This is a genomic window from uncultured Maribacter sp., assembly GCF_963977385.1.
In the GTDB taxonomy this organism is placed as follows: domain Bacteria; phylum Bacteroidota; class Bacteroidia; order Flavobacteriales; family Flavobacteriaceae; genus Maribacter.
Window position 1 is genome coordinate 115,344 of sequence record NZ_CAXBOU010000007.1, and the last position, 57,671, is coordinate 173,014.

A 57,671-nucleotide genomic window follows, 5' to 3' on the forward strand; every position below is an offset into this window, starting at 1 on the left:
TTGCTTTATAACTATCATTTAAGCCTATTAACTCCTCTCTATATGATTTCAATAACGTAAGCTCCTTATCTGCTTCAATTAAGTTATTTATATGAATAGAACCTAAGGCTTTTGCAAAATGGAGCAATGATTGTTGCCAAGGAAATTTTTCCCATTCCATTTCTGGGATTTGCGGCAAATCTAATAAAGAGGCCGATTCCCAATTTTTATTCTCTACAGCTATTCGAGCAGGAATAGCAGCCGCTGTGTAGGCAATTTTAAAATTTGGAGGAAATATTCTTTCAAATGATTTCAGATAATCATATTGTTCAATGGCTTTTTTATTTTCCCCAGTTTGCAAGTATGCATATACCAAATACCCCATTGCATGTACTTCTTCATCCCAATGTGCGCCGGGTGCAATGCTTTCGACATAGCAAATAGCCGAAGCTGCTGAATTTATATTCGTATTAATAGACTCATTCCACAGTCCTAATCTAGTGAATATATGTGATGGCATATGTTGTGCATGCGCAGAATTCGGAGCTATATCTGCATACCTTCTTGCAGTACTAAGTCCGAGTTCAGCCAATTCTGGATAATCATAAGAATGTATAATGTAATGTGCTATACCAGGATGATTAGGTTCTTCTTTAAATAAATCTTGTAAAATCTTACCCGAGGCACGTTGTTTTGAATAGCTTTTATCTGTCGGTATCGCAGAAGCACGAAGAGCCAACGCATAAAAAATTACTACTTCAGTATCGTCAGAATAATCTTTAAACATATTCTCCATCTTCTGGGAATAAAGTTCTTTTCTTGTTTGGTTATCTACCGTCAGCCAATCCTTATAAAAAGCTCCAATAGCGCTTATATATTGTTCCGCTTTTTTAGACTTTGGAAGTTTTTCTGCAATTGCAAGTAGCTTAATACCCTTCTTTAAAACAGATGGTTCAGGTGGTGCCCACAATCCGTGATAGATACTCATTGCAACTCCCCAATAGGCCATTGCACAATCGGGATCTTCATCAATAACTTGCACGAAAGCTTTTTCAGCTTCGATGTATTCAAAAGAATGAAGTAAAGAAATTGCAAGATTAAAAGTTTTTCTAGTTTCATAACTACACGATTCAGAAAAACTAACATCACCAAATTGACCATTTCCACATAATTGAAGTTCGCCTCTTAATAGATTCAATGAAGCTAGTTCAGCTTTTTGCTTATTATTTTTACATCCTAAGAAAAAAAACAATACTAATAATCCGACAACAAAGTTTAGTTTTTTAAATTCTCTCATTTCATATGCCTTGGTGGTCTCAAAAAATACCATACTCGAGACATTATCAATTTACAAATATTACATTGTATATCAGATACTTAACGTATAGGCAGCATAAAAATAAGTATAAATTGCAACAGCTTCCAATTTCATGGAAATGAATTATTTATAGGAGTAAAATTTAAATTAGTTTAAAAAAACTTCCTTAATTGGTGTATATGTGGTTGTTCGCAAACAACGGTCGTGTTTTAAAAGCTAAAAAAAGTAGAATGGATAATAAACCACATACGCCTAAACCTGCAAAAAGAGCCCACACAGAGTCTTCAATAAAACCACCAACAAATATAGAAATCGGAATTGCTAATATGGTTGACACAAAACCAGTAATGGCAGCGCCAATACCTGCAATATGACCAATAGGCTCCATTGCAATTGACCTCATATTACCCCAAATAAAGCCTAAACACAAAAACAATAGTGAAAGAAACGTTAACAGAACAACCAAACCAGGATCTTCTGAATTCCAAAATATAAAGCTATAACATAAGGCTAGTGATGTAAACATAACCAATGCCAAAAATGATAAATTCCGCATTCCGAATCGCAAAACCAAGGTACCGTTCAAAAGCGTAGAAATTCCAACAGAAAAGGCAAGACCCGCGAAAACATATGGAAACGTTTCTGTTAAGCCATATAGCTCTTCGAATACATGCTGCGCCGAACTTAAATAAACCAAGAACGAGCCTGTTATCAGTCCTGATATCATGGTGCAAGAAACAGTCTCTTTATACTTGAAAATTTCTTTTGTTCCCTTTAAAAAAATACCGAACGAAAATTTAACCTTATAATCTGGATTAAGGGTTTCGTCCTGTCGTTTCCAAAACCAAATCCCCACTACTAACGCAAAAAACAACTGCATATAAAAAATACCTTGCCATCCCATTATGTGCATAATAGTCTTACCTATGGCAGGAGCAACGATTGGTACCAAAATAAAAAAAGCAGTTACGAACGACATTATTTTCGCCATATAATCTCCTTTATAAGTATCGCGAATTATAGATATGCTAATAGTTCTTGGAGCAGAAAGCCCAACACCTTGTAAAACGCGCCCCACCAACATAATCTCAAGATTTGGTGCAAACAAACAAATAACACTTGCAATTAGAAAAATTGTAAACCCGAAATATACTATTGGTTTTCTACCTAGGCTATCGGACAGTGGACCAAAGAATAATTGACCTACACCTAATCCTAAAAAAATCATAGTAACTAACAACTGATTTCTCGTAGGGTCTAGACTATTTATAGCAATTCCAATATCAGCTATTGCCGGTAAAATAGCATCAATAGTTAAGGCCACGATAGACATCAAAGAAGCCATTAAGGCCACAAACTCAAAATTGGGTTTTACCTGTTCATTTTGCATCGTGCAAAAATAAGGCTTAGTATTTCAAGCGATGTTAATTAAACTTGATTTTTAAGTTTTGGGGATTTTTGAAATTCAAATATGTATTTTTGACGCAAAATTGAATGTATGCTAATTATAGGTATAGCTGGTGGAACCGGTTGTGGCAAAACTACCGTTGTAAATCAAATTATTAATGAACTACCTAATGAAGAAGTCGGTGTAATTTCACAAGACTCTTACTACAACGATTTATCACACTTAACTTTAGAGGAAAGAAGAAAAACTAATTTCGACCACCCTAGTTCTATTGATTTCGCTCTTTTAGAAAAACATTTAATAGCACTTAAAAACGGAGAGTCTATAGAACAACCAGTGTATTCTTTTCTTGAGTGTAATAGAACCGCAAAAACAATTTTAACACACCCTACTAAAGTTATTATTGTTGAGGGAATTTTAATAATGACCAATTCGGCCATTCGTAAAATGTTCGATATAAAAATATTCGTACATGCAGATACAGATGAAAGACTTATAAGAAGGTTAAAAAGAGATGTTAACGAAAGAGGTTGGAATTTAGATGAAACCTTAGAAAAGTATCAGTCTATCATTAAACCTATGCACGAGCAATTTATTGAACCAACAAAAGAGTACGCTGATATAATAATACCTAATAACAAATACAACACCGTTGCTGTTGAAATTGTCAGAAGTATCATCAACGAAAAACTAATGCAGTCCTAATGGCTTTTAAAGATTTAAAACAGAAAAAATGGTTTAAAATCATGACAAATATGTATGTATTGGTACTTTCCGTTTTTGTAGTTTGGATGTTATTTTTTGACACCAATTCTTTATTGATTCATTTAGAATTAAGAAAGGAAATCAAAAAATTAGAAAAAACCCAAGACTTTTTAAAGGAAGAGATTGCAAAGGATAAGAAAATTATTGAAAAATTATCTGATGAAGGTGAGCTTGAGCGGTTTGCACGTGAGGAGTATTATTTAAAGAAAAAAAACGAGGAAATTTATCTTATTGAATATGAGGATAGCTTAAAACAAAAGGATAAAGAATAGTTTTAATATCATTTTAATAAGTTATTGCCAATAGAAATACTACAACTAAACAGGCAACCTAATCATTTCATAATTAAAAGTTTAACGCTTTTTTAATGAAAAGCTGTCGGTTATTCACCTAGTGTTAACAAAATCCTTTCATTAGCCCCATAAATAATTGTATTTTTACGACCTAACTTACTTTGAATATGGGCAAGATTATTGCTATAGCCAATCAAAAAGGAGGAGTAGGTAAAACTACTACTACAGTCAACTTAGCTGCCTCGCTAGGTGTCTTGGAAAAAAAGGTATTATTAATCGATGCAGACCCACAGGCAAATGCCACATCTGGTCTTGGTATCGATGTAGACGGCGTAGAATTAGGTTCCTATCAACTTATGGAACATACTAAAACGGCAAAGGAAACTATAATAAGCACCACATCGCCTAATGTAGACCTTATTCCTGCACATATCGACCTTGTCGCCATTGAAATCGAATTGGTTGATAAAGATGAGCGCGAATACATGATGAAAAAGGCTATTATAGACCTTAAAAAAGATTACGATTATATATTGATTGACTGCGCCCCTTCTTTAGGGTTATTAACGTTGAATGCGTTAACTGCTGCAGATTCGGTCATTATACCAATACAATGTGAATATTTTGCACTTGAAGGCTTAGGTAAACTTTTAAACACTATTAAAAGTGTTCAACGCTTACATAATCCTGATTTAGATATAGAAGGCATGTTATTAACCATGTACGATTCTAGATTGCGTTTATCGAACCAAGTAGTTGATGAAGTGCGCAAGCATTTTGGAGATATGGTATTCGATACCGTTATTCAACGTAATGTTCGTTTGAGCGAAGCGCCGAGTTATGGAGAAAGTATCATCAAATATGACGCTGCTAGTAAAGGAGCGACCAATTATTTGAATATGGCCGATGAAATAGTCAAAAAAAATAAGCAGACGGTTTAAGTATGGCAAAAGCGACAAAGAAACAAGCTTTAGGTAGAGGTCTTTCGGCACTTTTAAAAGATCCCGAAAATGATATAAATACTGCAACAGACAAAAATGCAGATAAAGTAGTTGGTAATATCATTGAGCTCGATTTAGAACATATTGAGGTAAATCCATTTCAACCTCGTTCTAATTTCAATGATGAATCAATAAAAGAATTAGCCACATCCATTAGAGAACTTGGTGTAATTCAACCTATTACAGTCAGAAAGTTAGGCTTTAATGAATTTCAATTAGTTTCTGGGGAAAGAAGGTTTCGAGCATCTAAATTATTAGGACTAGAAACTATACCTGCGTACATACGTATTGCAAATGACCAAGAATCTTTAGAAATGGCCTTGGTTGAGAATATTCAACGACAAGATTTAGACCCTATAGAAATTGCATTATCCTACCAACGTTTAATTGATGAAATCAATCTTACTCAAGAAAAATTAAGCGAACGAGTTGGTAAAAAAAGGTCTACTATCGCTAATTACCTTCGTTTATTGAAATTAGATCCAATCATTCAAACAGGTATGAGAGATGGTTTTCTAAGCATGGGCCACGGTAGAGCTTTAGTCAATATTGACAAAAAGCAAGATCAGATTACTCTTTACGAAAAAATTATAAGCAATAGCCTTTCAGTAAGAGATACAGAAAGTGCCGTTAAAGCTTATCATTCTGAAGATACTATACCTAAAGAAATAAAAAAGACAGTTCATAGTGGTCCTGCAGTTTTTGTTCGCAAAGGAATTAAAGAGCTTACTGATGCATTATCAGTAAAAGTGGATATAAAATCTACAGATAATTCAAAAGGGAAAATCACTATTCCTTTTAAATCTCAAGAGGAATTCGACCGTATCAAAAAATTGATTACAGGTGCGTAGCTACATCACTTCATTTATTATAATTCTTTTTTCAATACATTTTTGCTTTTCTCAAGAAGAACAGGAGGTTGCTCCTGTTTCTGAAACTGATAGTATCACAGCTACGCTTGCCGAAGAAGGTATTATTATTCAAGATTCTGTTTCATTTAAGAAGGTCAAAAAAGAGTTCAATCCTCTTGCACCAAGCAAGGCTGCTTTTTATTCTGCTATTTTACCAGGCATGGGCCAGGTTTACAATAGAAGATATTGGAAAGTACCTATTGTTTGGGGAGCTATTGGAGGTAGTATTTACATGTACAATTTTAATAACAATAATTATAAACGTTTTAGAACCGCTTTTATAAGAAGACAAGCCGGCTATATTGACGATGAATTTTATGATTTAAATACGGGAACTCTTCCTTCATTAGATACCGATGATTTAGAATACCAACAAAATCGATTTCAAAGTGATCGAGATTTATGGCTAGTAGCCGCAATTGCTTTATATGCTTTTAATATTGTTGATGCTAATGTAGATGCCCACTTACAACAGTTCAATATTGATGATGATCTAAGCATAGATTTCGAACCTTTTATTGATTTCAATCAAGTGACCAATACTCCGAATTACGGAATGGCCCTAACTATAAAATTTTAAGAATGAGAATTGGACTTTTCGGATACGGAAAAATGGGTCAGATGATAGAGCAAGTTGCCTTAAATCGAGGTCATGAGATTGCAGCCAAAATTGATGAGCATACGCAGAATATTGATTTCAGTAGTATGGATGTTGCTATAGATTTCAGTATGCCTGAGGCGGCTTTCGGTAATATTACCAAATGTATCAATAACAACGTTCCTATTATTTCTGGTACAACAGGATGGTTAGATAAATATGAAGATGCAATTTCATTATGTAAGAAAAAAAATGGAGCATTTATTTATGCCTCAAACTTTAGTCTCGGAGTGAACATTTTTTTTGAGTTAAATGATTATTTAGCCAAAATGATGAAGAACCTACCTGATTATAAAGTTTCATTAGAGGAAATTCACCATACTCAAAAATTAGACGCCCCAAGTGGTACAGCAATTACATTGGCGGAAGGCGTTATAGCTAACTCAGAATATAGTCAATGGAAATTAGACGACACTACTAACGGCTCATTACCAATTACATCTAAAAGAATTGGAAAAACTCCAGGTACCCATACCGTAACCTATGAGAATGCTGTTGACAGTATAGAAATAAAACATACCGCTCATAATAGAGAGGGATTTGCTTTAGGTGCTGTGACTGCTGCCGAATGGATTATCGGAAAAACCGGTATTTTCTCTATGCGAGATGTGTTAAACCTTGGTTAAAAAGTGTAACAATAAACAAACAAAAAGACTGATGGATTATTGATGCTTGAAAGCAGTATTGAAAATTCATATTATATCTATAAAAAACAAAACTCATGAATGCCACCCAATGGATTATTTTTATTCTCCTTGTACAGGTTATACACTTTTTAGGAACTTGGAAATTATATGTAAAAGCTGGTAGAAAAGCTTGGGAAGCAGCTATACCTGTCTACAATGCTATTGTATTGATGCAAATTATAAATAGACCAAAATGGTGGGTAGTTCTTTTATTTATTCCTATTATTAACTTATTAATGTTTCCTGTCATTTGGGTTGAAACCATAAGAAGTTTTGGCCGAAATAGTACGTTAGAGACATGGCTAGTTGTATTTACACTAGGTTTTTATATCTATTATGTAAACTACACTCTTGATGTTACTTATATTCAAGACAGAAGTCTTCAGCCAAAGACAGCTATGGGCGAATGGGTAAGTTCAATTTTATTTGCTATTGTTGCGGCTACACTGGTGCATACTTATTTCATACAACCATATGTAATACCTACCGGGTCTTTAGAACGCACACTAAGAGTGGGTGATTTTTTATTCGTAAGTAAGTTCCATTATGGTGCAAGAACACCAATGACTACAGTAGCCGCACCAATGGTTCACGATACGCTACCTGTTTTAGGAGTACCATCGTATTTAAAAAAGCCACAATTACCATATTTCAGATTTCCAGGTTTCACGAAAGTGGAAAGAAATGACATTGTAGTTTTCAGCTGGCCAGCCGATACAGTGCGTGTATTCTTTAAAAAAGAAAAAGGTGTTGACAAGCCTATAGATAAAAAATCGAACTATGTTAAACGTTGTGTTGGAGTTCCAGGCGACTCATTAGAAGTTCGAAATGGTTATGTATTCATTAATGGGAAACAATTAGAATTACCAGGAAGTGCCAAACCACAATTTGATTATAATATATATAGTTCAAAAGGTGTCTCTTCAAGAACACTTGACGCACTAGATATTACCGACTTCACAAGAAAGTATTTATCAAATCCTCTAAATCAAGAGCAAGTAAACGGAATAAGAAATTATTTATCAGGTTACAATCAAGCTGAAAACGGACAAATAGAACTCTTAACAAAGGGCTCAGGCATACCTGCCAATGTGATTAAAAAATATAGGTTATCATTAAAGGAGATTACAGACCGCGAGCGCACAGTACCTTTAACTGCTGACATGGTTAAAACACTTAAAGCTGATGCAAACATTGATTCTGTTATTCAAAATGTGGCAGAAAAAGGCAGAAGAGGTATCAACTTGTTTCCTCAAAGTCCCGATTATCCATGGAATTACAGTCAGATGGGGCCTATTTATATCCCACAAAAAGGTGCAACTGTAGACCTAAACTTAAAGGTTCTCCCGCTTTACAAAAAGATAATAAGGGAGTATGAGAAAAATGAAATTTCGGTTTCTGGAAATCAAATAATCATAAATGGAAACCCTGCTTCAAAATATACTTTTCAACAAGATTATTATTGGATGATGGGTGATAACAGAGACCACTCAGAAGACAGCAGAGCTTGGGGATATGTACCAGAAAACCACATAGTTGGAACACCAATTTTCATTTGGATGAGTTTCGATAACTTCACGGAAGGCATTAGTAATTGGAGACCTAGATGGGACCGTATCTTCACAACTGTAAATGAAGATGGTGAACCACAATCTTATTTCAAATATTTCTTGATTTTATTAGTAACCTATTTCGTTGGAAACTGGTTTTGGAAACGAAACAAGGCTAAAAAATAATTTTCATTGTTAAAAACAAAAGAACACAACAGATGAAATTAATTCATCCGGCTTATTTTCCGAACATAGTAACGTTCAGTTACATTATGCACCATGACATCTGTTGGGAGGTTGAAGATAATTATCAAAAACAGACACTAAGAAATCGAACATATATTTGCAACGACCGCGGCAAACATATTCTAAGTATTCCTATTGTTCATGCCAACAAAACTAATGGTAGACAAAAATATAAAGATGTTAGGATAGACAATTCGTACCCATGGCAAAGACAACATTGGAGAACATTAGAAACAGCATATAGAACATCACCTTTCTTTGAGTTCTACGAAGACGAAATAAAACCTTTATATACACAACCTTTTGAGAGTTTGTTGGACTTTAATCTTAAAACCATAGAAACTGTTTTCGAGTGTCTTCAATTAGAAATGCCTCAGCTTAAAACGAAAAAGTTCGATGTTATTTCTGTTGACCAAGAGGATTATAGATTTATGATTAGTGCCAAATTAAAACACCAATTAAATATAGAACCTTATGTTCAAGTATTTGGTGACCGCCATGGCTTTACACCTAACTTAAGCATCTTAGACTTACTTTTTAATGTTGGCCCAAACACGGTAGATTATTTAAACCACGAATTTATTATACCAACTAATGGTTAGGTTTATAGCTCATTATGGCATCCATTTTATTGTGCCAATTTTTATAGCTTTCTATTTTTATAAGGAAAATCGCTTTTGGGTTTCCATAATTCTATTACTAGGTATCATTATAGATTTAGATCATATATTGGCCAACCCAATGTTCGACCCAAATCGCTGTAGTATTAATTTCCACCCATTACACACCTATTGGGCTATAGTTATTTACATGATACTTTTTGCCATTAAAAAAACTAGAATAATCGGCTTAGCGTTATTATTACACATACTTGCGGATACTGTAGATTGTCTATTTATTCGCTCGGAATTTTAATAGTCGCCATAATCGGTTCGTGATCAGAAAGATTAATATCATAATTCTTATGAGATAGTATTTCAAAAACTGGATCAACTAAGATAAAATCTATTCTAAATGGAAATTTCCAGAAGTTGATTGTTTTCCCATAACCTTTACCCCTTTCTAAGAAACTATCTTTTAAATCACCCCTAACAGTGAAATACGAGTTTGAAAACTGAGTGTTATTAAAGTCACCACAAACAATATTTCGATAAGGACTATTATTCATATGCTCTCTAACAATAGTAGACTGCTCTTGTTGTTTTGCAAAAGAATTTCGTAATCTACCAAACAATTTATCTGATCGTTCTTTTTTAATACTACTAGGTCTAATATTTAAAGATTCTAAATGTAAGTTATAGATGCGTAATATATCTGTCTCATATTTAACATCAACAAAAATTGCACTATTAGAGGACTCAGGAAATTCTAAAATACCATTATCTAAAATCTTATATTTTGAATAAATAGCCTGAATGACACGACCATTATAGGGTCCAAATTCAAAATCAACATACTTAAAAGGATATTCTTCAAAATATTTAGATCTAATTTTCTTGTTATCAAACTCTTGAAAACAAACAATATCAGGACTCTCTTCTTGAATAAACTTTACTATGGTATCACCAGCAGTACTTTCCCATTCATGTTTTTTACCTTGAAATCCCAAACTATTAAAACTCATAATGGACAATGAGTTTTTGTTACTGTAAGATTTGTTAACTGAATTGAAACCAAAGAATGTCCCTAATGAAAAATAACCGTAAATCAGTATAGAAAGAGAGAGTAGCAAATAATACTTCTTACGTACTAGCCAATATAAAAAGAACAAGATATTTAGTATCACCAATAATGGAACTGCTAAACTAACAAATGCCAGACTAGCCGAAGAGGTATAAGGAATTATACACGCAACTAATAAAGAAAAAGAAAAAATCATGTTTAACAGCAACATGATTTTCGAAAAAAAAGAAACTTTTTTCATCTTGATCAGTTTTCTTTACCTGCCTTGAATAAGAAATCTTTTTCTACTTTAGAAAGGCTTTCGTAACCAGACTTACTTATCTTATCAAGTATAGCATCAATCTTTTTCTGATGCGTCTTTTTATCATAATCTGCCTTAGAAGAAGTACCGGTAGTTTTGCTTTTATTTTTATAAACAGTTTTTAAAGGAGCCTTTTTTTCAGAACCCTTAAAGATATTTGCAACACTGTCCATAAATTTAGAGAAGCCAGAGCCTATATCATTTCCTTTAAGTAATTGGCTCGCGTATAAATAGCCTAAGAAAGCACCTCCTAAATGTGCTAAATGCCCTCCAGAATTACTTATTGGCAATTGAACTAGATCTGATAAAACAATTGCCGCTCCTACCATCCAAAGTTTTACATTAAAAAAAATAATTCTTACTTCTTGATTCGGCAGGTAAGTACATATAAAAATCAGAACTGCACTTGCTCCTGCTGAAGCTCCTATTAAATATGCATTAGTATTAAAAAATGCCGGAAAGATGTTGTAGCCTAAAACGAAAAACAGTCCACCTAATATGACACCGAGTATATAAACGTTCAAAAATCGCTTTGTATCAAATAGATTAAGAAAGATTTTCCCAACAAAATATATCATCAGCATATTCCAAAATAGATGCCCAATTCCACCATGAAAAAAGGAGTACGTAACGATTGACCACGGCTGAAATGCTATATCAACGATATCATTTGGCAATTCGAACCACTGTACAATACTATTTTTAGGTATACCCAATAAAAAAGGCACCAAAGCATTTACAATAAAAACTATTACGTTTATCGCAATTAGCTTCTCTGCAATGTTTAACCTACTAAACTGATATTTTAAATCGGGTTGAGCCATATCTTAGTTCCACCTTTTATTATTAAACTGATTTTTTTTCCAATACCACATCATTAAGAATCCGAACAATGCTCCACCAACATGCGCAAAATGTGCAATTCCTTGTCCGAATAAACTATACCCTGTTACACCAGAGAACAAATCTAATCCAATAAGCACAGGTATAAAGAACTTTGCCTTAATGGGTACAGGTAGAAAAATAAGAAAAAGTTCACTATTTGGATATGACATTCCGAATGCCACTAAAATACCATAAATAGCACCTGAAGCACCTACTACCGGAGTATTAAAAGCACCTAAAAAATTATCAATAGTTGCCTTACCCGCAATAGAATACCATTCTGTATTATATTGTCCGTTATTAATGATTTCTAAAATACTACTTTCGGTTAAACCCGAGTCTATTAAAGCACTCATTCCCGCATTATAATAATAATAGTTAACACCAATATGTATCAACGCCGCACCTAGACCTGCAGATATGTAGAAAAACAAAAATTTATTTCTACCCCACATTTTTTCCAACGGTGTACCAAATGCCCATAACGCATACATGTTGAATAATATGTGCATAAAGCCACCATGCATAAACATGTGCGTAATAATTTGCCAAAGCTGAAAATGCTCATTCTTAGGAAAATATAGCGAGAACCACTCGTACATTTGTTCCCCATACATTTGGGTGGCTATAAAAAACAGAACGTTAATTATAAGTAAGTGTTTGATTGTTTCTGTTAGTCTTCCCATTTAAATAAATTTTCGTTCAATATCGTTCTCAGTTATTGTCATGTATACTTTTTTGTTAAACGGACTCAAAGTTGTTTCCTTACAAGCAAATAAATCATTTACCAATCTTACCTGAGAAAACTCGTCTAATGTTTCTCCTGTCTTTACTGATAATGTTTTGGCAAGCGTTTTTGCCAACATATCACTTTGCGAAAAACTATCTCCCGGCACCTCTTGTTGAAAATCGGAAATCAACTGCTCCATTATCATTTGCACTTCACTCTCTGCAACTAAAACTGGTACTCCCTTAATTTCTACACCGTCATCAGTAACTTTTCCCAATACAAAACCTACAGTGCATAAATTTTCTTTAATTTCATTGAGAATACTAATCTCACTTGAAGAAAAAGCCAGCGTAAGCGGAAATAATAATTGCTGGCTAACCGCTTCCTTAATAGTTATATTTTTCAAGAATTTCTCGTAAAGAACTCGTTGATGTGCTCTACTCTGATTAATAACAACCATACCGGATTTAATAGTCGTTATAATATATTTTTTTCTTAATTGAAAAGTGGTAGTTGTATGCTCCACCCCCTCTTTACCTTCGTCAAAAATACTACTATTTACTATTTCAGACTCAAATTCTAACTGGCTATGAGAATTACCCTCTAAAGACACCTCCATGCCAGAGTATAAATTTTCCCATCCTTCAACGTTAGGTTTAGAATAGTTACTAGTAGAATTACCTTTGGATGTTTTAACTGCCTCAAATGGATTGAATGAAGAATCAACAACAACTTGAGGTATACCCACTTCTTTATTTTTATAAGAATATGGGGTATCTAAGTTTTGGTCTTGCTCAAAATCAATAGCAGGAGCGACATTAAATTGACCCAAACTATGTTTTACCGTAGATTTAAGCATAGCGTATAAAGTATGCTCATCGTCAAATTTCACTTCTGTTTTAGTTGGATGTATATTGATATCTATAGTGCCTGGATCAACTTCTAAGTTTAAAAAATAACCTGGGTGAGTACCCGGACGAATTAATCCCTCAAAAGCACCTAATATAGCATGATGTAAATATGGACTCTTAATAAACCTATTATTGGCAAAGAAAAACTGCTCACCCCTACTCTTTTTTGCAAACTCAGGCTTTTGTATGTAACCAGAAATTTTGACAACCTGAGTTTCCTCTTCAACAGGCACCAACTTTTCATCAGTTTTTCTACCAAAAATCTGAACAATACGTTTTCTAAAATTATTAGCCGGTAATTGAAAAACATCACTACCATTATTATAGAAATTAAATGCAACTTGAGGGTGTGCCAGTGAAATTCTATGAAACTCATCAGTAATATGTCTAAATTCTACTTGATCAGATTTCAAGAAATTACGCCGTGCAGGAATATTAAAAAATAAATTTTTTACAAGCATTGAAGTTCCTTTCGGAGCTACAACAACCTCTTGTGCAATAACTTTACTGCCTTCCATCTTTATACGAGTACCTATTTCGTCTTCTTCAGTTCTGGTAAGCATTTCTACATGTGCAATTGCAGCGATAGAAGCCAATGCTTCACCTCTAAAACCTTTAGTATGTAAATTGAATAAGTCTTCTGCCTTTTGAATTTTAGATGTAGCATGCCGTTCAAAACTCAACCGTGCATCGGTACCACTCATACCTTTGCCATTATCTACGATTTGAATCAATGTTTTACCACCATCCTTAACAATAAGTTGTATTTCAGTTGCTCCGGCATCAATAGCATTTTCCAATAATTCTTTTACCACAGAAGATGGACGCTGAACAACTTCACCTGCAGCAATTTGATTTGCTACATGATCAGGTAATAATCTAATAATATCGGCCATTATGAAGAAAAGAATATTGAGAGGTCAAAATCAATTATATAAAGGAAAATAAGCACTAAAACAGCTAAAATAACTAGCATCCGAATTTTCAGATTACGATCTCCTTTTCTTTTAGCATCTTCTAAAGCTCGATTGATTTTTCTTTTTAATCCTCGAGATGTATCTAATGTGCTACGAAATTGGTCAAATTTAGGTTCCATTTTAAAGGGATTGCCTTTACCCTTGCCATTATAATACCTAGGATTATAGTCGAATTGTCTGTTTTTTCGTAACCGCGTTATTTTACTCAACATCCCCATAGTACCAAAGTTACTTAAAATAGAAAAACAGGGCATATAAGGAATGCCAAAATTTGTTAACAGGCGCAGTAAACCTATACTAAAGTTAGGCTTTACAAAGAATTAGAAAGAAATATGGTGACAACTATTTTCCGAGTACAGCCATTTTAATGGCAGCAATTGCAGCCTCAGTACCTTTGTTACCATGCTTACCTCCACTTCGATCAATGGATTGTTGGATGTTATTATCCGTAAGCACACAGAATATAACAGGAACATTCATAGTAACATTTAAATCTTTAATGCCTTGCGCAGTGGCATCACACACAAAATCGAAATGTTTTGTTTCCCCTTGTATTACACTACCTATAGCAATAACCGCATCAAGTTTTTGCGTCTCGATCATTTTCTTAGCACCATAGGTGAGTTCAAAACTACCAGGCACATTCCATCTCAACACATTAGATGATAGTGCACCACAGTCTAACAAGGCTTCTAATGCTCCCGAAAATAACCCTTCAGTTATATCAGAATTCCATTCTGAAACAACAATCCCAAACCGAAGTCCGTTCGCGTTTGGGATTGTTGCTTTATCATAAACTGATAAATTTTTATTTATTGTTGCCATTATTCACCACTTTTAGCCATTCCTATAAAAGCATTTATAGAATTTGCATTTTCTGATTTTGGAAACTCATTTTTAATTCTTTCAAAAAAGCTTAAAGCTTTGTCTTTCTCTCCCATTTCAATAGCGGTTACACCTGCTTTATATAAAAATTTCGGAGTAGTATATTCGTTATTACTGTGCGACGCAGCAGCTTCATAGTAACCCAATGCATCAGAAGGCTGACCCAATTGCATAAATGCATCACCTAAACCACCCTTTGCCAAAGCACCTAATACAGCATCATCAGAACTAAAATCTTCTAAATAGGTAATTGCATCCTGATAATTATTCATATTCAAGTAAGACATACCTGCACTATAATTGGCCAAATTTGCAGCTTTAGTACCATTGTACTCTTCTATAATATCTAAAAAACCATATTTACCATCAGCACCTTCTAATGCCAATGTAAATAATGAATCTTTAGCAGTTGCACTAGCCAAAGCTTGGTCAAAATATTGTTGAGGATAGTACATTTCATTGGCAGCACTAGCCTCATTAGGTTTAACTACAAATTGATTGTATGCCAAATAGCCTAGAACACTTATAGCTATTACTCCGATAGCCCCTAATATATAGTTCTGGTTTTTAGAAACCCACTCTTCTGATCTAGAAGCTCCTTCATCTAAAGAACTAAAAACCTCAGCAGTTGTGCTTTCTTGTTCATCAAATTCTTGCTTTTCAGCTTTGGTTTCTGGTTTATATCCTCTTTTCTTATATGTAGCCATCTCTAATTTTATTGGTCGCGCAAAAATAAAGGTTTTATTGAAATCCTATAGTGTATTTATTCGTTATTTTTGGATATTTTAAAGTAGTTTTCATTCTTCCAAATCTAAAATTCAATAATTTTAATGCTGCTGAGACAATTATCACTGATCAATTACAAAAATTTTGAATCCAAAGAACTTGTATTCGATTCCAAAATAAATTGTTTTGTAGGCGATAACGGCATTGGAAAAACCAATATTCTCGATGCTATTTATCATCTCTCATTTGGAAAAAGCTACTTCAATCCTATTTCTTCTCAAAACATTCGGCATGGGTCTGACTTCTTTGTAATTAACGGAACCTTCGAAAAAGAAAACAGGGAAGAAAAAATAGTTTGTAGTTTAAAGAGGAACAACAAAAAGATTATAAAGAGAAACGGAAAAGCTTATGACCGTTTCGCAGACCATATAGGTTTACTTCCATTAGTTATTATATCACCAGCAGACCGTGATCTAATAATTGAAGGTAGCGATACCCGTCGTAAGTTTATTGACGGCGTTATTAGCCAATCAGACAAAAATTATTTACAGCACCTTATCAATTATAACAAAGTGCTATCTCAAAGAAATGCGCTATTAAAATATTTTGCAGCCAATCGTACCTTTAACAAAGACACTTTAGCCGTTTACAATGAACAATTGAATACATACGGAACTGAAATATTCAACAAAAGAACTTCTTTCTTAGAAGCTTTTATTCCGATTTTTCAGGAACAATACAAAGCGATTACTGGTGGTACTGAAAAAGTTGCACTTAACTATGACAGTAAATTATTGAATGATGATTTATTAACTTTGTTAAACAATAACCTTGATAAAGATCGCGCATTACAATACACAAGTGTCGGTACTCACAAAGATGACCTCAACTTTGAAATTAGCGAATTTCCTATCAAAAAATTCGGAAGTCAAGGTCAACAGAAATCGTTTTTAATAGCACTTAAATTTGCTCAGTTTCACTTTATGAAGTCACAAAGTGGAGCAACTCCTATTCTAATTTTAGATGATATTTTTGATAAATTAGATGAACATCGTGTATCACATATTATTACCTTGGTGAATAATGAAAATTTTGGGCAGATTTTCATAAGTGACACTCATGCAGAACGAACTGAAAGTGTGGTCAAAAAAATTCATCAATCCTATAAAATATTTAAATTATAATGTTGAAAAATTTTCTTCTAGTTTGCACTTTATTATTTATCTCTTGTGGTTCAAAAATTGACCAAGAGCAATTACATCTTTTAAATGGGTATTGGGAAATAAAAGAGGTTACCTTTAAAGATGGGGCTAAAAAAGAGTATTCAATAAATAGTACGGTCGACTATATTAGTTTAGACTCTTTAAAGGGGTTTAGAAAAAAAGTTAGCCCTAAGTTTAATGGTACGTTTGAAACTTCTAATGATGCTGAACCATTATTTATTCGAATCTCAAATGATTCTGTTTTCATGAATTATGCTACAGAATTAAATACTTGGGAAGAAGTTTTACTATCACTTTCAGAAAAAAGTTTCTCTGTAAAAAATAACCAAGGCATCATCTATACGTATGAAAGATTTGAACCTATAAACATAAACCCATAATGGCAAGGCGAGACAACAAAAATACATCTATGAAAGACGCACTTTCTGCATTTATTCAAAAAAATAAATTGGAAAAGGGAATGGATAAAGTAGATGCCAGAGACGCATGGGCAAGGCTAATGGGTAATGGTGTAAATAATTATACTACTGAAATTGAATTACGTTTCGACACCCTATATGTTTCTCTTTCCTCTTCTGTTTTAAGAGAGGAACTTAGTTTAGGTAAATCTAAGATCATCAGGATGATTAATGAAGAATTAGGAAAAGAACTTGTGAAAAAATTAGTTCTTCGTTAGTTGACTATTCCAATCTATTATAGCAGAGAAATTTATTTAAAAGAACAAAAAAACCAGCCTATAAGGCTGGTTTTTTTATACAATATTATTTGACTTAGTAAATCTCTCTTCCTGCAAAATGAAAAGAACCTTCAATTGCCGCATTATCATCACTGTCTGAACCATGTACTGCATTCTCACCAATACTAGTAGCGAACATCTTACGAATAGTACCTTCAGCTGCATCAGCAGGATTAGTAGCTCCTATTAATGCTCTAAAATCTTCAACTGCATTTTCTTTTTCTAAAATAGCAGAAACTATTGGTCCTCTTGTCATAAACTCAACCAACTCGCCAAAGAAAGGACGCTCTCTATGTTCACCATAAAACTCTTGTGCATCTCTTAAGCTAAGTTGTGTATATTTCATAGCCACTATTTTAAAACCAGCAGCTGTAATTTTTTCTAATATTGCTCCAATATGTCCATTTTCAACGGCATCTGGCTTAATCATAGTAAATGTTCTATTCGTACTCATATCTTAATTTTTGCGCAAAAATACGTTTTTCCTCATAACTCGCAACTATTCATAGTGTTGTTCTAATTTTTGCAAGACGACACCATTATCACCAATTATCTTAAAATCAACAGTTCTAGAGCTAAAATCAAATTCTAAGGTGCCGAAACTCTCTGTAAAGATAACTTCCCCTACCCTGTACGGATTAGATTCTCCTTTAAATCCTTTATAAGCATGTGTGAGTCCGCTACTCGTAAAATCAATTAATGGATAGTCCATATTCTTTAGTTGAACTTGAGAGAACTCGGAAATATGGCGATCTCCAGATAATATAATAACTCCTTTAGCCTTAGAGCTAGAAATCAAATTTTCTAAACGGTCTACCTCGTGAGGAAAATTACCCCAAGCCTCAAACCCATGCTCATTAGATAAAAATTGAACACTACTAACAATAACATTAAAATCAGCTTTAGAATGATTTAATTCTTTTTCTAACCAAGCCCATTGTATTTCTCCTAGCACACTACCAACTCCGTATTCATTTGGCTTAACTCGTTTATTTGTTTCGTTATCTGGTGTTAATGCTGTTCTAAAGTATCTGGTATCTAAAATTATTAAATTTATCCTACCCTCCTTTAAATTGTACTTCTTTGAACTATACACTCCCTCCTGTTTTCTTAAAGGACTATCCATTGATACGTTCATGAAATTCAAAAATTCTTGCTGACTTTCGGCTTTAGCCTCAAATTCTACTCCACCATCATTTAAACCGTAATCGTGATCATCCCATGTACCTACAATCTCGGTACTTTCAATAAGTTTTTTATATTCTTTATTCTGGTTCTGTTCATTGTACATTATCCTTAATGCTTCCATATCGTTTGTATCCGCATAAACATTATCACCTCCCCAAACCCAAACATCAGGTTTTGTATTTAAAATATCGTCCCATAATAGATTTGGCAAATCAGTTCTATTACAAGAACCAAAAGCAATTACAAAATCGTTCTTTTCTTTAGTACTTACTTTGCTTTGTTTGTTTACCGAACAAGACATTAATAAGATTGCAATAATGGAAATCGAAGGTATTTTCATGGTTAATAGTTAAGTCTGAGTAAAATTAAGTTATTCGATTTAAAGCTTATATTATTAAATTGTATCTTTGCCGCCATGAATTTAGAGCACCTAAATGCGCTTAAAAAGCTACTTTCTTCTTCAAAGAAAATAGCGATTATTCCACATAAAAATCCCGACGGTGATGCCATTGGCTCAACGTTGGCACTTTGGCACTATTTGGTAAATAGCGGACATACAGCAAGCATAGTTTCCCCAAACGATTTTCCAAAATTTTTAAAATGGATGCCAGGAGCAGACAAGATATTAAATTTTGAAAAAGAAAACATGCAGGCAAAATCATGTATTCAAAATGCCGATATTATTTTTACATTAGATTTTAATCACTTGGGGCGTGTAGGTCATATGAGCGAAACATTAGAATCTGCGAATGCTACATTTGTAATGGTAGACCATCACCAAGAACCATCTGATTATGCGAAAATCATGTATTCAGATGTGACCATGAGCTCTACATGTGAAATGGTTTATGTTCTAATCAACCAATTAGGAGATGAAAAAAGTATAACTTCTGAAATGGCCAACTGTATATACACAGGTATCATGACAGATACAGGATCCTTCAAATTCGCGGCAACCACAAGCCATACCCACAGAGTTATAGCTGATCTTATGGATAAGGGTGCTGAAGGCACTGAAATTCACCATCGTATTTACGACACCAATTCACCTAGTAGATTACATCTTTTAGGTTGCGCCCTAAAGAACATGGTTATTCTACAAGATTACCAAACCGCATATATTACATTGAGCCAGGAAGAATTAGATAAGTATAATTATCAAAAAGGCGATACTGAAGGATTCGTAAACTACGGTTTAACATTAGATGGTATCCGTTTTGCTGTGATATTCATAGAAAATAAGGAAGAAGGTATCTTTAAAATCTCATTTAGATCAGTGGGTGATTTTTCAGTGAATGATTTTGCAAGAAAACACTTTCACGGAGGTGGCCATACCAATGCCGCTGGCGGAAAAAGTGACGAATCTATTGAAGAAACTATTAAATATTTTACTTCATTACTGCCATTATATAAGAATCAATTACAATCATGAGATTAGTTTCAATATTATTTCTATTACTAATTTTCAGTAGCTGTGACGGTCCAGAACCCAGAAAACCAGTTCAGACAAAAAGCGGTAGTTTTTTTAAAGAATCTATTGAAAGAAGCCGTAAATTATTAGAGACTGAAGAAAGTAAAATTCAAGATATCATAAAACTTGATTCCCTTAAACACTATTCGCATAGCACTTCTGGATCATGGTACCATTATTTAAATGTTAACGAAGAAAGTGATTATACCCCACAATCAAATGATCTAGTCGTTTTTAATTATGACATTCTAACTTTAGATAATGATACAATATACTCTAAAGAAGATATTGGCGTAGTAACGTACAAAGTTGACAAACAGGAACTTTTTCTAGGTCTAAGAAATGCTGTAAAATCATTAAAAGTAAATGAACGTGCTACGTTCCTATTTCCTTCTTCTATTGCTTTTGGCTATCATGGTGATGAAAACAAAGTCGGAAGCAATATTCCATTAAAATCTACGATTCATATATTACAAATTGAAAAACAACAAGATAACACAGTAAAATAAAATGACTATTATGATTAAAAAAATGTACTTGCTTGCGTTTATCACTATAATGATAACGAGTTGTAAAACTAGCAAAAGAGCTGACTTAGGCGACGGTATTTTTGCCGATATAAAAACTTCTAAAGGCGATATCATAGTTCGTTTAGAACAAGATAAAACTCCTATCACGGTTGCTAACTTTATATCGTTAGCCGAAGGCACTAACACTTTTGTTAGTGAAGAATATAAAGGTAAAAAATACTATGACGGAATTATATTCCACCGAGTAATGAAAGATTTTATGATTCAAGGTGGTGATCCATTAGGACAAGGAACAGGAAACCCAGGATACAAATTCATGGATGAATTCAATGATTCTTTAGTTCATGATAAGAAAGGTATTCTTTCTATGGCCAACTCAGGACCGACTACTAATGGTAGCCAATTTTTCATTACCCACAAAGCCACACCATGGCTAGATAATAAACACACCGTTTTTGGTGAAGTTATAGAAGGCATGGATGTAGTAGACTCTATTGCGAACGTCGCTGTAGGTGCTGGTAATAAACCAGTAGAAACGGTTACCATGAATACTGTTGAAATTATCCGTAATGGTAAAGAGGCTCGTAAATTTGATGCGGTTAAAATAATGACTGATTATTTTGATGGAGAAGAAGAAAGGCTAGCAGCTATAGAAAAAGAGAAAACTGACAAATTAGCAGAAGTACAAAAAATTAAAACAGAATTTGCAACACTAATTGAAGGTCAGAAATCAAAAGCTACGGCTTTACCATCTGGACTTAAAGTTTTAACTTTAGAAAGCGGTAGTGGTGAAAAGCCTAAAATCGGCCAAAAAGTAAACGTTATGTATGCTGGTTATTTGACAGACGGTACTTTGTTCGATAGTAATTACGAAGAGGTCGCTCGCAAATACGGAACTTTCGATTTGAATAGAGAACAAGGTGGTGGTTATATGCCAGTTCCTATGGATTATTCAACTGAATCAAGATTAATTGCAGGATTCAGAGAAGGTTTATTGACTATGAAAATTGGCGATAAAGTTCGATTATTTATTCCTTCACATTTAGGATATGGCGCACAAGGTGGTGGGCCAATTCCTGCAGATGCTGACTTAGTATTTGATTTAGAGATTACAGGAATAGCACAGTAAAAGTGTTACATATTAAAAAACCCGATAGTTTAAACTATCGGGTTTTTTAATGCCTTTATTTTTTTAATTAGTATTCTTTAAAATTTCTAAAAGTAATTTCCAGAATTTCTGAACAGAAGAAATACTTACGCGTTCATCTGGTGAGTGAGCCCCTAAAATTGTAGGCCCAAAACTTACCATATCAACTTCTGGATAATTCTGACCTAATATTCCGCATTCCAAACCAGCATGACATGCAATTATCTTAGGCTCTTCTTTAATTAAACCGATATATGTATTCTTAACAACAGAAAGAATTTCAGAATTCGGATTTGGATTCCAACCTGGATAAGCACCACTAAATTCTACATCGAATCCTCCCAATTCAAAAACTGAACGCAACGAATTTGCTAAGTCTAGTTTTGCCGAATCAACCGAAGAACGCGTTAAACAAGCAATCGTAATTTCACCATCTTTCACTAAAACTTTCGCTATGTTATTCGAGGTTTCAACCAAATCCTGAATAGACGCGCTCATTGTGTATACCCCATTGTGAGCAGCATAAATAGCTTTTATCAATTTACTTTGTGCGCCAAGCCCCATCACTTCTTTTGAAGGCTTAATCTCTTCTAAGTTTATGGTAAGATTAGGCTCTTGTACTTTTAGTTCCGTTTTAATCGCATTAGCTAATTCGTTGAATCTGGCCATAACCTCAGCGACTTGCTTTCTACCAACATTTAATTTGCAACTACTTTCTCTTGGTATGGCATTTCGTAAACTTCCACCTTCTAAAGTACCTATGCGCATATTATAATCAAGACCCAGATAAAGTAAACGGTTCATGATTTTATTTGCATTCCCCAGGCCTTTATAAATATCCATACCACTATGGCCACCCCTTAATCCTTTTACTGTAATCTGAAGTCCGGCATCGCCATGAGTACCAGGCTTCTTATTGTATGTTCTACTTGCGGTAACATCTATACCGCCAGCACAGCCTATATCAATCTCATCATCTTCTTCTGTATCGAGGTTTAAAAGTATTTCTCCTTTTAAGATTCCGCCTTTTAGTCCAAAAGCACCTGTCATCCCTGTTTCTTCATCAATTGTAAACAATGCTTCAAGAGCAGGGTGAGGAACAGAATCGCTCTCCAACAGCGCCATTATAGCAGCTACGCCCATGCCATTATCCGCACCTAAAGTTGTGCCTTTGGCCTTTACCCAATCTCCATCAACGAACATATCTATACCCTGTTTATCGAAATCAAATTGAGTATCTGAATTTTTTTGATGCACCATATCCAAATGGCTTTGCAGTGTTATCATTTTCCTGCCTTCCATCCCAGTAGTCGCAGGCTTTCTGATAATCACATTACCTATTTCATCAGAAAAAGTTTCTAAACCAAGTTCACTACCGAAACCTAGCATAAAGGCGATTACTCGCTCCTCTTTTCTAGAAGGTCTAGGCACTGCATTTAATCTTGAAAAATTATTCCAAACCGATTTAGGTTCTAACTGATCAATTTTCATAGCTTATTTTCATAGTTAATGAGCACAAAAATACTGATAGAAAAAGGATTTCGCTATTTTTGAGATAATGAAGATATCATTTAAAAATGCTGTAGCACTTTCATTGATTCCCCAAATCATAATCGTAAAATGGCTCGGTAATCACACCGAATTCGTTGAGAAATATTACAGCACAGGTTTTTACCCATTCATCTCTAGAATGTTTAGAATACTTTTCGGTTGGATTCCTTTCTCCGTAGGCGACCTTGTCTATTTCGCCTTAATTATATTGGCACTTGCTTATTTCTACAGAAATAGAAAATTCATTTGGAAACATAAATTGATATTTGTTCGTAATGTTTTGATGATACTTTCCGTCGCGTATTTCACTTTTCATTTTATGTGGGGCATGAATTATTACAGAGAGCCTTTAGCGGATAAATTAGTATTAACAGAAACTAGAGACTATCAAGAACTGCTAGATTTTACTCATCAACTAATTCAAAAAACCAATGAGACACAATTAAAAATCACTAATGATTCTAGTCTGGCCGTTAATATTCCGTATAGTCAAGATGTAATTTTTGATAAGACAATATTAGGTTATGAAGACATTAAAACCATACATCCATTTTTAGCATATAATACCCCTAGCGCAAAAACTTCCTTATTCAGCACAGGTTTAACATATATGGGCTACGCCGGATATCTTAACCCTTTTACAAATGAAGCCCAAGTAAACAGCTTACTTCCAAATTTTAGATTTCCGGTGGTAGTTGGTCATGAAATAGGTCATCAGTTGGGCTATTCTGCAGAGAACGAAACAAATTTTATCGGCTACTTGGTTACAGCTAATAATAAGGATGCATATTTTCAGTATGCAGCATATGCGTACGCCTTAGGGTATTGTTTAAATGATATTAGAAGTGCAAATAAAGAAGATTTCAATCAATTACTCTCAACTTTAAATCCTGGTGTAAAAAACAATTTTCAAGAAATGTCTAATTTCTGGAATTCTTATGAGAATCCGATGGAGCCAGTTTTTAAATCTATTTTCAATACGTTTCTAAAGGCCAATAATCAAACGGAAGGCATTAGAAGTTACAATGCCGTTGTTGCCCTCTTAGTTGCCTATCATAAGCAACATCCTCTATAATCGTTTTATACATTTCGTAATCATTGTAGATTATAAGAGCCTTTCATATAATATTTTAAGATTAAAATACATATTTCGAGTTAAGCTAAATACAATTGTTAAACAAAAGTGAAATAGACCGTACATACTGGGAAATCCGAGTATTTTTAAAGCACTAATTCAAACCAAACATAATGAAAAAACTAATTTTTGCGCTATGCCTACTATGGTGTGGTACATTCTTATCTGCTCAAGAGTATTTTCCCGAAAATGCGGGGGTAAAAGTTAACAACAACAATTTCACAGCTTTTACAAATGCTAAAATTTATGTCACTCCAACACAAATTATTGAAAAAGGAACCTTACTAATTCAATATGGCAAAATTGTAAGTGCTTCTAGCACGGTCAGCATTCCGAAAAACTCAATAGTAATTGACCTAAAAGGAAAATCTATTTATCCTTCTTTTATTGATGTTTATTCAAAATTTGGAGTGGAACAAGCTAAAAAGAAACCAGGTGGAGGAAGGTCTGCACAATACGAACCATCAAGAGATGGCTATTATTGGAACGACCATGTAATGCCAGAAAACAAGGCTATTTCAAAGTTTATCTATGATGATAAAGAAGCCAAGGTTTTACGTGAAGCTGGTTTTGGTGTTGTAAATTCTCATGTTCAAGATGGTATTGCTAGAGGAACAGGAGTTTTAATTGCTTTAAATGGCGAGGGAACAAACGCTAACCGTATTCTAGATGACAATTCTGCACAGTATTTTTCTATGGATAAAAGTATTGCTAAAGGTCAATCTTACCCAAGCTCTTTAATGGGCACCTTAGCATTGCTTAGACAAATGTATAGCGATGCCAATTGGTATGCCAAAGGAAACTCAAAGACTACTGATTTATCTTTAGAAGCCTTGAATGCAAACAAAAATTTAGTTCAGATTTTTGAAGCTAAGGATAAAGGTCACGATTTGCGTGTTGATAAAATTGGAGATGCCAATGGTATTCAATACACTATTGTAGGTGGCGGAAATGAATTCGAAAGAATAGAAGAAATTAAAGCGACCAATGCTAAGTTCATCATTCCTATTAATTTTCCAGATGCATATGATGTATCCGACCCATACGCAGTAGGTTATGTTTCATTACAAGATATGCGATTCTGGAATCAAGCCCCAACCAATCCTAAAGTTTTGGCAGATAACGGAATTCAGTTTTCTCTAACCACATATGATTTAAAATCTCCTTCAAATTTCAAGGAAAAGTTAATGAAAGCCATTGAATACGGACTTTCTAAAACGAAAGCCTTAGAAGCATTGACTACAGTACCTGCTCAAATATTAGGAAAATCGAACGAAATTGGTTCTTTGAAGAATGGTGCTTATGCGAACTTTTTAATTACATCGGGTGATTTGTTCGATAGTTCTACAACACTTTACGAAAACTGGGTTCAAGGTTCTAAAAGTGTTATTACTTCTATGGATACAAAAGATATTCGTGGAGATTACAACCTTAACGTACAGGGTAAAATATATGCCGTATCAATAAGCGGTGATATTTCAAAACCCAAAATAGAGGTAAAACAAGATACCACAAAACTAAGCTCCAAAATTGCTTATGACAATAGTTGGTTTACTATTTCATTTGCAACTGATGAAGGTGAAAGTACCTATAGAATGACTGGGGCTACAACGGAATCTTCTGATAATCTATCCGGACTATTAGTACTTCCGAACGGAACTGAAACACAATTTACAGCAACTAAATCTAAAGCCTTCGAAGAAAAAGACGCTAAAGATGATAAAACTAAAGAAGCTCCTAAGGTGATGCCAGTAATGTATCCGAATGTAGGATATGGTTTTGTGACTAAACCAAAAGCAGAAACTATTTTATTTAAAAACGCAACCGTATGGACAAGTGAAGAAGCCGGTATTTTGAAGAATACCGATGTACTCATTAAAAATGGTAAAATAGCTAAGATTGGAACGAATTTAAGTGCTGGTGGCGCCAAGGTCGTAGATGCTACTGGTAAGCACTTAACTTCTGGTATAATTGATGAGCATAGTCACATAGCTGCATTGGCAATAAACGAATCAGGACAAAATAGTACTGCCGAAGTAAAAATGGAAGATGTAGTTGACCCAGAACATATGGGCATTTATCATTCTCTTGCTGGTGGTGTTACTTCTATTCAATTATTACATGGTTCTGCAAACCCAATTGGTGGTAGATCAGCAATTCTCAAATTAAAATGGGGAGAGCAAGCCGATAATTTAATCTATGACAACTCCCCAAAATTCATCAAATTCGCCTTAGGTGAAAATGTAAAACAAAGTAACTGGGGTAGTTTTTCACGTTTTCCACAAACACGAATGGGTGTAGAACAGCTATATATGAACTATTTCCAAAGAGCAAAAGAATATGACACCAAAAAGAAAAACGGAGAGCCGTATCGTTATGATGAGGAAATGGAAGTTTTGGCTGAAATCATAAATGGTGAACGTTTTATCTCTTGTCACTCTTATGTACAGAGCGAAATTAATATGATGATGAAGGTTGCCGAACATTTTGGATTTAGAATCAACACATTCACCCATATACTTGAAGGGTACAAAGTAGCCGATAAAATGGTAGAACATGGTGTTGGTGCAGGCACATTCAGTGATTGGTGGGCATACAAATATGAAGTAAATGATGCCATACCATACAATGCTGCTATTATGCAAAAACAAGGGGTCGTTACCGCCATTAACAGTGATGATAGAGAGATGATTAGAAGGTTGAACCAAGAAGCAGCAAAAACAATAAAATACGGTGGAATGACCGAATTAGAAGCTTGGAAAATGGTAACCATCAACCCCGCTAAATTATTACACATAGATACTCGAGTAGGCAGTATTAAGGAAGGAAAAGATGCAGATGTTGTTTTATGGTCTGGCAATCCACTGTCTGTTTATTCTAAAGCAGAAAAAACAATGATAGAAGGAACTACCTACTTTGATTTAGAAACGGATAAGAAAAACCGCGAAAAAATTAAAAAAGAAAGAAATGAGTTAGTTACTATGATGCTTAAAGAAAAAAGCGGTGGTAAAGAAACACAAGAACCAAAGCAAAGCGTAAAAAGAGATTTTACATGTGAGAGTCTTTAATTTATGCAAAAAATACATTTCACCACTAAAACAAAAATCACAGAAATGAAAAAATATATAACCTTATTAATTGCCTTCGGTTTGGTCTTACAAACCATGGCACAACAAACGCCGGCACCTAAACAAACAGAAGCCATCACCATTGAAGGCGCAACCGCTCATTTAGGCAATGGCGAAGTAATTGAAAGTTCGCTTATCATGTTCGAAGAGGGTATACTAACTTTTGTAGGTGATTCTAAAATGAAAATTGCTCGCAAGGGAAAAATAATAAATGCTACAGGTAAGCATATTTACCCCGGGTTTATTGCTCCTGCAAAAACCCTAGGTCTCGTTGAGATTGATGCTGTAAGAGCTACTAAGGATGAGGACGAAATTGGAGATTTTATTCCGCATGTAAGAAGTTTAATTGCTTATAATGCAGAATCTAAAGTTGTTGAAAGTATGCGACCAAATGGGGTTTTAATTGCTCAAATAGCTCCAACTGGCGGTCGAATTTCCGGCACTTCCTCTATTGTACAATTTGATGCATGGAACTGGGAAGACGCAGCTATCAAAGTAGATGATGGTGTTCATTTAAACTGGCCAAACACCTTTAGACAAGGTCGCTGGTGGGCAGGTGAAGACAGAGGATACCAGCCTAATAAAGACTATAATGAACAGACACAAGCTATTGTTACGTTTTTCAAAAATGCAGTTGCTTATGGCAAATCTACTCCTAAAGAGGTAAACCCTGCTTATGCAGCAATGAAAGGTGTTTTTGATGGTAGTCAGAAACTATATGTACACGCAGATGGTGAAAAAGAAATAATTGATGCCATCAACACACTAAAGGCTAATGGTACAAAAGAAATAGTTCTGATAGGTGGCTATCACGCCTATAAAATCCCTGAATTTCTGAAAAGCAATAATATTCCGGTCTTGGTACAATACACGCATAATTTACCAGTGTATGATGATGACGATTATGACTTGCCTTATAAACTTCCAAAATTATTAGTAGATGCAGGATTAATGGTTGCAATCCAAAATTCGGATGCTGAAAACTTTCAGACCAGAAACCTACCCTTTTATGCAGGACAAGTGGTTCAACAAGGATTGGATAAAGAAATCGCCTTACAACTTTTAACGGGTAATACCGCTAAAATATTAGGTATAGATGATATGTATGGCACACTAGAAAATGGAAAAAGTGCAACCTTATTCATATCTGAAGGAGATGCCTTAGATATGGCAGGCAATCAGCTTACCCATGCTTTTATAGACGGAAGGTCTGTTTCATTAGAAACACACCAAACCGAGCTATGGAAACGATATATGGGAAAATACGAAGGGGAATAAGCAACTTCTCCAACTAAAATTAAAAAGCCCACTTTTAAAGTGGGCTTTTTTTATATGATTATTCTTAATAACCCAAGTTTATTTTCTGGCTAACATCCAGCCTGCATAAGCCATAGGCATGTACGCCACAATAATGTCTAAGGCAGTGAACCACATTGGTCCTCCTAGCATTGCAATATTTACCGTTCCTCCTATCAAGAAAAATAATCCTATCAGTAAGGCCATAAGTTGTTTTCGACTAGCTGCTATTTTCGTAGCGACAAATGCTCCTACCAATGTACCTAATGCATGAGCTAGAAATGGAAAAATGAAATTCTTGGGTTCGAATAAATGCATTGTTGCTTTCAAACCTTCCATTGTAGTGATATCACCACCTTCTGGCGGTGGAATAATAGAACCACTAATCATAATGATTCCCATGTTCACAATACTACCTATAACTACTCCGGCCACGACCGCCAAAACATTTTTTAAAATTGGATTCATATTGATTATATTTTAATGGTTATCTAGTTATAACAAAAGGTACCGCTTCACCTACCCTATATGCTTCGTCTCTAGGCTCTAAACATATAAAACCGTCTGCTTGCGCCAAACTCGTTAAATCTCCAGAACCATTTTCAACAACTGGGGTAGCCCATAATGAACCATCTTTCCATGTTGATTTCACTTGAATAAACCGGGTTAACGACGGAGTAATCAATAACTCGATAGAGAGTTTAATATACGATTTCTCTATGGGAATATCCCAAGATTTATGTAACCAAGGCAAAAAATACAAATGATAATTGGCAAAAGTAGAAACAGGATTTCCTGGAAAAGAAAAAATAACCGTTTTCGATTCATTATGAATACCAAACCAAAATGGTTTTCCTGGTCGTTGCGCCACTTTATGAAAAACCTTTTCCACTCCTAGCTCCTCCATTACTTCTGGAATGAAATCAAACTTACCCATAGAAACCCCGCCGCTTAATAGCAACACATCATTTTCAATTAACGCCTTTTTAAGTCCATGCCGTATAGTTTCTTTATCATCATCGATATGAAGCGATGTAGCTTGAATTTCTACTGTGGCTAAGGCCGCCTCAATAGTCAGCATATTTGATTTTCGAATTTGGTGTGGTTCTGGTAAAACATCAATATCAACCAATTCATTACCTGTAGCTATTGTACAAATCTTCGGATTAGCCTTTACCATAACCTGTGAACTCCCCACAGAAGCCATTACACCTATTTCAGCAGGTGATATTTTAGTTTCTTTGGTTATTACTATTGAACCCTGTTTTTTATCACTGCCTTTATAATGTATATTTTGACCTCGGATAACATTTTCGTTAATAACAACCTCACCATTTACTAAAGTAATATGTTCATACATCACCACAGTATCTGCATTTTCAGGAACCACGGCCCCAGTCATTACCTCAAGACAATTAACTTTATTATTTAAAATTTGCTGCCGTGCACCAGCCGTCGCTTCACCCTCAATTTTAAATTTGTGAGGTGTATTTACAAGATTTGAATAGCTAATGGCTATACCATCTTTAGTAGCACGATTGAAAGGTGGAAAATCTCGGTCAGCTTGAATATCTTCTGCCAAAATTCTATTCAAGCTTTTCATCAGCGTAACTTCTTCCTTGCCCAAATCTAATGTTTGTTCTAGTACTTTTTGAAGTGCTTCTTTGAATGTAATCATCATAATAACGTTAAAACTATATAATTTAAACTGACACCAATTTAATTCTTGGTTTTAAAATAACCCAAGTCCGTTTACTAAGAGAACTCGAATTCCAACAATAAACACGAGTAAGGCCGTTACCCTTCTAATTCCGTTTGCAGATAATTTTTTTAAGCTGATGCGTATCCCTAATTGTCCTCCTAGTAACACAGCAACCACCAAACAAATAGTTTCTATCCATGGCAGTGATAAAGAGTTACTTGTAATCAATCCAAATAGCCCAGAAACAGAATTTACTAAAATAAAAAAACTGGCCAAAGCAGCAACTTTTATTGCTTTATCCCATCGTAAATGATTTAAAACCGGAGCTAAAAATATTCCACCACCTATACCCACCAATCCTGATAAAAAACCGATTCCAGCACCTAACACGTAACTTAAATAATTAGGGTACTCCTTAATTTCCGTAGTCGGCTTCTTAACATTAAGAGTTTGTAATGACAAAACTATAGCAGAAAGAATAAGGGAGCTACCCAAAATAATAAAGAATACATTTTCTTTTAAACGAAAAGAGGCGCCAATAAATGCCAGTGGAATACTTGCTAATACAAAAGGCAAAAAGTCTTTTAATTTCGCATGACCGTTCTTAAAATATAGATATGTACTACCAGAAACAACAACCAAATTACATACGAGCGCTATTGAGCGAATTACAAAAAAGCTAGATAAAAAAAGGGTCAACAATGCTAAATAACTAGATCCACCACCAAAACCTACGGAAGAATAAAGCGTGGCTATTATAAAAAAACCAACACATAGTAGCACTAATTGTTCAATTGGTATGAGCATAGGTATTTATATGGTTCATGCCACCTGCAACATTGATGAATTCTTTACCTGGAAAAATTTCTTTTAGTCGAAGTACGGCTTTTTTGCTTCGAATACCCGATTGGCAAATTACATAAACTGATTCTTCTATATTAATCTCACTTACACGTTCTTCAAGTTCACCTAAAGGAATATGCTTAGACTCTTCTAAATGGTTTGCCTCGTATTCTTTACTAGTTCTTACATCGATTAACTCCATCTTACCATTCAGAATTAGATTTTGAAAATCTTTGGATTCAATAGATTTTATCGGTGTTTCACAATCGAAATCATAACTTGATTGTAAAGTTTTAATTTCTTTATTCTTCGGAATTGTATTCAGTTTCATTCTCTGAAAACGTTGAGTCAAGCCATCGAACATCATTATCACACCAGATAGAACATCACCAATACCTGTCATTATTTTTATTGTTTCTAACGCCTGTAAATTCCCTACTATTCCCGGAAGAATTCCTAACACACCATTTTCATTACAATCAGGCACCGCATCGGCATTTGGCATTTCTGGAAAAAGACAACGATAAGTTGGTCCGCCATTATAATTAAAAACACTTACCTGACCTTCGAAACCATGTAACGCCCCATATACAAATGGTTTACTTAAAATTACACAAGCATCATTTATCAAATATCGAGTAGGAAAATTATCAGTTGCGTCTACCACTACATCATACGAACTAATAATTTCAAGTGCATTGGATACCGTTAAAAAAGTTTGATACGTATTGATTTCGGTTTCATGATTTTGGGCTTCCAATTGATTTTTGGCGGCTACTACCTTTGGTAAACCAACCATTTTTTCGGTATATAATACTTGACGATGTAGGTTTGAAATTGACACAATATCTGCATCGACAATCCCTAAGGTGCCAATGCCCATTGCGTTTAAATAGGTCATTACAGGCACACCAAGTCCGCCTGCACCAATAACTAAGACCTTTGCAGATTTTAGTTTTTGCTGTCCTTCAGCCCCAAAATCTTTTAAGGTTGTTTGTCGTATGTATCGATCTTCACTCATACCTTTAATTTTGCCAAAGCTTGCTCATACTCTTCACGAGAATTTGCATTTAGCAATACTTCAGCATTCTTTGGAATCACCAAATTTACATTGGCATTTATTAAAAATTTTCTTGGGCAAGTACCATTCCCAGCCTCAAGGTATGCCAAAGATTGTTTTAAAGCTTCAGGTTCCCAAATAGCACAAAGTGGCTCTGGAAGTGGATTATTTTCATCGGCAAATGCACTAGCTATTTTATCAGAATCTCGGGCAGCTATCAAGTCTTGCAAAGCGTTTTTATCCATCAATGGTAAATCGCAAGCTAATACCAACCAAGCAACTTCCGGGTATGCTGTATGGGCAGATAGTAACCCGTTATACGGTCCTCGATATTGGTCCGTATCTACAATTGTATTAAAATGTGTAGGGATTTCATTCTTTTGGTCTTTACGAATACTCAAAAAAGTTTGGTCACAGACTTCATTCAATAAATGATACAAATGCTCCCTTTGAGGTAAGTCATGATAAGCTATCAATCCTTTATCCTCACCCATTCTAGTGCTTTTTCCTCCTGATAACACCAATCCATATAACTTAGCGTTGAAAATCATTTTTACCGCCTGTTTTTTGTTCTAATTGAATAGTATCAATAATAATATCTTGAGAAAGTGCCTTACACATATCGTATATGGTTAGCGCTGCTATAGAAACACCTGTTAGCGCTTCCATTTCAACACCCGTTTTCTCATTACATTTTACAGTACACGAAATCTTGAACTCATTATTACCTGGCTCAATCTCCACATTAATTTTAGACAGATTTATTTGATGACATAACGGTATTAATTCAGCCGTTTTCTTTACTCCTTGAATGCCTGCAATGACTGCCGTTTGAACAATACTTCCTTTTTTACCTACAAAATCCAAGTCTGACAATGACTTAAACACTTCTGATGGAAACTTAATAATTCCGGATGCAATTGCCATTCTCACGGATGCTGTCTTTTGTGAAACATCTACCATGGCGGCATTGCCAGCCTCATCGATATGTGATAATTTTTTCTGCATTACCCTCCTATTGAAGTCATTGAATTACTAAATACATCTTTATACTTTTCCTGAGCTTCGAACCCTGTTTTAGCACGGCTACCAACAGCTTTTAAAATTTCTGCTCGAATATTACTATCTACATTATCTGCTCTCATAATATCTCTAAGATTAGCACTAGCTTTTGCATACAAGCATGTAATCACATCACCTGTTGCTGTAATTCTTAAACGATTACAACTACCACAAAATGTTCTACTAAAAGATGGTATAACTCCAAAAGTTCCTTTAAAACCAGGAATCTTATAATTAATAGATGTTGAGGTTTTTGGAGATTCTAATTTATAATACTCTGGGTGTTCAACACGAATATGTTCTAAAATAGTTTTGAAGTCCCATTTAATGCTTTGAAATTCTTTAGACCCACCATTAAATGGCATTTCTTCTAAAAACCGGACTGAAACATTATAATGCTTAGTTAGCTCTAACATTGGCAGAATATCATCTGTATTTTGTCCTTCCAATGCTATAAAATTAATTCGAACATTAAAACCTTCTGTAATTAACCGAATCATATTATTGTACACAACATCATACTGATTACGACGTGTAATTCGCTCAAAAGTTTCGCGATTAATGGCATCCATACTTACATTGATGTTCTTGATCCCTAACTCCTTCAATTCATCAATATAAGGACCTATCAGTGTAGCATTAGTGGTAACAGAAATATCATTTAGCCCATCTAATTTAGATAGCCTACGTAAAAGAACCATCAAATCTTTCCTGACAAAAGGTTCACCGCCAGTGATTCTAATTTTGTCTATGCCCTGAGAAACTACAATCTCGCTCAATTTTACTAGCTCATCAATTGTAAATAACTTATCACTTTTAGCAAAATTGATTCCTTCCTCAGGCATGCAATAATTGCAACGTAAGTTGCAACGATCTGTTACCGCCAATCTTAAGTAATTAATTGTTCTATTATGATTATCTACTAGCATTTTTTAAATTCTAAATTAACTTCAACTGCATTATATTCCTCTTCAATTTTATTCCGTTAAATCTATGGATGTGCCGAAACCCAAACTGACTTGTTCTTAAACTTCTCTTTTTTCCAAATAGGAACAGTTTCTTTCAACGTATCGATTAAAAAACGACAAGCTTCAAAACAAGCATCTCTATGGGCAGAAGAAGCTCCTACAACCACAACAGGCTCTGCTACCCCCTTTTCACCTATAGCATGCCGCATAACAATTTTATTCAACGACCATTTTTCAATTGCTTTGTCCGCTATCTTTTCCATTTCCTTTAAGGCCATGGTTTTATAGGTTTCGAACTCTAATGCAACAACTTCTTCTTCATTTGTAAATTCGCGAACCGTACCAACAAAAACACAGATACCACCACTTTTGGAATCATTTAATTCTGAATACACTTTTGCTGTATCGATAGCATCTACTATTTCTATAACTTTCTTCATTAGCCTCCGCTTACAGGTGGTATAATTGCTATTTCTTCTGTACCATTCAAAATTACATCATCAAAGGCATATTCACTATTAACCGCTACGGCCAAAGAATTTAATTTTAAAAATTCAGGGTATGTATCAATAAGTTGTTTTTTCAAATCTGCTACAGTTTCAGGTATAATAGATTCATCTGAAAATATGATTTCTGACCTGCCTACGATATCCTTTGTAATTCCAAAAAAAAGTACATTCATATGCATTTAAAATTAGATAAATTTCAAGTTACTTATAAAAAACAAGGTGTCATAAAAATGACACCTTGTTTAATAAATAATTATAATAAAGGAAATTATTCTGTTATAACTTTGGCGTTTTCTGGTTTACTATAAAAATTATTTGGCATAGCTGATTTCGATAAACTAGCATTTTCAAAACTAACCGTTTTCGCTGGTCCTTTAATTTCATCGTCTTCTACCATCTGCCAGGTTATAGATTTTGGTAGGAGAACCTCATCAACCTTTACCCAGTCATTATAATTAATCCAGTTTACCTTATCTGAAGGTTCACCACTAAAATAAGTCATCGTATATCCCAACCATCTCATTTCAAAAGTTTCAGAATCATAATGTATGTAGTACTCATCGGTTGAAGAAGCACCAATACCTGTATCATACGTAATTTTATAACCAGGGTATGTTATACCATCAACAACCAAAGGAGCTACCGCTTCATAGTTAAGACCATTATCGGCAAAGACAAAAGGCATTGTATAAAAGTAAAACATTAGGTTATGGTAGAACTTCGGTTTTCCTTTATAGGTATTTGTAGGGTCCAATAACCATACCTCGGTACCGTCAAATCCTAGAGTAGCCGTTGGTGTTGTTATTTTATCGGTTCTCTTTTTTAAATCTATAACCTGATTTTCAATAATAGCATCTTTCGGCATATCAAAACTTAAGGTTCTGTATGATTTCCATTTTTCTAATCCACCATGAGCTTCAAAAACCTTAAAAAGTTCTTTTGGATAATTAGTTTGCGCTACTTGCATTTCTTTTTTTTCTACAGTATCAGTTGAAGCTTCTTTCTTGGGAGCATCTTTACAAGCAAATACAACAAAAGCTAAGACGATAATAAAAAACTTATTCATAGGTGTAATTAAATTATGTGATTAGTTTTATAAAAACCCGTTAGTCGATAAATTATGAAGTACTTAACAGATTAGATTACTTTTGTACATAATGCATTCAATAAAACACATTACTAGCTTACAAAACCCTTTAATAAAGAGGGTTCTTTTATTAAAAGAAAAGTCTAGAGAGCGGAAAAAAACCGGTCTATTCGTACTAGAAGGATTACGTGAACTTCAGATTGCAAATCGTACAAAATATAAAATAGAAACTATTTTCTTTTGTGCCGATATTTTAAATGACCATCAAAACGATAGCTTTTTAGAGTCATTCAGTCCAGAAAAACTGATTTCCGTTAGCAATGATGTTTATAAAAAATTAGCTTACAGAGATACAACGGAAGGTGTACTAGCCATAGTAAAAAGTAAAGACCATTTACTATCATCATTGACGTTCGATAATGACAGCCCATTAATACTTATTGCAGAAGCACCTGAAAAACCTGGCAATATTGGTGCATTGTTACGAACAGCCGATGCCGCCAATCTTGATGCCGTATTAATTGCTAACCCAAAAACAGACTTGTACAACCCAAACATAATCCGCTCTAGTGTCGGTTGTGTTTTTTCTAGAAATGTTAAGGTAGGTAATACAACAGAAATAATCTCTTACCTAAAACAAGAAGGATTTCAAATTTACTGTGCAGCACTATCTGCCTCAAAAGAGTACACATCAGTGGATTTCAAAGGACCTACCGCCATCGTAGTAGGAACAGAAAACTCTGGCTTAAGTGATGAGTGGCTTAACAGTTCAAATCAGAATATCATTATTCCCATGGAGGGTGAAATAGATTCTATGAACGTTTCAGTATCTGCGGCAATACTTATCTTTGAAGCCAAACGCCAGCGAAAGCTAAACGTCTAACAACCTAATTATCAATATTTAATATTACGTTTTGAAATATATTATATGGACAAAACCTTTGTATTTTACTGTATCATTTTTATTTTAATTGGGGAATTTATACTCGCTACGGTAATGAACTATCTCAATGCCAAACGTTTCAAAGACCCTATTCCGAATGACCTCAGTGATGTTTATAACACTAAAGAATATGAAAAATCACAAGCCTACAAGCTTAGTAATTACAAATTTGGCATAGTTACTTCTATATTTTCTTTAGCATTGATTCTTAGTTTTTTGTTTTTTGGTGGCTTCGCATGGGTAGATGAAGTAGCTCTAGAATTTTCTGACAATATCATTCTACAAGCTTTGATTTTCTTTGGAATAATTATGATTGGCAGCGACATTCTTAACACCCCATTTTCTTACTATCAAACATTTGTTATTGAAGAAAAATTCGGATTCAACAAAACAACTCATAAAACATTTTTGATTGATAAATTGAAACAATGGGCTATGACCGTTATAATTGGCGGTAGTATTTTATCCTTAGTTATTTGGTTTTTTCAATATGCAGGTACAAACTTTTGGATTTATACTTGGGCCCTAATTACAGTTTTTACATTATTCATGAATTTGTTCTACAGCAAATTAATTGTTCCATTATTCAACAAACAAGAACCTTTGGAAGCGGGTAGCCTAAAAGAAAAAATTGAAAAGTATGCCGCTCAAGTTGGTTTTGACTTGCAACATATTTTTGTTATTAATGGTTCAAAACGTTCTACAAAAGCCAATGCTTATTTTTCAGGGTTCGGTAAAGAAAAAAGAGTAACACTATATGATACATTAATTAACGATTTAGAGGAAGATGAGATTGTTGCTGTATTGGCACATGAAATTGGTCATTATAAACGCAAGCATATCATATTTAACCTTAGTACTTCCATTCTACTAACAGGATTCATGCTATTTCTTTTATCACTTTTCATTAATAACCCAGAAGTATCATTAGCGATAGGAGTTGAAAGACCTAGTTTTCATGCTGCCTTAATCGGTTTCGGCATTCTTTATAGTCCTGTTTCAGAGATTACTGGTTTATTAATGAACTATTTTTCAAGAAAATTTGAATACCAAGCAGATGATTATGCTAAAAACACGTATGCAGCTATTCCGTTAGTTTCTTCTTTGAAAAAGTTATCCAAAAACAGCCTTAGCAATTTAACACCCCATCCTGCTTATGTTTTCATGCATTATTCACATCCACCGCTAATTGACCGTATACGTAATTTAAAGGCATAATTTTTGTTGCTCATCATATAAGTTTATCTTATTTTTAATATAGTATGACACAGGCAGCAATAGAAGAAGAAAATAAGCTTATAGCTCACGAGTACAAGGAACTATTGCGTATTAGTTACCAAACCCTAACGGATGAGGACAAAAAACTTATACGTAGTGCCTTTGAGATTGCTGTTGATGCGCATAAAAATCAACGAAGAAAATCTGGCGAAGCTTATATATTCCACCCAATAGCGGTAGCAAAAATAGTAGCATCAGAAATAGGTCTAGATGCTGTATCTATAGCCTCTGCCCTACTACATGATGTTGTTGAAGACACTGAATACACTTTAGATGATATCGACCGTATGTTTGGTGAAACGGTTGCCCGTATTGTAGATGGCCTCACCAAGATATCGCATTTAAAAAAAGACATGAACATTTCTCAGCAAGCTGAGAATTTTAGAAAAATGCTCCTCACTTTAAATGACGATGTACGCGTTATCATTATTAAAATTGCAGATCGATATCACAATATGCTCACCATGGACTCCATGCCAGAGCATAAGCAAGTTAAAATTGCATCTGAAACCTTATACATATATGCTCCATTAGCCCATAGAATTGGACTATATAATATTAAAACAGAGCTAGAGGATCTAAGTTTAAAATATACCGAGCCAGAGGTTTACAATTCTATTAAAGATAAAATAGAAGATAGCAAAGAAGACCAACAAGCGTATATCGATGCATTTTCAGACACTATAGATAACTCTCTTAAAAAAGAAGGTCTTAACTATATCATTAAAGGGAGAATGAAGTCCATTTTTTCTATGCGTAGAAAAATGCTTAATCAAAACGTAACCTTTGAGGAGATCTATGACAAGTTTGCCATTAGAATAATTTATAAATCTGATGCACAGAACGAAAAATTTCTCGCTTGGAAAATTTATTCAATAGTAACAGACCACTTCACCCCTAACCCTGTACGTTTAAGAGATTGGATTTCTTCTCCAAAATCTACCGGTTATGAAGCTTTACATATTACAGTGATGGGGCCTAAAGGTAAATGGGTAGAAGTACAGATTAGAAGTGAGCGCATGCACGAAATAGCTGAGAAAGGTTATGCTGCCCATTTTAAATACAAGCATGGTACTCAAAAAGAACAAGGAATCGAAGAATGGTTGAACAAACTTCAAGAAGCATTGGAGAATGCAAATACCAATGCTGTCGATTTTGTTGAAGAATTTAAACTTAATCTGTATTCTAAAGAGATATTTGTTTTCACCCCAAAAGGAGAATTAAAATCATTACCTAAAGGGGCTACACCATTAGATTTTGCTTTTAATATCCATACCGAAGTAGGTATGCGAACAAGAGGATCTAAAGTCAATGGAAAATTAGTACCCCTTAACACGACTTTGTCAAGTGGTGATCAGGTAGAAATTATTACATCTGAGCAAGCCACACCAAATCAAAACTGGTTAGACTATGCAACAACTGCTAGAGCAAGGGCAAAAATAAAATCGGTTTTACGAGAAGAGAAAAAGTCTGTTGCCGAAGATGGCAAGGAGATTTTACGCAGAAAATTGAAATCACAAAAAGTAAGTTTAAACGAGGACTCCATTAATAAGATGGTCACCTTTTTTAAACTTAAAACAAGTTTAGACCTCTTTTATCGCGTCGGTATTGGCTCAATAGACAATACCATGTTAAAAGATTTTGCTTCTTCTTACAATAATGCATTTATAAGTTTCTTCAAAAATCGAATGCGCCGTACTCCGGTACCAGTAGATGTTAATAGAGATGAAATCACCTCTAAATTTGATATGCTGGTTTTTGGCAAAGAAGAAGAAAAATTAGAATATAAACTTTCTCAATGTTGTAACCCTATACCCGGCGACGACGTATTCGGATTCGTAAGTGTATCCGAAGGTATTAAAGTCCATAAGAAAAACTGTCCCAATGCAATATCCTTACAATCTAACTACGCATATCGTATAATAAGCGCTAAATGGATAGATTCATCCCAACAAGAATATCAAGCAGATATAGAGTTGACCGGTATTGATAACCTAGGTTTGGTCAGTGACATCACAGAAGTCATTTCAGATATTATGCACGTGAATATGCGTAATCTTAACTTTAGCACAGATGGCGGCACATTTAAAGGGAAGATTACAGTGGTTGTTAAAAATAAGGCTATTCTTAAAAAATTGACCGATAGTTTAAGGGAGATTAATGGTATTGACAAAGTAACCCGTATTTAGAAAAAGGAAATTAAAATTTAACTGTACATTTGTATATTAATGCAGTAAATATGTCTTCGGATAAAAACCAAGAAATTGTAAAAAACGTCTTCACTACCTTTTTAGGGGACAAAGGACATAGAAAAACCCCTGAACGCTACGCTATACTTCAAGAAATTTATGAAAGTGATGAACATTTCGATATAGAATCACTTTATATTAACATGAAGAATAAGAAATATAGAGTTAGTAGGGCTACTTTATATAATACCATTGAACTTCTTTTAGATTGCAAACTTGTACGTAAGCATCAATTCGGCAAAAATCAAGCTCAATATGAAAAGTCATATTTTGACCGGCAGCATGACCATGTTATTCTTACCGATACTGGTGAAGTAATGGAGTTTTGCGATCCTAGAATTCAATCTATCAAAAAAACAATCGAAGAAGTTTTTGATATTACGATTAATGCACATTCCCTATATTTTTATGGGACTAAAAATACACCTACCAAAGAAGTAGGTAAAAAAGAAAATAAAAAGAATTAACCAAGTATATAATATTTAGATGGCAGTAGATTTATTGTTAGGCCTACAATGGGGTGACGAAGGAAAAGGAAAAATCGTAGATGTATTAACCGCAGATTATGACATTATTGCTCGTTTTCAAGGAGGGCCCAATGCTGGTCATACGTTGGAGTTTGACGGTATTAAGCACGTGCTACACACGATACCTTCAGGTATTTTTCATAAAAACGCAGTAAATGTTGTTGGTAACGGTGTCGTTATTGACCCTGTGATATTTAAAAAAGAATTAGATGCGTTGAAGAAATTTAATTTGGACATCAAGTCTAAATTATTAATTTCTAGAAAGGCCCATTTAATCTTACCAACACACCGTTTATTAGATGCAGCTTCTGAAGCTTCTAAAGGAAAAGCAAAAATTGGTTCTACTTTAAAAGGAATTGGTCCTACTTATATGGATAAGACCGGTAGAAACGGAATGCGAGTTGGTGATTTAGAATTAAACGATTGGAAAGAAAAATATCGCAGTCTTGCTAATAAGCATGAGGCAATGATAAGTTTCTACGATGTAGATATTCAATATGATCTAGCTGAACTGGAAGCAGATTTCTTTAAAGCTGTTACAGAGTTAAAAGCATTATCTTTTATAGATAGCGAAGAGTATTTATACCAAGCACAAAAAGAAGGTAAAAAAATACTAGCTGAAGGTGCGCAAGGTTCACTTTTAGATATTGATTTCGGAACCTATCCTTTTGTAACCTCATCTAACACCACTGCAGCTGGTGCATGTACAGGTTTAGGTGTAGCTCCAAATCAAATTGGTGATGTAAAAGGAATTTTTAAGGCATACACTACAAGAGTAGGTAGTGGTCCTTTCCCAACTGAATTATTTGACGAAGATGGTGAAACTATGGGTCGTGTAGGTAATGAATTTGGCGCGACAACCGGCAGACCAAGACGTTGTGGATGGTTAGATTTAGTAGCCTTAAAATATGCCGTTCGTATTAATGGCGTTACGGAATTGATGATGATGAAAGGTGATGTATTAAGCGGCTTTGAAAAACTTAAAGTATGTACTGCATACAATTATAAAGGAAAAGAAATAGAACATTTCCCATATAATATAGAAGCAGAAAATGTAACTCCGGTTTACACAGAAATGAACGGTTGGAAAGAAGATTTGACCAAAATGACTTCTGCTGATCAATTACCGAAATATTTGAATGATTATATTGAGTTTCTAGAAAAGGAATTAGAAGTGCCTATTAAAATTGTTTCTGTAGGTCCAGACAGGACTCAAACAATTCACAGGTAAACTTTTAGCGACCGTAATAGGTTGTTCGACTAACAAGAATGGCGATATAGGGAAATACCTTTATCGCCATTCTTTTTTTTTGTAATTTCCCTATTGTGTAAAATTTAAGTAAATACAACCAAAACACATTTGAAAGAATGAAAAAATTCACTTATCCCACTATTATTCTTTTTCTATTTTTAATCGTTTCCTGTAAATCGGATAAAAACGAGAAAGAACATTCAAAAGCCACTACCGAAGCAGAAACCGAAAACGATTGGATTACTTTATTCGATGGAAAAACCACTGAAGGATGGCGCGCTTATAATGGAAAAGAATTACCACCTGGGTGGATAGCTAAAAACGGAGAGCTACAGTTCGATACAGAATTAGGATTAGAGCAAGACTATACAGGAGGTACAGACATTATTTACGGTAATGAAGAATTTGAAAACTTCGAGCTGTACGTTGAATGGAAATTACCTAAAGGAGGAAATAGCGGTATTTTTTATCACCTAAAAGAAGGTTATGATAGTCCACCTGAAGTTTCCCCAGAATATCAATTAATCGATGATGAAAATTATGCGAGCATGCATGATATAACAGATTATAATTTAAGTTTAGGTTATACTGAAAAACCTGAAGAATTAAAACCCTTACAACAAACAGCATCTGATTATGCTATGCATCCAGCAGAGCCAAATGGTAAAATTTTGAATCCTGTAGGTGAATGGAATACAACCAAAATCATATTTACCCCAGAGCAGGTAGAACACTGGTTGAACGGGAAAAAAGTAGTATCTTTTGTACCATGGGACGATGCCTGGTACGAGAAGAAAAATTCCGATAAATGGAAAAACAGTAAGGATTATGGAAAGTTCAAATCAGGATATATAGGTTTTCAAGACCATTCTAGTCCTATTTGGTTTCGCAATATAAAAATCAAAAAACTATAACTACCAACCAATGAATAAAAGAGATTTTCTAAAAAATGCTGCGGCATTGTCCACATTTGTATTATTACCATCCGGATTATGGTCATGCAAAAAAGAGGTGAAAAAAATCACCAGATTACGAACTGCCCATATCGGTGTTGGTAACATGGGCGCGGCTGATCTTGAAGCTATTTCATCACATAACAAGGTAGATGTAACTGCATTATGCGATGTTGATGCCAACAATTTGGCAGCAGCAAAAAAGCTACATCCAAATGCAAAGACCTATACCGATTATAGAGTAATGCTTAAAGAAATAGGTGATGAAATTGATGCTGTAGTAGTTTCTACTCCCGACCACAGTCATGCTCCTGCTTCTATGATGGCAATGGAGATGGATAAGCCAGTGTATTGTCAAAAGCCACTTACCCATTATGTTTCTGAGGCCAGAGCTATGAATAAATTGGCAGCAGAAAAAGGCTTGATTACTCAAATGGGAATTCAAGTTCATTCGTTCTACGATTATAAATTAGCGACACTATTAATACAATCTGGCATTATAGGTAAAGTTCATACGGTACGTGCATGGTCACCTAAAGATTGGGGGTATGACGGAACTGAGCCAGCAGGACAAGACCCAATTCCTGAATCTTTAGACTGGAATCTATGGTTAGGAACTTCTGCTGAAAGACCATACAAAGAAGGTTTTTATCACCCAGGTAACTGGAGAAAATTAGTTGATTACGGTTGTGGTACTTTAGGTGATATGGGAGTTCATATTTTTGATACGCCCTATAATGCACTTGATTTACAGGTACCGATGACCATCAAAAATGAATGTAGAGAACCTAACGGATTCGGATTTCCGCAAAATAATGTAGTAACTTATGAATTTCCACAAACTAAGTATACTGCAGAAACCTTAAAATGGGTATGGTATGATGGTCCAGGTGCTCCACAAGACCATGAAGATTTAATCTTACCAGGTTCTGACAAAATGGAATCTGAAGCCGAAGCTTCTGAAGATTCTTTAGAAGATAAAATGTCTTTAGAGACTAAAGTAAGTAACGCAGGCTCTTTACCTGACCAAGGCGCAATGTTTATAGGTGAAAAAGGCAGACTGCTATTACCTCACTTTATGCAACTACCTACAAAAATAGTAGATGGTAAATATGTAGATATTTCAACGGAAATTGAAGCAGTTGAAAAAGCCAATAATATGGGTGAACCAATACGTAATTATGATACTGAAGGTGTTAAACATTATCATCAATTTGTAGATGCTTGTTTAGGTGACGATGAAACTACAGCTCCTTTCTCATACGCATCTAGACTTACAGAAACTATACTCCTTGGTGTAATAGCTGGCAGATTCCCTAATCAAGTTCTACACTGGGATAGTGAAAATGCTAAATTCGCCGAAGATGAAGCAAATGCTTATTTAGAAGGTGATTATAGAAATTTCTAAATCTCTTTTGTAAAATAAAAAAACCACTTTCGAGTGGTTTTTTTATACCTATATTTTAAGAAGAAAACAATCCAAACCAACCACATCATTTAGGAATAAAACCTTAAAGCATCTTTAAGATTCGCTTTAAAATTTATTTCAACCCTACTTGATCAAAGCAGTACCAAAAATAAAAAAACTTTCATAACTGTAAAGCCACATTTTACCCTTGTATTAATTGGAATAGTTCAGGTTCTAGAGTGTTTAATTTTTGAAACAAAAATGTAACTTCAATCTCCTACAGATTAATTGTTGATTTGAAATATGTGTAATGGCAATGATTGAAAATTTTGAGGAAATAGTGAGTCTATATTAATGGGTCACTCAATCTAATCGCAACATGAAATTGATGGCGACCTAGATAAATTTTATTTAGACAACCCTATCGTGTGTAAAAAAAGCTATCTCAGTACTTCCGAAAAAAAAGCAAGCGTATTCTTTATTACGTTAGGCAATCCATATGTTTTTTAAAATGCCAATAATGCATAAGATTTCGATAAACAGAATTTATCGGCATTAAGTGAGGAAGATAAAATTCATGAAAAAGGTGTCAACGTACCCTTAAATGAACCATTATAATTTAACAATTCAGGATTCGGACAACAATTAAAAAAGAGCCAAAAACCAACCTCTATAAAATAGCTCTTTACTAAATGTATGCTAATAGTCTTATTCGCTCTTTTAAAATGTTCTATTTTTGAAAAAAAAGTAGATTGAAGACCTTTTGTGCATCCATCTTATTTGTATTCGGTTTCTCATTATTGGGTTTAGCTCAAGACAAGAATCCTGAAGAATCCAAACAAATTAATATAGTTTATGGGGCAAACTTCACTAAAAATGAAGTTGAATATCCTGGTGCTTCTATCTTTAGCAAAGATGACCGTCAAGTTCAATTCGAACATCAGGGTGCCGACCTCTGGTGCGATGTTGCTATTTACTACCAAAAAGACAATAGACTTGAAGCAATAGGTAATGTCATTTTAAAACAGGGAGATTCCGTTGAAATGACCAGTAAAAAAATCAATTATTTAGGAGATGTTAAATTAGCCAAGGCATGGGGCAATGTGGTTCTAACTAATTCTGACATGACTTTAAGAACAGATACCTTACGTTTAGATCGCGAAAAACAAGAAGCTTTTTACCAAGACAATGGTACTGTGATCGATTCTTCAAATACGCTAACCAGTAAGATTGGCAAGTATTTCATGGAATTAAAAAAATATCAGTTTTTAGATAGTGTCCATGTTCAAAATCCGGAATACACGTTAGATTCTGAGCAGTTAGACTATTATACATCATCCAAGAACGCATATATGTATGGTCCGTCAACAATAGTTGGCGAGACATATAAAATTTATTGCGAAAGAGGGTTTTACGACACAAAAGTAGAAAGTGGTTATGGCATAAAAAACACTCGAATAGACTACAATGACCGTATTATTGAAGGCGATAGTGTCTATTTTAACAAGGTTAATGAGTTTGCATCAGCAACAAACAATATCACAGTCACCGATACGATAAACAAAGGAATTATAAGAGCTCATTATGCCGAGGTACATAAAACGAAAGACTCCGTTTTTGCGACTAGAAGAGCTGTTTCTATTTCTGTTCAACAAAAAGATTCTCTTTATGTTCACGGTGACACTTTAATGGTAACCGGTAAATCTGAAGAACGTTTACTTAGAGCCTTCAGAAATGCTAAGTTTTACAAAACAGATTTAAGTGGAAAATGTGATAGCATTCATTCTGAACAGAAGACAGGTATTACTCAACTGATAAAAAATCCAATTATTTGGAACGGTGCCAATCAAATGACTGGTGACAGCATACATCTAAAATCAAACTTAGAAACTGAAAAACTAGATTCTTTAAAGGTATTAGAGAATGCTTTTATTATTTCATTGGATAGTGTGAGTATGACCGGATACAATCAAGCAAAAGGAATTAATCTTTTCGGAAAGTTTATTGAGAATGAACTTAAATTAATTGACCTCGTTCAAAACACAGAAGTAGTTTACTACATGTATAATGATGACGACGAACTCATTGGTATAGATAAGACAGTTTGCAGTAAAATTCGTATTACCATGGCTGAAAATGACATCGAAGACCTAACTTTTTATACGGATCCCGATGGTGATATTTTTCCAGAAAAAGACTTACCGGAAAATAGTAGAATACTTAAAGGTTTTGTTTGGCGAGGTGATGAACGTATTTTAACTAAGGATGATATTTTCGACGAAGATGATAATAATCTGGAGTTGGTAGTTATAAAAGGAATCGACAATCCTATTGATATTGATGCCGAGGAGCAACAACGAAGTAAGAATGAAACGGATCCTGTTAATAATATTCAACCTAAGAATAAAACTTCAGACCCAAAAAAGACTACTACACCTTACAAAGTGAAATAGAACTTTCACATGAAAAACGATTTTCTAAAATACCAAGCACAAACCTCGCACTACCCCTTAGGCATGGAAATTTCGCATGCCAGCGGAAGTTATATTTACGATACTGAAGGAAATGCTCATTTAGATTTTGTAGCTGGCGTTTCGGCATGTACACTTGGCCATTGTCACCCAGAAGTGGTTGAAGCAATTAAAGAACAAGCAGAAAAATACATGCATGTTATGGTTTATGGTGAATACGCACAATCGCCAGCGACCAACTATACTAAATTATTGGCTGAGAATTTACCAGAACCTTTAGAAGTTACCTATTTAGTGAATTCGGGAACTGAAGCTATAGAAGGTGCTTTAAAATTAGCGCGTAGATATACCGGTCGTTCACAAATTATCGCGGCCAAATCGGCTTATCATGGTAATACAATGGGTAGTTTAAGTCTCATGAATTTCGAAGAACGTAAGAGTGTATTTAGACCATTATTACCAGATATTTATCATATCAGATTTAATAATGAGGAAGATTTAGAAAAAATTACCAATAAAACTGCCTGTGTAATTTTAGAGACCATACAAGGCGGTGCGGGTTTTATCGTTCCTGTAGATGATTATTTACGAAAAGTAAAAGAGCGCTGTACACAAATGGGCGCGTTACTTATTCTTGATGAAATACAGCCAGGTTTTGGTAGAACAGGTAAATTATTTTCTTTTGAACATTTTAATTGTGTGCCAGATATTCTGGTAATTGGCAAAGGAATGGCATCTGGCCTACCCGTTGGTGCATTTACATCAAGTAAGGAAATAATGGAAACTTTAAGTGAAAATCCTAAAATGGGTCACATCACAACATTTGGCGGAAATCCTGTTATTGCAGCATCTAGTTTAGCTACTTTACAAGTTCTATTGAAAACTTCGTTAATAGAAGATACCTTAAAAAAAGAAGAATTATTCAAGGAGTTATTGATACATCCGAAGATAAAAGAAATACGAGGAAAGGGTTTAATGTTAGCTCTAATAATGGATTCGGCAGAAACGGCAAATGAATTGGTACTGCGCGCTAAAGAAAAGAAATTGATTTTGTTTTGGCTTTTGTTCGAAAATAAAGCAGTAAGAATATCTCCTCCGTTAACTATTTCAAATGAGGAAATTTACGAAGGGTGCACTACTATTTTAAATGTTTTAAATTCTTTGTAAATAAAGGTTGTTAACTAATTTGTTAATAATATAGAACCTACTTCAGGCTCAATTACCCCACAAACACTTACTTTTAAATATCTAGTAAAACCCAAAGTTCCTATGGCGTTAGAATCTAACGAGAGACCGGACAAACCTATTACCAAATTCGAATCAATGCTCAAGACAGACGACGTCTACTTCTTTGATGCTGAAGATTTTGAGGATATAGTGCACCATTATTTGAATCATGGTAAAATCTCTTTGGCTAAAAAAGGGATTAAAATTGGTCTACAGCAGCATCCAGGTTCTATTGAATTAAAGTTGCTTCAAGTGGAAGTTATGGTTTTTGAAAACCAGACAGAAAAGGCCGAAGCACTCTTAGATGAATTACAACTTTTAGATAATCAGAATGAAGAGATTTATATTCAACGAGCGAATATATATTCTAAAAAAGATAATCATGAAGGAGCTGTAGAACTTTTACAAAGAGCATTAAGTATAACTACCAACAGTTTTGATATTTATAGTCTTCTAGGTATGGAGTATCTTTTCATGGATAACTTCGAACAGGCCAAGGAAAGTTTTATGAAGTGTATTGAGTTTGATGAACAAGATTACTCTTCGCTCTATAATGTTATTTACTGTTTTGAATTTTTAGAAGATTATAATGGCGCCATTTTATATTTAAACGAATACTTAGAAAAAAACCCGTATTGTGAAGTAGCTTGGCATCAGCTAGGAAAACAGTATTACTACAAACAAATGTATAACGAAGCATTATCAGCTTTTGATTTTGCCATTATTTCAGATGACTCATTTATAGGCGCCTATTTTGAAAAAGGAAAAGTTCTTGAAAAATTAGGAAGACATAAAGAAGCCATAGAAAATTACGAGACTACCATTTCAATTGAAGACCCAACATCACATGCCTTTCTTAGAATAGGCAAATGCTATGAAAAGTTAAAGAATACAGAAATGGCAAAATACTATTTCTATCAAACTGTTCATGAAGATCCTTTATTGGATAAAGGTTGGTTGGCCATCACAAATTTGTACTACAACATTAGAGATTTCGAAAAAGCAGTTTTTTATATCAACAAGGCTTTGAATATAGATGGTGAAAATCCATCATATTGGAAAAAATGTGCTCAAATACATACTGCCTTGAAAAATTATGACCAAGCTGATTTCGCTTTCAAGCAATCGGTAGATTTAGGTAATTATGAATTGGATACCTGGTTAAAATGGGCCGATGTTGTTTATATGAATGGAGAAACAATGGCAGCCGTACAGATTTTATCTCAGGGTAGGGAATTTTATCCTGAAAGTCTTAAACTTTTATACAAATCTGTAGGATATCAACTTATCGGTCAAGACTTAATTAATGCCAGAATCACATTCATGGATGCCTTAAAATTAGATAAGAATCAAAAAAAAATACATCTATTTACAGATAAATTTCCTGAATTCGCTAATTCAGAATGGACCAAAGAAATTGTAAACAAATACAATAAAGCTTCATAGAAAAGGTTCTACATTTCATGGAAAATAGAAAACTAAAACATTATATTTTTATTACGCTAAAAGGCATGGCAATGGGTATTGCTGAATTGGTGCCGGGCGTATCTGGTGGTACAATTGCTTTTATCACTGGTATTTATGAAGAGTTCATCACATCTATAAATAATGTTAATCTAAAGACCTTAAAAGTTTTAAAGGAAGAGGGGTTCAAAATGTTTTGGCAGAAATTGAACGGTAATTTCCTACTAGCCTTATTAGTTGGTATGATGATTAGCATCTTTTCTTTATCGAAAGTTATAGCTTGGCTTTTAGAAGAACACCCAATTCCTACTTGGGCTTTCTTTTTTGGATTAGTTTTAGCAAGTGTAATCTTTGTTGCTAAGTCGATTAATAAATGGAATTTTTTAGCAATTTTCCTTTTTATTATTGGTACTGCAAGTGCATTTTACATTACCACATTACCACCGTCTACTAGTTCAGGTAGTTTACCTTTTATTTTCTTATCTGGAGCGATAGCCATTTGTGCCATGGTATTACCCGGAATTTCGGGTTCATTTATTCTAGTATTATTAGGCTCTTACAAAACTGTTTTAGAAGCGGTAAATGATAAAGAACTCAGCATTATAGCAACATTTGCTTTTGGTGCCGTATTCGGACTTTTAAGTTTCGCGAGAATTTTAAAATGGATGTTTACCAATTATAAAGATGCAACCCTTGCTATTTTAACAGGATTCATTTTAGGATCATTGAATAAAATTTGGCCTTGGAAAAATATAATCGAGATAATTCAAATTGGCAAAAAAGAAATTATTATAGACGAAAATATCTCTCCATTTGCCTTTACAGGAGATAATCAATTAACATTAGCCATTGTTGCCGCTATCATCGGTTTTTCTCTTATTTTTATATTAGAAAAATCAGCTTCAAAGAAGTAAGCGCGCACCCAGATGAACGAACCCCGTACCCTAACTGATAAAATATTCTTGATCATTAAGGGGCTATGTATGGGTGCAGCCAATAAAGTACCTGGTGTATCAGGTGGTATTGTCGCTTTTGTAGGCGGTTTCTATGAAGAGTTTATTTATTCGCTACAGAAAATAAACGCCAAAGCTTTTAAGCTATTAATTAATGCCAGGTTTAAAAGTTTTTACCGATATATTAATGGTTCATTTTTGACCCTTCTGATTTTTGGGATGCTGGTCAGTTATTTTAGTATATCAAAAGTATTAGATTATTTTCTAGTAAAAAGAGAACTTTTTGTTTGGGCCTCATTTTTTGGAATGATTCTGGGTTCTATCTATTATATTGGCAAAGATTTCGATTATTGGAAAAAGAAGACATTTACAGCTGCCATCATAGGCTTAAGTGTTGGTATCGCTATTAGCTTTCTTAGTCCGGCGAAAGAAAACGACAACCTTTTATTCATTTTTTTATGTGGAATGATAAGTGTTTCGGGCATGACCTTACCTGGTCTTTCTGGATCGTTTATACTTATATTATTAGGTAACTACGTGTTACTTTTAGTAGATTCTGTCAACGCTTTATATGATACTTTCTCAGAGATAATTGTTGGGGACTTTAGTTTCACTTCAAATTCGGAACGACTTCATACACTTAAAATTTTAGCAGTATTCACCTTGGGTTCTGCAACTGGACTTGTTACTTTATCTCATTTATTGACCTATGTTCTCAAACATTTTAAACATGTCACAACAGCAATAATTTTAGGATTCATAACTGGATCATTAGGTGTAGTTTGGCCATGGAAAAAAACTATTTACAAAACAGGTCTCGATGGGGAAGTAATATTAGATTCGAACGGAAAGCGAATAATAATGAACTATGAGCGATTTCTACCAGATATGACAACAATAGAAAACTGGACCGCCATTTTCTTTATTATTTTTGGTATTAGTATTTTGCTACTTTTAGATTGGTATGGAAAAAACAGAAAAACAGAAAACTAATTTTGGCTTGGTAGGCAAGGATATTTCCTACTCATTTTCAAGAGGGTATTTTAAAAAGAAATTCGATGCATTAGGGCTGTCTAACTATTCCTATAATAATTTCGACTTACAGTCAATAACTGAATTCCCAACAATATTTAAAAAAACAGAAAACATACAGGGATTAAATGTTACCATACCGTATAAAGAAGAAGTCATTCAGTTTTTAGATGATATTGATGTCGCAGCAAAAAAAATAGGAGCTGTGAATACTATAAAATTCACTGAAAAAGGTATGACAGGTTATAATACCGACGCCTACGGATTTCAAAAATCGTTAGAGCCACATTTAAAAAACCACCACAAGAAAGCATTAATTTTAGGTACCGGCGGCGCGTCTAAAGCAGTCGCTTTTGTATTAGAAGATTTAGGTATTACTTTCTCATTTGTTTCTAGAAGTGGAAAAAATAATGGTTTTAAGTATGAAGAAATAACCGATGACATCATCTCTGAACACACTTTAATAATTAATTGTTCACCCGTTGGTACTTTTCCAAATATTGAAGAAAAGCCAGGCATTCCGTATCAGAGAATAAGCAAAGAACATTTATTGTTCGACCTTATCTACAACCCAGAAGAGACGGCCTTTTTATCTATGGGAAAAGCAAATGGAGCAACAATATGCAATGGGCATCGAATGTTAGAATTTCAAGCCGAAAAATCGTGGTCTATTTGGAATTTATAGATCAATATAACTTCTAATAACACTTTTTTCATTGCAGTTAATACTGCTATTTACTCAGATTACCCGTTGAAAAGAAAACCAAAAAGAACCTGCAATACTTTGCAATTCTTGGGGTTGTCACTATCTTGTAAGCATATAATTTAGGATTATGTCTGAGGATAAAGAGCAAAAAACACCAGAAAGTTCAATAGAGGAAAAAGCTACAGTCGAAACCACTGAAAATACAGTGGAAAATATTGTTGAGCAAACTGAAATTCCTATTGAAACAACACCAGAAGATTCAGCTGACAAGACAGTCGAAACTACTGTAGAAACTGATGTTTTAGAAGAAATTGATGATTCTAATGCGGAGGATGCAGAGGATACCGATACGGTAAAACGACATGATATACCAATGCCAGAGTATCATGAGATGAGCATGGAAAATCTAGTGGGTGAATTACAACGTTTAGTAAAAAACGAAAAAGTTCAAGCGATTAGAAAACATGTAGATACTATTAAAGATGAGTTCAATCAAAAATTTGACGAATTTTTAGAAGAGAAAAAAGAGGAATTTATTTCTAGTGGTGGTAATGAAATTGATTTCAGATATAATTCTGTAGATAAAAGACAATTCAACGAAGTATATTCTGACTATCGCGACAAACGAAATCAACACTATAAGAGCTTAGAAAAAAGCCATAAAGAAAACCTTGCTTATCGTTTAGACTTAATTGAACAATTAAAAGCTTTGGTAAATGTTGAGGAAGATATAAATACTACCTATAACAATTTTAAAGATATACAGGCCAAATGGAGACATGCAGGCCCTATTCCAAAAAGTGATTATAATAATGTTTGGAAAACATATCACCACCACATTGAAATTTTTTATGATTTTCTAAACATAAATAGAGAATTAAGAGACCTCGATTTTAAACATAATTTAGAGGAGAAAGGTAAAATAGTTGCCAGAGCCGAAGAACTTGCGCAAGAACCAGATTTAAATCGTGCATTTAGAGAACTTCAAGTTTTACACAAGATTTGGAAAGAAGATTTAGGTCCGGTTGGCAAAGATCATAGAGAAGATATTTGGGATAGATTTAGTGCCGCAACTAAAATTATTCATGAAAGAAGACAAGATTATTTCAAAAATCTTGACAAAATAAAAGAGGAAAATCTAGAGCTTAAAAATGCTATCATTGAGGAAATAAACGGTATTGCAGAAAAGGTATCTACCAACCACGGCACTTTACAGCAACAGATTAAAAAGATTGAAGAACTACGCGAGACATTTTTTAAAGCTGGCCAGGTTCCTCAAAAAGTAAATTCAAAAACTTGGAATTCTTTTAAAGGGGCAGTACGTAAGTTTAACCAAAACAAAAATGCATTTTACAAAAATCTTAAAAAAGACCAACAAGAAAATTTAGATAAAAAAAGAGCCTTATTAGAGGTTGCCATATCGCTTAAAGAAAGTGAGGATTGGGATACTACCACTTCAGAAATGAAGCGTATTCAAGGCGAATGGAAAAAAGTAGGTCATGTTCCTCGAAAATATTCAGATAAGTTATGGAAAGACTTTAAAAATGCTTGTAATCATTATTTCGACAGGTTAAATGCTCTTAAAAATGATGCCTTTAAAGAAGAAGAAGGTAATTACAAACAAAAAGAGGAATGCATTGAACGTCTTAAGAATTTTGAATTGAGTGGTACTCAAGAAAAGGATTTGGCCTCAATCAAAACATTTACTGAAGAATGGAAAACCTATGGAAGAGTTCCTTTCAAAAAGAAAAATATCAATCAAAAATTCGATAAGATAATTGATGCGCTATTCCAAAAAATGGGAGTTAGCAAGCAAGAATCAGAATTGTTGAAATATGGAAACAAAATTCAACAACTAAGTAATGATGATAATCAAGAACGAGCGATACAAAACGAACGTGCTTTCATTAGGAAAAAGATTGACGAGAGTAAGAATGATATTCGACAACTGGAGAATAATTTAGAGTTCTTTTCTAATGCATCTGAAAACAATCCTTTAGTTCAGGACGTAATTAAAAGGGTTAATCAACATAAAGAATCATTAGATGCCTGGAAAGGCAAATTGAAAAAACTTAACATATTAAAGAACAATCTGAATAAAGATGTTGAGGACAGTGAAGATACTGAAGAGACAAAGCCACAAGAATAGCTCCTTTTTTTAAACAAGTTTATTTAACAGAAAACTATTTTTTTTTATAAGAAGCAGATATTTTTATCGTTATATCAAAAGTAAGTACTTTCTTACTTTTGATATAAGTATTTCAGTTACGTAGACTATATGGTAAAGCCAGAAATACCTTTAAATGAATCTCAAAGACTTAAAGCATTAAAGAGCTTTAATATTCTTGACACTTTAAAAGAACAAGAGTACGATGCGATTACTCGCATTGCTGCAGATATTTGTAACACCCCAATGGCATTGGTATCCTTAATCGATGAGGAAAGGCAATGGTTTAAGTCTCATCACGGAATCGATGCTACTGAAACACCTAGAGATTTGGCATTTTGTGCTCATGCAATTAACTCCCCTGATTCCATATTACTAGTTAATGATGCCCATAAAGATGCACGGTTTAAAGACAACCCATTAGTGACAGGAGGCCCACAAGTACAGTTTTATGCCGGTGCTCCTTTAAATACTAAAGATGGAGAATCTATCGGTACTCTTTGTGTCATTGATACTAAACCACGGCTAGAGTTTACAGAAAGACAACAGAGTTGTTTAAAAGATTTAGCCAATCAAGTCATGGCCCAGTTAGAACTTCGAAGACAAAATATTCAACAGAAGATTATCAACGAAGAATTAAGCATAAAAAATAATCAATTAAAACATTTATCTTATAGATTAGCACATGACATGAAAACACCATTATTAGGTATTAGTTCTGTAGTTGGGTTTATAAAGGAAGATTATTCCGATTTTTTTAAGGATACCGAAATTCCAAATTTCTTGGACATCATTAATAATCGAGTAGAATACATGGAGTCATTAATCAATGGAATCATAAATTACAATGCCATAACAAATGCCGATATAGCTTTAATAGATTTTGATATTTCAGAGGAGATAACACGAACTCTCAATAAACAATTATCAGAAACTCCAGTTAATTTACAATTAGAAAATTGTAATCATACAATACATCATTCGCTTAATAGTTTTCATCAAATATTCAGAGATTTATTATCAAATAGTATAAAATTTTCAGACAAACCTACTATTGATATTTCGGTTTCTTTTAGTGAGGATGATGATTATTACAACTTCGATTATGTTGATAACGGACCAGGAATATCTGAAAAATATTGGAATAAAATCTTCGTTTTGTTTGAAAAATTAGGCACAGAAAATGCTACTGATACTGGTATTGGTTTAACCACAATCAAAGTGCTCATAGAAAAATTAGGTGGTATAATTACCATTGAAAAGAGATTGAATCTTAAAACCGGAGTTCATTTCAAATTTACTCTTGCAAAAAACCTTTCTTAATTATTAATTTTGAACATGAAACTCATTTTGCTTATCACTTTAGGTATTATAAGTTCATTATTTCCATTTTCAAGTGTTAAGACTACTATTTCTGTAAATCAAACATATACCGAAAAGGAAGTGGCATTTAATATTCTAAAAACAAAATGCAATTCTTGTCACACAAAAAAGAAAAATAGGATAAAATTTACTTTAGGCAATATGAATAGTTTGGCACCTGAAATAGAGTCACAAGTTTTTATTAAAAAGAAAATGCCAAAGGGAAGAAAAAATCAACTTACACAATTAGAAGAAGACAAATTAAGAAATTGGATTCGGACTTTATAAAACAAAAAAAAAGCCTCTAATTAGTTAGAGGCTTTTTTATATTAGTAGAATTAAAATTACTTCGCTACATTGACAGCTCTTGTTTCACGTATTACCGTAACTTTCACTTGACCCGGATAGGTCATATCAGTTTGTATTTTCTGAGATATTTCAAAAGATAATTGTGATGCTTTTTCATCAGTAACTTTTTCACTCTCTACGATAACCCTAAGTTCTCTACCTGCTTGTATAGCATAAGCCTTTTGAACTCCGCTGAAGCCGAAAGCAACCTCTTCAAGATCTTTTAAACGCTGAATATAAGAATCTAACACTTGTCTTCTTGCTCCAGGTCTAGCACCACTAATAGCATCACAAACCTGAACAATAGGTGCAATTAGTGTTTTCATTTCTATTTCATCGTGGTGTGCACCTATAGCATTACAAACTTCCTCTTTTTCACCAAATTTCTCAGCCCATTGCATTCCTAAGATTGCATGTGGAGTTTCTACTTCATTTTCAGTATTTGGAACTTTTCCAATATCATGTAAAAGACCTGCACGTTTAGCTATCTTAGGATTAAGTCCTAATTCAGCAGCCATAACCCCACAAAGTTTCGCTACCTCTCTTGAGTGTTGCAAAAGATTTTGTCCGTATGATGATCTATACTTCATTCTACCAACTGCACGTATCAATTCTGGGTGTAACCCATGAATACCTAAATCAATAACGGTACGCTTACCTATCTCTACTATTTCCGCTTCAATCTGCTTCTCGGTCTTTTTTACTATTTCCTCAATTCTCGCTGGGTGAATTCTACCATCGGTAACCAATTTATGAAGTGATAATCTAGCTACCTCTCTTCT

Annotated in this window: 56 protein-coding genes (2 of these 56 cut by a window edge); 34 read left to right on the forward strand and 22 right to left on the reverse strand. The window is 34.2% G+C overall.

All coding sequences use genetic code 11. The annotated features are described in order from the left end of the window. Nucleotides 1-1,276, reverse strand: partial view of a hypothetical protein gene (locus AAC084_RS09460; protein WP_339839925.1) — the 5' portion only. Its footprint begins 404 nt before the window's first position; 1,276 of the gene's 1,680 nt are visible here — the first part of the coding sequence; the start codon lies at nt 1,274-1,276; its stop codon lies beyond the left edge, outside the window. 187 nt (nt 1,277-1,463) lie between these two features. Next, a complete protein-coding gene (locus AAC084_RS09465; protein ID WP_339839927.1) occupies nt 1,464-2,687 on the reverse strand; it encodes a multidrug effflux MFS transporter in 1,224 nt (407 codons plus the stop codon). A 108-nt stretch (nt 2,688-2,795) separates the two neighbouring features. Here AAC084_RS09465 and udk point away from each other — a divergent pair, with 108 nt between their 5' ends. From udk to AAC084_RS09510, 9 genes are all read left to right on the forward strand, one after another. Then, a complete protein-coding gene (gene udk, locus AAC084_RS09470) occupies nt 2,796-3,410 on the forward strand; it encodes a uridine kinase (RefSeq protein ID WP_339839929.1) in 615 nt (204 codons plus the stop codon). After that, complete coding sequence (locus AAC084_RS09475; protein WP_339839931.1) at nt 3,410-3,742, forward strand: septum formation initiator family protein; 333 nt, start codon at nt 3,410-3,412, stop codon at nt 3,740-3,742. Before udk ends, AAC084_RS09475 begins: the two co-directional genes overlap by 1 nt. Nucleotides 3,743-3,930: 188 nt before the next feature. After that, nucleotides 3,931-4,704, forward strand: coding sequence for an AAA family ATPase (locus AAC084_RS09480; protein WP_339839932.1), 774 nt, complete (start codon nt 3,931-3,933; stop codon nt 4,702-4,704). Between the two features lie 2 nt (nt 4,705-4,706). Further along, the gene (locus AAC084_RS09485; RefSeq protein WP_339839933.1) at nt 4,707-5,615 is read left to right on the forward strand and encodes a ParB/RepB/Spo0J family partition protein; all 909 of its coding nucleotides are present in this window, start codon (nt 4,707-4,709) and stop codon (nt 5,613-5,615) included. Then, nucleotides 5,608-6,255 carry a DUF5683 domain-containing protein gene (locus AAC084_RS09490; protein ID WP_339839934.1) on the forward strand — a complete coding sequence of 216 codons (648 nt, stop codon included), beginning with the start codon at nt 5,608-5,610 and terminating at the stop codon, nt 6,253-6,255. Before AAC084_RS09485 ends, AAC084_RS09490 begins: the two co-directional genes overlap by 8 nt. A gap of 2 nt (nt 6,256-6,257) precedes the next feature. After that, nucleotides 6,258-6,959 (forward strand): 4-hydroxy-tetrahydrodipicolinate reductase, encoded by a 702-nt coding sequence (gene dapB, locus AAC084_RS09495; protein WP_339839935.1) that lies wholly within the window; start codon nt 6,258-6,260, stop codon nt 6,957-6,959. A gap of 95 nt (nt 6,960-7,054) precedes the next feature. Next, the gene (gene lepB, locus AAC084_RS09500; RefSeq protein ID WP_339839936.1) at nt 7,055-8,755 is read left to right on the forward strand and encodes a signal peptidase I; all 1,701 of its coding nucleotides are present in this window, start codon (nt 7,055-7,057) and stop codon (nt 8,753-8,755) included. A gap of 32 nt (nt 8,756-8,787) precedes the next feature. Continuing rightward, on the forward strand, nt 8,788-9,417 hold the full coding sequence (locus AAC084_RS09505) for a WbqC family protein (RefSeq protein WP_339839937.1): 630 nt from the start codon (nt 8,788-8,790) through the stop codon (nt 9,415-9,417). Next, nucleotides 9,410-9,730 (forward strand): DUF6122 family protein, encoded by a 321-nt coding sequence (locus AAC084_RS09510; protein ID WP_339839938.1) that lies wholly within the window; start codon nt 9,410-9,412, stop codon nt 9,728-9,730. Before AAC084_RS09505 ends, AAC084_RS09510 begins: the two co-directional genes overlap by 8 nt. Here AAC084_RS09510 and AAC084_RS09515 read toward each other — a convergent pair. The 6 genes from AAC084_RS09515 to AAC084_RS09540 all read right to left on the reverse strand — a co-directional run bounded on the left by AAC084_RS09515 (nt 9,711) and on the right by AAC084_RS09540 (nt 15,894). Next, nucleotides 9,711-10,694 carry an endonuclease/exonuclease/phosphatase family protein gene (locus tag AAC084_RS09515; protein WP_339839939.1) on the reverse strand — a complete coding sequence of 328 codons (984 nt, stop codon included), beginning with the start codon at nt 10,692-10,694 and terminating at the stop codon, nt 9,711-9,713. The two genes, AAC084_RS09510 and AAC084_RS09515, sit on opposite strands and share 20 nt — an antisense overlap. Before the next feature lie 50 nt (nt 10,695-10,744). Further along, a complete protein-coding gene (locus tag AAC084_RS09520; RefSeq protein ID WP_339839940.1) occupies nt 10,745-11,623 on the reverse strand; it encodes a rhomboid family intramembrane serine protease in 879 nt (292 codons plus the stop codon). A gap of 3 nt (nt 11,624-11,626) precedes the next feature. Further along, nucleotides 11,627-12,370, reverse strand: a complete 744-nt coding sequence (locus AAC084_RS09525) for a rhomboid family intramembrane serine protease (RefSeq protein ID WP_339839941.1) — start codon at nt 12,368-12,370, stop codon at nt 11,627-11,629. Further along, nucleotides 12,371-14,221: a DNA mismatch repair endonuclease MutL gene (mutL, locus tag AAC084_RS09530; RefSeq protein ID WP_339839942.1), complete on the reverse strand. Its 1,851-nt coding sequence runs from the start codon at nt 14,219-14,221 to the stop codon at nt 12,371-12,373. Nucleotides 14,222-14,644: 423 nt separating this feature from the next. Further along, entirely contained in the window at nt 14,645-15,127 is a 483-nt protein-coding gene (ribH, locus tag AAC084_RS09535) for a 6,7-dimethyl-8-ribityllumazine synthase (protein WP_339839943.1), read from the reverse strand. Next, nucleotides 15,127-15,894 carry a tetratricopeptide repeat protein gene (locus tag AAC084_RS09540; RefSeq protein WP_339839944.1) on the reverse strand — a complete coding sequence of 256 codons (768 nt, stop codon included), beginning with the start codon at nt 15,892-15,894 and terminating at the stop codon, nt 15,127-15,129. Before AAC084_RS09540 ends, ribH begins: the two co-directional genes overlap by 1 nt. Nucleotides 15,895-16,017: 123 nt before the next feature. Between AAC084_RS09540 and recF the strand changes: the two genes are divergently transcribed. From recF to AAC084_RS09555, 3 genes are read left to right on the forward strand one after another with little or no spacing between them, the layout of a single operon-like run. Further along, the gene (gene recF, locus AAC084_RS09545) at nt 16,018-17,097 is read left to right on the forward strand and encodes a DNA replication and repair protein RecF (protein WP_339839945.1); all 1,080 of its coding nucleotides are present in this window, start codon (nt 16,018-16,020) and stop codon (nt 17,095-17,097) included. Then, nucleotides 17,097-17,516: a hypothetical protein gene (locus tag AAC084_RS09550; protein WP_339839946.1), complete on the forward strand. Its 420-nt coding sequence runs from the start codon at nt 17,097-17,099 to the stop codon at nt 17,514-17,516. Before recF ends, AAC084_RS09550 begins: the two co-directional genes overlap by 1 nt. Beyond that, nucleotides 17,516-17,812 carry a DUF721 domain-containing protein gene (locus tag AAC084_RS09555; protein WP_339839947.1) on the forward strand — a complete coding sequence of 99 codons (297 nt, stop codon included), beginning with the start codon at nt 17,516-17,518 and terminating at the stop codon, nt 17,810-17,812. The genes AAC084_RS09550 and AAC084_RS09555 overlap by 1 nt, the downstream gene beginning before the upstream one ends. A gap of 94 nt (nt 17,813-17,906) precedes the next feature. On the opposite strand, the gene AAC084_RS09560 is transcribed toward AAC084_RS09555, so the two are convergent. Continuing rightward, complete coding sequence (locus AAC084_RS09560) at nt 17,907-18,326, reverse strand: nucleoside-diphosphate kinase (protein ID WP_339839948.1); 420 nt, start codon at nt 18,324-18,326, stop codon at nt 17,907-17,909. A 45-nt stretch (nt 18,327-18,371) separates the two neighbouring features. Beyond that, a complete protein-coding gene (locus tag AAC084_RS09565; protein ID WP_339839949.1) occupies nt 18,372-19,400 on the reverse strand; it encodes an alkaline phosphatase D family protein in 1,029 nt (342 codons plus the stop codon). A 75-nt stretch (nt 19,401-19,475) separates the two neighbouring features. Here AAC084_RS09565 and AAC084_RS09570 point away from each other — a divergent pair, with 75 nt between their 5' ends. From AAC084_RS09570 to AAC084_RS09580, 3 genes are read left to right on the forward strand one after another with little or no spacing between them, the layout of a single operon-like run. Further along, nucleotides 19,476-20,492 carry a DHH family phosphoesterase gene (locus AAC084_RS09570; RefSeq protein WP_339839950.1) on the forward strand — a complete coding sequence of 339 codons (1,017 nt, stop codon included), beginning with the start codon at nt 19,476-19,478 and terminating at the stop codon, nt 20,490-20,492. Beyond that, nucleotides 20,489-21,040: a gliding motility-associated peptidyl-prolyl isomerase GldI gene (gene gldI / locus AAC084_RS09575; protein WP_339839951.1), complete on the forward strand. Its 552-nt coding sequence runs from the start codon at nt 20,489-20,491 to the stop codon at nt 21,038-21,040. Before AAC084_RS09570 ends, gldI begins: the two co-directional genes overlap by 4 nt. A 10-nt stretch (nt 21,041-21,050) precedes the next feature. Continuing rightward, nucleotides 21,051-22,190: a peptidylprolyl isomerase gene (locus AAC084_RS09580; RefSeq protein WP_339839952.1), complete on the forward strand. Its 1,140-nt coding sequence runs from the start codon at nt 21,051-21,053 to the stop codon at nt 22,188-22,190. A gap of 63 nt (nt 22,191-22,253) precedes the next feature. Here the strand turns inward: AAC084_RS09580 and AAC084_RS09585 are convergent, their stop codons facing one another. Next, entirely contained in the window at nt 22,254-23,699 is a 1,446-nt protein-coding gene (locus tag AAC084_RS09585) for an aminoacyl-histidine dipeptidase (RefSeq protein WP_339839953.1), read from the reverse strand. A 67-nt stretch (nt 23,700-23,766) separates the two neighbouring features. Between AAC084_RS09585 and AAC084_RS09590 the strand changes: the two genes are divergently transcribed. The 3 genes from AAC084_RS09590 (at nt 23,767) to AAC084_RS09600 (ending at nt 29,300) form a co-directional block, all read left to right on the forward strand. Then, nucleotides 23,767-24,834 (forward strand): DUF3810 domain-containing protein, encoded by a 1,068-nt coding sequence (locus AAC084_RS09590; RefSeq protein ID WP_339839954.1) that lies wholly within the window; start codon nt 23,767-23,769, stop codon nt 24,832-24,834. Nucleotides 24,835-25,007: 173 nt separating this feature from the next. Then, a complete protein-coding gene (locus AAC084_RS09595) occupies nt 25,008-27,962 on the forward strand; it encodes an amidohydrolase family protein (RefSeq protein WP_339839955.1) in 2,955 nt (984 codons plus the stop codon). A gap of 45 nt (nt 27,963-28,007) precedes the next feature. Further along, nucleotides 28,008-29,300: an amidohydrolase gene (locus AAC084_RS09600; protein WP_339839956.1), complete on the forward strand. Its 1,293-nt coding sequence runs from the start codon at nt 28,008-28,010 to the stop codon at nt 29,298-29,300. Between the two features lie 78 nt (nt 29,301-29,378). Here the strand turns inward: AAC084_RS09600 and AAC084_RS09605 are convergent, their stop codons facing one another. The 10 genes from AAC084_RS09605 to AAC084_RS09650 all read right to left on the reverse strand — a co-directional run bounded on the left by AAC084_RS09605 (nt 29,379) and on the right by AAC084_RS09650 (nt 36,528). Beyond that, complete coding sequence (locus AAC084_RS09605) at nt 29,379-29,786, reverse strand: hypothetical protein (RefSeq protein WP_339839957.1); 408 nt, start codon at nt 29,784-29,786, stop codon at nt 29,379-29,381. Nucleotides 29,787-29,805: 19 nt separating this feature from the next. Next, a complete protein-coding gene (locus tag AAC084_RS09610) occupies nt 29,806-30,999 on the reverse strand; it encodes a molybdopterin molybdotransferase MoeA (protein WP_339839958.1) in 1,194 nt (397 codons plus the stop codon). A gap of 51 nt (nt 31,000-31,050) precedes the next feature. Continuing rightward, complete coding sequence (locus tag AAC084_RS09615; RefSeq protein WP_339839959.1) at nt 31,051-31,827, reverse strand: sulfite exporter TauE/SafE family protein; 777 nt, start codon at nt 31,825-31,827, stop codon at nt 31,051-31,053. Next, nucleotides 31,811-32,884, reverse strand: a complete 1,074-nt coding sequence (locus tag AAC084_RS09620; RefSeq protein WP_339839960.1) for a HesA/MoeB/ThiF family protein — start codon at nt 32,882-32,884, stop codon at nt 31,811-31,813. Before AAC084_RS09620 ends, AAC084_RS09615 begins: the two co-directional genes overlap by 17 nt. Further along, on the reverse strand, nt 32,881-33,474 hold the full coding sequence (locus AAC084_RS09625; protein WP_339839961.1) for an NTP transferase domain-containing protein: 594 nt from the start codon (nt 33,472-33,474) through the stop codon (nt 32,881-32,883). The genes AAC084_RS09620 and AAC084_RS09625 overlap by 4 nt, the downstream gene beginning before the upstream one ends. Then, nucleotides 33,458-33,931 carry a cyclic pyranopterin monophosphate synthase MoaC gene (moaC, locus tag AAC084_RS09630; protein WP_339839962.1) on the reverse strand — a complete coding sequence of 158 codons (474 nt, stop codon included), beginning with the start codon at nt 33,929-33,931 and terminating at the stop codon, nt 33,458-33,460. The genes AAC084_RS09625 and moaC overlap by 17 nt, the downstream gene beginning before the upstream one ends. Then, nucleotides 33,931-34,914 (reverse strand): GTP 3',8-cyclase MoaA, encoded by a 984-nt coding sequence (moaA, locus tag AAC084_RS09635; RefSeq protein WP_339839963.1) that lies wholly within the window; start codon nt 34,912-34,914, stop codon nt 33,931-33,933. Before moaA ends, moaC begins: the two co-directional genes overlap by 1 nt. 62 nt (nt 34,915-34,976) lie before the next feature. Continuing rightward, nucleotides 34,977-35,393, reverse strand: a complete 417-nt coding sequence (locus AAC084_RS09640) for a molybdenum cofactor biosynthesis protein MoaE (RefSeq protein WP_339839964.1) — start codon at nt 35,391-35,393, stop codon at nt 34,977-34,979. Continuing rightward, nucleotides 35,393-35,635 carry a MoaD/ThiS family protein gene (locus AAC084_RS09645; RefSeq protein ID WP_339839965.1) on the reverse strand — a complete coding sequence of 81 codons (243 nt, stop codon included), beginning with the start codon at nt 35,633-35,635 and terminating at the stop codon, nt 35,393-35,395. Before AAC084_RS09645 ends, AAC084_RS09640 begins: the two co-directional genes overlap by 1 nt. 95 nt (nt 35,636-35,730) lie before the next feature. After that, a complete protein-coding gene (locus AAC084_RS09650) occupies nt 35,731-36,528 on the reverse strand; it encodes a hypothetical protein (protein WP_339839966.1) in 798 nt (265 codons plus the stop codon). A 91-nt stretch (nt 36,529-36,619) separates the two neighbouring features. On the opposite strand from AAC084_RS09650, the gene AAC084_RS09655 reads away from it, so the two are divergent. The 16 genes from AAC084_RS09655 (at nt 36,620) to AAC084_RS09730 (ending at nt 56,829) form a co-directional block, all read left to right on the forward strand. After that, the gene (locus tag AAC084_RS09655) at nt 36,620-37,432 is read left to right on the forward strand and encodes an RNA methyltransferase (RefSeq protein ID WP_339839967.1); all 813 of its coding nucleotides are present in this window, start codon (nt 36,620-36,622) and stop codon (nt 37,430-37,432) included. Between the two features lie 45 nt (nt 37,433-37,477). Further along, nucleotides 37,478-38,710, forward strand: a complete 1,233-nt coding sequence (locus AAC084_RS09660) for a M48 family metallopeptidase (RefSeq protein WP_339839968.1) — start codon at nt 37,478-37,480, stop codon at nt 38,708-38,710. Nucleotides 38,711-38,754: 44 nt separating this feature from the next. Beyond that, entirely contained in the window at nt 38,755-40,959 is a 2,205-nt protein-coding gene (locus AAC084_RS09665) for a RelA/SpoT family protein (protein WP_339839969.1), read from the forward strand. 50 nt (nt 40,960-41,009) lie between these two features. Further along, nucleotides 41,010-41,486, forward strand: coding sequence for a transcriptional repressor (locus AAC084_RS09670; RefSeq protein ID WP_339839970.1), 477 nt, complete (start codon nt 41,010-41,012; stop codon nt 41,484-41,486). 19 nt (nt 41,487-41,505) lie between these two features. Then, nucleotides 41,506-42,777, forward strand: a complete 1,272-nt coding sequence (locus AAC084_RS09675; protein ID WP_339839971.1) for an adenylosuccinate synthase — start codon at nt 41,506-41,508, stop codon at nt 42,775-42,777. A gap of 137 nt (nt 42,778-42,914) precedes the next feature. After that, the gene (locus AAC084_RS09680; RefSeq protein ID WP_339839972.1) at nt 42,915-43,712 is read left to right on the forward strand and encodes a DUF1080 domain-containing protein; all 798 of its coding nucleotides are present in this window, start codon (nt 42,915-42,917) and stop codon (nt 43,710-43,712) included. 10 nt (nt 43,713-43,722) lie between these two features. After that, nucleotides 43,723-45,159, forward strand: coding sequence for a Gfo/Idh/MocA family oxidoreductase (locus AAC084_RS09685; RefSeq protein ID WP_339839973.1), 1,437 nt, complete (start codon nt 43,723-43,725; stop codon nt 45,157-45,159). Between the two features lie 752 nt (nt 45,160-45,911). Beyond that, nucleotides 45,912-47,612, forward strand: a complete 1,701-nt coding sequence (locus tag AAC084_RS09690) for an OstA-like protein (RefSeq protein WP_339839974.1) — start codon at nt 45,912-45,914, stop codon at nt 47,610-47,612. A gap of 9 nt (nt 47,613-47,621) precedes the next feature. Continuing rightward, nucleotides 47,622-48,797: an aspartate aminotransferase family protein gene (locus AAC084_RS09695; protein WP_339839975.1), complete on the forward strand. Its 1,176-nt coding sequence runs from the start codon at nt 47,622-47,624 to the stop codon at nt 48,795-48,797. 102 nt (nt 48,798-48,899) lie between these two features. Then, nucleotides 48,900-50,303 (forward strand): tetratricopeptide repeat protein, encoded by a 1,404-nt coding sequence (locus AAC084_RS09700; RefSeq protein WP_339839976.1) that lies wholly within the window; start codon nt 48,900-48,902, stop codon nt 50,301-50,303. 17 nt (nt 50,304-50,320) lie between these two features. After that, nucleotides 50,321-51,235, forward strand: a complete 915-nt coding sequence (locus AAC084_RS09705; protein ID WP_339839977.1) for a DUF368 domain-containing protein — start codon at nt 50,321-50,323, stop codon at nt 51,233-51,235. 12 nt (nt 51,236-51,247) lie between these two features. Continuing rightward, nucleotides 51,248-52,267 (forward strand): DUF368 domain-containing protein, encoded by a 1,020-nt coding sequence (locus AAC084_RS09710; protein WP_339839978.1) that lies wholly within the window; start codon nt 51,248-51,250, stop codon nt 52,265-52,267. Next, complete coding sequence (locus tag AAC084_RS09715; protein WP_339839979.1) at nt 52,239-52,991, forward strand: shikimate dehydrogenase; 753 nt, start codon at nt 52,239-52,241, stop codon at nt 52,989-52,991. The genes AAC084_RS09710 and AAC084_RS09715 overlap by 29 nt, the downstream gene beginning before the upstream one ends. Nucleotides 52,992-53,139: 148 nt before the next feature. After that, nucleotides 53,140-55,161, forward strand: a complete 2,022-nt coding sequence (locus tag AAC084_RS09720) for a DUF349 domain-containing protein (RefSeq protein WP_339839980.1) — start codon at nt 53,140-53,142, stop codon at nt 55,159-55,161. Between the two features lie 129 nt (nt 55,162-55,290). Further along, nucleotides 55,291-56,502 (forward strand): GAF domain-containing protein, encoded by a 1,212-nt coding sequence (locus tag AAC084_RS09725; RefSeq protein WP_339839981.1) that lies wholly within the window; start codon nt 55,291-55,293, stop codon nt 56,500-56,502. A gap of 15 nt (nt 56,503-56,517) precedes the next feature. Next, entirely contained in the window at nt 56,518-56,829 is a 312-nt protein-coding gene (locus AAC084_RS09730) for a hypothetical protein (RefSeq protein WP_339839982.1), read from the forward strand. A gap of 56 nt (nt 56,830-56,885) precedes the next feature. Here AAC084_RS09730 and rny read toward each other — a convergent pair whose 3' ends face one another. Continuing rightward, a protein-coding gene (gene rny / locus AAC084_RS09735) for a ribonuclease Y (RefSeq protein ID WP_339839983.1) crosses the window boundary here: on the reverse strand, nt 56,886-57,671 show its 3' portion. Its footprint extends 783 nt past the window's final position; only the last 786 of its 1,569 coding nucleotides appear in the window; the start codon falls outside the window, past its right edge — the gene reads right to left on this strand; it ends in the stop codon at nt 56,886-56,888.

What these genes read in the sequence shown, in the direction of transcription:
- AAC084_RS09465 (WP_339839927.1), bottom strand. Translation starts at nt 2,687, where the DNA reads ATGCAAAATGAACAGGTAAAACCCAATTTTGAGTTTGTGGCCTTAATG.
- udk (WP_339839929.1), top strand. Translation starts at nt 2,796, where the DNA reads ATGCTAATTATAGGTATAGCTGGTGGAACCGGTTGTGGCAAAACTACC.
- AAC084_RS09475 (WP_339839931.1), top strand. Translation starts at nt 3,410, where the DNA reads ATGGCTTTTAAAGATTTAAAACAGAAAAAATGGTTTAAAATCATGACA.
- AAC084_RS09480 (WP_339839932.1), top strand. Translation starts at nt 3,931, where the DNA reads ATGGGCAAGATTATTGCTATAGCCAATCAAAAAGGAGGAGTAGGTAAA.
- AAC084_RS09485 (WP_339839933.1), top strand. Translation starts at nt 4,707, where the DNA reads ATGGCAAAAGCGACAAAGAAACAAGCTTTAGGTAGAGGTCTTTCGGCA.
- dapB (WP_339839935.1), top strand. Translation starts at nt 6,258, where the DNA reads ATGAGAATTGGACTTTTCGGATACGGAAAAATGGGTCAGATGATAGAG.
- lepB (WP_339839936.1), top strand. Translation starts at nt 7,055, where the DNA reads ATGAATGCCACCCAATGGATTATTTTTATTCTCCTTGTACAGGTTATA.
- AAC084_RS09505 (WP_339839937.1), top strand. Translation starts at nt 8,788, where the DNA reads ATGAAATTAATTCATCCGGCTTATTTTCCGAACATAGTAACGTTCAGT.
- AAC084_RS09510 (WP_339839938.1), top strand. Translation starts at nt 9,410, where the DNA reads ATGGTTAGGTTTATAGCTCATTATGGCATCCATTTTATTGTGCCAATT.
- AAC084_RS09515 (WP_339839939.1), bottom strand. Translation starts at nt 10,694, where the DNA reads ATGATTTTTTCTTTTTCTTTATTAGTTGCGTGTATAATTCCTTATACC.
- AAC084_RS09520 (WP_339839940.1), bottom strand. Translation starts at nt 11,623, where the DNA reads ATGGCTCAACCCGATTTAAAATATCAGTTTAGTAGGTTAAACATTGCA.
- AAC084_RS09525 (WP_339839941.1), bottom strand. Translation starts at nt 12,370, where the DNA reads ATGGGAAGACTAACAGAAACAATCAAACACTTACTTATAATTAACGTT.
- mutL (WP_339839942.1), bottom strand. Translation starts at nt 14,221, where the DNA reads ATGGCCGATATTATTAGATTATTACCTGATCATGTAGCAAATCAAATT.
- ribH (WP_339839943.1), bottom strand. Translation starts at nt 15,127, where the DNA reads ATGGCAACAATAAATAAAAATTTATCAGTTTATGATAAAGCAACAATC.
- AAC084_RS09540 (WP_339839944.1), bottom strand. Translation starts at nt 15,894, where the DNA reads ATGGCTACATATAAGAAAAGAGGATATAAACCAGAAACCAAAGCTGAA.
- recF (WP_339839945.1), top strand. Translation starts at nt 16,018, where the DNA reads ATGCTGCTGAGACAATTATCACTGATCAATTACAAAAATTTTGAATCC.
- AAC084_RS09550 (WP_339839946.1), top strand. Translation starts at nt 17,097, where the DNA reads ATGTTGAAAAATTTTCTTCTAGTTTGCACTTTATTATTTATCTCTTGT.
- AAC084_RS09555 (WP_339839947.1), top strand. Translation starts at nt 17,516, where the DNA reads ATGGCAAGGCGAGACAACAAAAATACATCTATGAAAGACGCACTTTCT.
- AAC084_RS09560 (WP_339839948.1), bottom strand. Translation starts at nt 18,326, where the DNA reads ATGAGTACGAATAGAACATTTACTATGATTAAGCCAGATGCCGTTGAA.
- AAC084_RS09565 (WP_339839949.1), bottom strand. Translation starts at nt 19,400, where the DNA reads ATGAAAATACCTTCGATTTCCATTATTGCAATCTTATTAATGTCTTGT.
- AAC084_RS09570 (WP_339839950.1), top strand. Translation starts at nt 19,476, where the DNA reads ATGAATTTAGAGCACCTAAATGCGCTTAAAAAGCTACTTTCTTCTTCA.
- gldI (WP_339839951.1), top strand. Translation starts at nt 20,489, where the DNA reads ATGAGATTAGTTTCAATATTATTTCTATTACTAATTTTCAGTAGCTGT.
- AAC084_RS09580 (WP_339839952.1), top strand. Translation starts at nt 21,051, where the DNA reads ATGATTAAAAAAATGTACTTGCTTGCGTTTATCACTATAATGATAACG.
- AAC084_RS09585 (WP_339839953.1), bottom strand. Translation starts at nt 23,699, where the DNA reads ATGAAAATTGATCAGTTAGAACCTAAATCGGTTTGGAATAATTTTTCA.
- AAC084_RS09590 (WP_339839954.1), top strand. Translation starts at nt 23,767, where the DNA reads ATGAAGATATCATTTAAAAATGCTGTAGCACTTTCATTGATTCCCCAA.
- AAC084_RS09595 (WP_339839955.1), top strand. Translation starts at nt 25,008, where the DNA reads ATGAAAAAACTAATTTTTGCGCTATGCCTACTATGGTGTGGTACATTC.
- AAC084_RS09600 (WP_339839956.1), top strand. Translation starts at nt 28,008, where the DNA reads ATGAAAAAATATATAACCTTATTAATTGCCTTCGGTTTGGTCTTACAA.
- AAC084_RS09605 (WP_339839957.1), bottom strand. Translation starts at nt 29,786, where the DNA reads ATGAATCCAATTTTAAAAAATGTTTTGGCGGTCGTGGCCGGAGTAGTT.
- AAC084_RS09610 (WP_339839958.1), bottom strand. Translation starts at nt 30,999, where the DNA reads ATGATGATTACATTCAAAGAAGCACTTCAAAAAGTACTAGAACAAACA.
- AAC084_RS09615 (WP_339839959.1), bottom strand. Translation starts at nt 31,827, where the DNA reads ATGCTCATACCAATTGAACAATTAGTGCTACTATGTGTTGGTTTTTTT.
- AAC084_RS09620 (WP_339839960.1), bottom strand. Translation starts at nt 32,884, where the DNA reads ATGAGTGAAGATCGATACATACGACAAACAACCTTAAAAGATTTTGGG.
- AAC084_RS09625 (WP_339839961.1), bottom strand. Translation starts at nt 33,474, where the DNA reads ATGATTTTCAACGCTAAGTTATATGGATTGGTGTTATCAGGAGGAAAA.
- moaC (WP_339839962.1), bottom strand. Translation starts at nt 33,931, where the DNA reads ATGCAGAAAAAATTATCACATATCGATGAGGCTGGCAATGCCGCCATG.
- moaA (WP_339839963.1), bottom strand. Translation starts at nt 34,914, where the DNA reads ATGCTAGTAGATAATCATAATAGAACAATTAATTACTTAAGATTGGCG.
- AAC084_RS09640 (WP_339839964.1), bottom strand. Translation starts at nt 35,393, where the DNA reads ATGAAGAAAGTTATAGAAATAGTAGATGCTATCGATACAGCAAAAGTG.
- AAC084_RS09645 (WP_339839965.1), bottom strand. Translation starts at nt 35,635, where the DNA reads ATGAATGTACTTTTTTTTGGAATTACAAAGGATATCGTAGGCAGGTCA.
- AAC084_RS09650 (WP_339839966.1), bottom strand. Translation starts at nt 36,528, where the DNA reads ATGAATAAGTTTTTTATTATCGTCTTAGCTTTTGTTGTATTTGCTTGT.
- AAC084_RS09655 (WP_339839967.1), top strand. Translation starts at nt 36,620, where the DNA reads ATGCATTCAATAAAACACATTACTAGCTTACAAAACCCTTTAATAAAG.
- AAC084_RS09660 (WP_339839968.1), top strand. Translation starts at nt 37,478, where the DNA reads ATGGACAAAACCTTTGTATTTTACTGTATCATTTTTATTTTAATTGGG.
- AAC084_RS09665 (WP_339839969.1), top strand. Translation starts at nt 38,755, where the DNA reads ATGACACAGGCAGCAATAGAAGAAGAAAATAAGCTTATAGCTCACGAG.
- AAC084_RS09670 (WP_339839970.1), top strand. Translation starts at nt 41,010, where the DNA reads ATGTCTTCGGATAAAAACCAAGAAATTGTAAAAAACGTCTTCACTACC.
- AAC084_RS09675 (WP_339839971.1), top strand. Translation starts at nt 41,506, where the DNA reads ATGGCAGTAGATTTATTGTTAGGCCTACAATGGGGTGACGAAGGAAAA.
- AAC084_RS09680 (WP_339839972.1), top strand. Translation starts at nt 42,915, where the DNA reads ATGAAAAAATTCACTTATCCCACTATTATTCTTTTTCTATTTTTAATC.
- AAC084_RS09685 (WP_339839973.1), top strand. Translation starts at nt 43,723, where the DNA reads ATGAATAAAAGAGATTTTCTAAAAAATGCTGCGGCATTGTCCACATTT.
- AAC084_RS09695 (WP_339839975.1), top strand. Translation starts at nt 47,622, where the DNA reads ATGAAAAACGATTTTCTAAAATACCAAGCACAAACCTCGCACTACCCC.
- AAC084_RS09700 (WP_339839976.1), top strand. Translation starts at nt 48,900, where the DNA reads ATGGCGTTAGAATCTAACGAGAGACCGGACAAACCTATTACCAAATTC.
- AAC084_RS09705 (WP_339839977.1), top strand. Translation starts at nt 50,321, where the DNA reads ATGGAAAATAGAAAACTAAAACATTATATTTTTATTACGCTAAAAGGC.
- AAC084_RS09710 (WP_339839978.1), top strand. Translation starts at nt 51,248, where the DNA reads ATGAACGAACCCCGTACCCTAACTGATAAAATATTCTTGATCATTAAG.
- AAC084_RS09715 (WP_339839979.1), top strand. Translation starts at nt 52,239, where the DNA reads ATGGAAAAAACAGAAAAACAGAAAACTAATTTTGGCTTGGTAGGCAAG.
- AAC084_RS09720 (WP_339839980.1), top strand. Translation starts at nt 53,140, where the DNA reads ATGTCTGAGGATAAAGAGCAAAAAACACCAGAAAGTTCAATAGAGGAA.
- AAC084_RS09725 (WP_339839981.1), top strand. Translation starts at nt 55,291, where the DNA reads ATGGTAAAGCCAGAAATACCTTTAAATGAATCTCAAAGACTTAAAGCA.
- AAC084_RS09730 (WP_339839982.1), top strand. Translation starts at nt 56,518, where the DNA reads ATGAAACTCATTTTGCTTATCACTTTAGGTATTATAAGTTCATTATTT.